This is a genomic window from Streptomyces sp. NPDC001373 (assembly GCF_042895815.1).
Taxonomy (GTDB): domain Bacteria; phylum Actinomycetota; class Actinomycetes; order Streptomycetales; family Streptomycetaceae; genus Streptomyces.
Map to the genome: position 1 here is coordinate 1 of NZ_JBIAWQ010000001.1, position 57,671 is coordinate 57,671.

Annotated in this window: 44 protein-coding genes (1 of these 44 running past the window's edge); 11 read left to right on the forward strand and 33 right to left on the reverse strand. The window is 74.0% G+C overall.

Annotation, left to right across the window (positions count from 1 at the left end):
* Positions 1–492: 492 nt before the first annotated feature.
* The 3 genes from ACFY15_RS00005 to thyX all read right to left on the reverse strand — a co-directional run bounded on the left by ACFY15_RS00005 (position 493) and on the right by thyX (position 4,182).
* The gene (locus ACFY15_RS00005) at positions 493–2,178 is read right to left on the reverse strand and encodes a ribonuclease J (RefSeq protein WP_390689029.1); all 1,686 of its coding nucleotides are present in this window, start codon (positions 2,176–2,178) and stop codon (positions 493–495) included.
* 116 nt (positions 2,179–2,294) lie between these two features.
* Positions 2,295–3,194, reverse strand: coding sequence for a 4-hydroxy-tetrahydrodipicolinate synthase (gene dapA / locus ACFY15_RS00010; RefSeq protein WP_390689028.1), 900 nt, complete (start codon positions 3,192–3,194; stop codon positions 2,295–2,297).
* Between the two features lie 247 nt (positions 3,195–3,441).
* A complete protein-coding gene (thyX, locus tag ACFY15_RS00015) occupies positions 3,442–4,182 on the reverse strand; it encodes an FAD-dependent thymidylate synthase (protein ID WP_366455060.1) in 741 nt (246 codons plus the stop codon).
* 214 nt (positions 4,183–4,396) lie between these two features.
* On the opposite strand from thyX, the gene ACFY15_RS00020 reads away from it, so the two are divergent.
* Positions 4,397–4,639: a hypothetical protein gene (locus tag ACFY15_RS00020; RefSeq protein ID WP_390689027.1), complete on the forward strand. Its 243-nt coding sequence runs from the start codon at positions 4,397–4,399 to the stop codon at positions 4,637–4,639.
* Between the two features lie 47 nt (positions 4,640–4,686).
* A complete protein-coding gene (locus tag ACFY15_RS00025; RefSeq protein ID WP_390689026.1) occupies positions 4,687–5,241 on the forward strand; it encodes a PH domain-containing protein in 555 nt (184 codons plus the stop codon).
* An 84-nt stretch (positions 5,242–5,325) separates the two neighbouring features.
* On the opposite strand, the gene ACFY15_RS00030 is transcribed toward ACFY15_RS00025, so the two are convergent.
* The 6 genes from ACFY15_RS00030 to eccD form a co-directional block, all read right to left on the reverse strand.
* Positions 5,326–5,775 carry a hypothetical protein gene (locus tag ACFY15_RS00030; protein WP_042814173.1) on the reverse strand — a complete coding sequence of 150 codons (450 nt, stop codon included), beginning with the start codon at positions 5,773–5,775 and terminating at the stop codon, positions 5,326–5,328.
* A 15-nt stretch (positions 5,776–5,790) separates the two neighbouring features.
* Complete coding sequence (gene dapB, locus ACFY15_RS00035; protein WP_390689025.1) at positions 5,791–6,543, reverse strand: 4-hydroxy-tetrahydrodipicolinate reductase; 753 nt, start codon at positions 6,541–6,543, stop codon at positions 5,791–5,793.
* Between the two features lie 26 nt (positions 6,544–6,569).
* Positions 6,570–7,949 carry a M16 family metallopeptidase gene (locus ACFY15_RS00040; protein WP_390689024.1) on the reverse strand — a complete coding sequence of 460 codons (1,380 nt, stop codon included), beginning with the start codon at positions 7,947–7,949 and terminating at the stop codon, positions 6,570–6,572.
* Positions 7,946–10,165 carry a polyribonucleotide nucleotidyltransferase gene (locus tag ACFY15_RS00045; protein WP_390689023.1) on the reverse strand — a complete coding sequence of 740 codons (2,220 nt, stop codon included), beginning with the start codon at positions 10,163–10,165 and terminating at the stop codon, positions 7,946–7,948. Before ACFY15_RS00045 ends, ACFY15_RS00040 begins: the two co-directional genes overlap by 4 nt.
* 317 nt (positions 10,166–10,482) lie before the next feature.
* Positions 10,483–10,770, reverse strand: coding sequence for a 30S ribosomal protein S15 (gene rpsO / locus ACFY15_RS00050; protein WP_007266917.1), 288 nt, complete (start codon positions 10,768–10,770; stop codon positions 10,483–10,485).
* Positions 10,771–10,941: 171 nt separating this feature from the next.
* Entirely contained in the window at positions 10,942–12,420 is a 1,479-nt protein-coding gene (eccD, locus tag ACFY15_RS00055; protein WP_390689022.1) for a type VII secretion integral membrane protein EccD, read from the reverse strand.
* A gap of 222 nt (positions 12,421–12,642) precedes the next feature.
* On the opposite strand from eccD, the gene eccCa reads away from it, so the two are divergent.
* A complete protein-coding gene (gene eccCa / locus ACFY15_RS00060) occupies positions 12,643–16,620 on the forward strand; it encodes a type VII secretion protein EccCa (RefSeq protein WP_390689021.1) in 3,978 nt (1,325 codons plus the stop codon).
* Between the two features lie 134 nt (positions 16,621–16,754).
* Positions 16,755–16,988, forward strand: a complete 234-nt coding sequence (locus ACFY15_RS00065; protein WP_030227593.1) for a DUF397 domain-containing protein — start codon at positions 16,755–16,757, stop codon at positions 16,986–16,988.
* Positions 16,989–17,077: 89 nt separating this feature from the next.
* Here ACFY15_RS00065 and ACFY15_RS00070 read toward each other — a convergent pair whose 3' ends face one another.
* The 4 genes from ACFY15_RS00070 to eccB all read right to left on the reverse strand — a co-directional run bounded on the left by ACFY15_RS00070 (position 17,078) and on the right by eccB (position 20,850).
* Positions 17,078–17,386, reverse strand: a complete 309-nt coding sequence (locus ACFY15_RS00070) for a WXG100 family type VII secretion target (RefSeq protein WP_390689020.1) — start codon at positions 17,384–17,386, stop codon at positions 17,078–17,080.
* A gap of 49 nt (positions 17,387–17,435) precedes the next feature.
* Positions 17,436–17,774, reverse strand: coding sequence for a hypothetical protein (locus tag ACFY15_RS00075; protein ID WP_390689019.1), 339 nt, complete (start codon positions 17,772–17,774; stop codon positions 17,436–17,438).
* Between the two features lie 88 nt (positions 17,775–17,862).
* Complete coding sequence (mycP, locus tag ACFY15_RS00080) at positions 17,863–18,939, reverse strand: type VII secretion-associated serine protease mycosin (RefSeq protein WP_390689034.1); 1,077 nt, start codon at positions 18,937–18,939, stop codon at positions 17,863–17,865.
* Positions 18,940–19,260: 321 nt separating this feature from the next.
* On the reverse strand, positions 19,261–20,850 hold the full coding sequence (eccB, locus tag ACFY15_RS00085; RefSeq protein WP_390689018.1) for a type VII secretion protein EccB: 1,590 nt from the start codon (positions 20,848–20,850) through the stop codon (positions 19,261–19,263).
* Positions 20,851–21,101: 251 nt separating this feature from the next.
* Here eccB and eccE point away from each other — a divergent pair, with 251 nt between their 5' ends.
* From eccE to ACFY15_RS00100, 3 genes are all read left to right on the forward strand, one after another.
* Positions 21,102–22,394, forward strand: a complete 1,293-nt coding sequence (eccE, locus tag ACFY15_RS00090; RefSeq protein ID WP_390689017.1) for a type VII secretion protein EccE — start codon at positions 21,102–21,104, stop codon at positions 22,392–22,394.
* Complete coding sequence (locus tag ACFY15_RS00095; RefSeq protein WP_390689016.1) at positions 22,391–23,107, forward strand: hypothetical protein; 717 nt, start codon at positions 22,391–22,393, stop codon at positions 23,105–23,107. The genes eccE and ACFY15_RS00095 overlap by 4 nt, the downstream gene beginning before the upstream one ends.
* Positions 23,108–24,053: 946 nt before the next feature.
* Entirely contained in the window at positions 24,054–27,155 is a 3,102-nt protein-coding gene (locus ACFY15_RS00100; protein ID WP_390824747.1) for an SCO5717 family growth-regulating ATPase, read from the forward strand.
* A gap of 58 nt (positions 27,156–27,213) precedes the next feature.
* On the opposite strand, the gene ACFY15_RS00105 is transcribed toward ACFY15_RS00100, so the two are convergent.
* The 9 genes from ACFY15_RS00105 to rimP all read right to left on the reverse strand — a co-directional run bounded on the left by ACFY15_RS00105 (position 27,214) and on the right by rimP (position 39,617).
* Positions 27,214–28,173, reverse strand: a complete 960-nt coding sequence (locus tag ACFY15_RS00105) for a bifunctional riboflavin kinase/FAD synthetase (RefSeq protein WP_390824748.1) — start codon at positions 28,171–28,173, stop codon at positions 27,214–27,216.
* Between the two features lie 126 nt (positions 28,174–28,299).
* Positions 28,300–32,229, reverse strand: a complete 3,930-nt coding sequence (locus tag ACFY15_RS00110) for a hypothetical protein (protein WP_390824749.1) — start codon at positions 32,227–32,229, stop codon at positions 28,300–28,302.
* Between the two features lie 322 nt (positions 32,230–32,551).
* Positions 32,552–33,460 (reverse strand): tRNA pseudouridine(55) synthase TruB, encoded by a 909-nt coding sequence (gene truB / locus ACFY15_RS00115; protein ID WP_390689012.1) that lies wholly within the window; start codon positions 33,458–33,460, stop codon positions 32,552–32,554.
* On the reverse strand, positions 33,457–33,915 hold the full coding sequence (gene rbfA / locus ACFY15_RS00120) for a 30S ribosome-binding factor RbfA (protein WP_390689011.1): 459 nt from the start codon (positions 33,913–33,915) through the stop codon (positions 33,457–33,459). The genes truB and rbfA overlap by 4 nt, the downstream gene beginning before the upstream one ends.
* 33 nt (positions 33,916–33,948) lie before the next feature.
* Positions 33,949–34,242, reverse strand: a complete 294-nt coding sequence (locus tag ACFY15_RS00125; RefSeq protein WP_390689010.1) for a DUF503 domain-containing protein — start codon at positions 34,240–34,242, stop codon at positions 33,949–33,951.
* A gap of 153 nt (positions 34,243–34,395) precedes the next feature.
* Positions 34,396–37,464 (reverse strand): translation initiation factor IF-2, encoded by a 3,069-nt coding sequence (gene infB, locus ACFY15_RS00130; RefSeq protein WP_390689008.1) that lies wholly within the window; start codon positions 37,462–37,464, stop codon positions 34,396–34,398.
* Positions 37,465–37,612: 148 nt separating this feature from the next.
* Positions 37,613–37,900: a YlxR family protein gene (locus tag ACFY15_RS00135; protein ID WP_390689007.1), complete on the reverse strand. Its 288-nt coding sequence runs from the start codon at positions 37,898–37,900 to the stop codon at positions 37,613–37,615.
* Positions 37,901–38,112: 212 nt separating this feature from the next.
* Complete coding sequence (gene nusA, locus ACFY15_RS00140; RefSeq protein ID WP_042809345.1) at positions 38,113–39,117, reverse strand: transcription termination factor NusA; 1,005 nt, start codon at positions 39,115–39,117, stop codon at positions 38,113–38,115.
* A gap of 2 nt (positions 39,118–39,119) precedes the next feature.
* Positions 39,120–39,617, reverse strand: a complete 498-nt coding sequence (gene rimP / locus ACFY15_RS00145; protein ID WP_042809344.1) for a ribosome maturation factor RimP — start codon at positions 39,615–39,617, stop codon at positions 39,120–39,122.
* Between the two features lie 202 nt (positions 39,618–39,819).
* Between rimP and ACFY15_RS00150 the strand changes: the two genes are divergently transcribed.
* Genes ACFY15_RS00150 through ACFY15_RS00165 form a run of 4 tightly spaced genes read left to right on the forward strand, consistent with a single transcriptional unit; the run spans position 39,820 to position 42,888 of the window.
* On the forward strand, positions 39,820–40,350 hold the full coding sequence (locus tag ACFY15_RS00150) for a hypothetical protein (protein ID WP_390689006.1): 531 nt from the start codon (positions 39,820–39,822) through the stop codon (positions 40,348–40,350).
* Positions 40,347–40,829 carry a ferritin-like domain-containing protein gene (locus ACFY15_RS00155; RefSeq protein WP_390689005.1) on the forward strand — a complete coding sequence of 161 codons (483 nt, stop codon included), beginning with the start codon at positions 40,347–40,349 and terminating at the stop codon, positions 40,827–40,829. Before ACFY15_RS00150 ends, ACFY15_RS00155 begins: the two co-directional genes overlap by 4 nt.
* Before the next feature lie 16 nt (positions 40,830–40,845).
* Positions 40,846–41,748 (forward strand): aminoglycoside phosphotransferase family protein, encoded by a 903-nt coding sequence (locus ACFY15_RS00160; protein ID WP_390689004.1) that lies wholly within the window; start codon positions 40,846–40,848, stop codon positions 41,746–41,748.
* A gap of 42 nt (positions 41,749–41,790) precedes the next feature.
* Positions 41,791–42,888: an SPFH domain-containing protein gene (locus tag ACFY15_RS00165; protein ID WP_390689003.1), complete on the forward strand. Its 1,098-nt coding sequence runs from the start codon at positions 41,791–41,793 to the stop codon at positions 42,886–42,888.
* 70 nt (positions 42,889–42,958) lie between these two features.
* Here the strand turns inward: ACFY15_RS00165 and ACFY15_RS00170 are convergent, their stop codons facing one another.
* The 11 genes from ACFY15_RS00170 to ACFY15_RS00220 all read right to left on the reverse strand — a co-directional run.
* On the reverse strand, positions 42,959–44,656 hold the full coding sequence (locus ACFY15_RS00170; protein ID WP_390689002.1) for a proline--tRNA ligase: 1,698 nt from the start codon (positions 44,654–44,656) through the stop codon (positions 42,959–42,961).
* Between the two features lie 59 nt (positions 44,657–44,715).
* Complete coding sequence (locus ACFY15_RS00175; protein ID WP_390689001.1) at positions 44,716–45,288, reverse strand: GNAT family N-acetyltransferase; 573 nt, start codon at positions 45,286–45,288, stop codon at positions 44,716–44,718.
* Positions 45,289–45,391: 103 nt separating this feature from the next.
* A complete protein-coding gene (locus ACFY15_RS00180) occupies positions 45,392–46,237 on the reverse strand; it encodes a GNAT family N-acetyltransferase (RefSeq protein ID WP_390689000.1) in 846 nt (281 codons plus the stop codon).
* Positions 46,238–46,381: 144 nt separating this feature from the next.
* Positions 46,382–47,539: a flavodoxin-dependent (E)-4-hydroxy-3-methylbut-2-enyl-diphosphate synthase gene (ispG, locus tag ACFY15_RS00185; RefSeq protein ID WP_390688999.1), complete on the reverse strand. Its 1,158-nt coding sequence runs from the start codon at positions 47,537–47,539 to the stop codon at positions 46,382–46,384.
* A gap of 176 nt (positions 47,540–47,715) precedes the next feature.
* Positions 47,716–49,017 (reverse strand): M50 family metallopeptidase, encoded by a 1,302-nt coding sequence (locus ACFY15_RS00190; protein WP_390688998.1) that lies wholly within the window; start codon positions 49,015–49,017, stop codon positions 47,716–47,718.
* Positions 49,014–50,276: a 1-deoxy-D-xylulose-5-phosphate reductoisomerase gene (gene dxr / locus ACFY15_RS00195; RefSeq protein WP_390688997.1), complete on the reverse strand. Its 1,263-nt coding sequence runs from the start codon at positions 50,274–50,276 to the stop codon at positions 49,014–49,016. The genes ACFY15_RS00190 and dxr overlap by 4 nt, the downstream gene beginning before the upstream one ends.
* Positions 50,277–50,288: 12 nt before the next feature.
* Positions 50,289–51,599: a hypothetical protein gene (locus ACFY15_RS00200; RefSeq protein ID WP_390688996.1), complete on the reverse strand. Its 1,311-nt coding sequence runs from the start codon at positions 51,597–51,599 to the stop codon at positions 50,289–50,291.
* 68 nt (positions 51,600–51,667) lie between these two features.
* Positions 51,668–53,617 (reverse strand): acyl-CoA dehydrogenase family protein, encoded by a 1,950-nt coding sequence (locus ACFY15_RS00205; RefSeq protein WP_390688994.1) that lies wholly within the window; start codon positions 53,615–53,617, stop codon positions 51,668–51,670.
* A 157-nt stretch (positions 53,618–53,774) separates the two neighbouring features.
* Positions 53,775–55,220 (reverse strand): aldehyde dehydrogenase family protein, encoded by a 1,446-nt coding sequence (locus ACFY15_RS00210; RefSeq protein WP_390688993.1) that lies wholly within the window; start codon positions 55,218–55,220, stop codon positions 53,775–53,777.
* Between the two features lie 134 nt (positions 55,221–55,354).
* Positions 55,355–56,935, reverse strand: coding sequence for a PucR family transcriptional regulator (locus ACFY15_RS00215; protein ID WP_390688992.1), 1,581 nt, complete (start codon positions 56,933–56,935; stop codon positions 55,355–55,357).
* Between the two features lie 133 nt (positions 56,936–57,068).
* A protein-coding gene (locus ACFY15_RS00220; protein WP_390688991.1) for an ATP/GTP-binding protein crosses the window boundary here: on the reverse strand, positions 57,069–57,671 show its end. It continues 1,773 nt past the right edge of the window; 603 of the gene's 2,376 nt are visible here — the last part of the coding sequence; its start codon lies off the right edge, out of view — the gene reads right to left on this strand; the stop codon is at positions 57,069–57,071.

Below are 57,671 nucleotides of genomic sequence, written 5' to 3' on the forward strand. Positions count from 1 at the left end.
TCAAAGGAACCTCATCCACCGGAGTGGACGGGGTATCAACTTCTGGCGTTGATTTTTGGCACGCTGTTGAGTTCTCAAGGAACGGACGCTTCCTTCGTACTCACCCTCGCGGGCTTTCCTCCGGGCTTTCGTTCTTTCCTGCGTTTCCGACTCTATCAGACTCTTTCGTGTCCGACTTCCTCGGCGCTTTCCAGGTTCTTCGCTTTCGCGTTTTCCCTTTCCGGCGGTTCCGACTCTATCAGATTCTTTTCCGTACCGTCTCCGGCGTGGATTCGAATTCCGATGACCTTCGGGGGGCCTTTTCCCTTTCGGGCGGGACAGACTTTATCAGGTTTCCCCGGTCTGTATTCCCACCCTCCCCGGCACACCGGTCCGGGCACATGTGTGTGCGCCGTTCCGTGCGGGGTGGAGTCGTCAACGTACTGGAGCGGGGCCCCCGGATGCAAATCCGGTTGCCCCGCTCCGGTGATGCCGCTACCGCGGAGGCCTGGATCAGACCTCGACGACGACCGGGAGGATCATCGGGCGGCGGCGGTATCCGTCGGAGACCCACTTGCCCACCGTACGGCGGATGAGCTGCTGGATCTGGTGCGGCTCGGCGACGCCGTCGGCCGCGGCGCGGGCGATGGCCTCCTCGATCTTCGGGACGATCGCCGTGAAGGCGGAGTCCTCGATGCCGGAACCGCGGGCCTGGATGTTCGGGCCGCTGATGACCTTGCCCGTGGTGCTGTCCACCACGACGAACACCGAGACGATGCCCTCGTCGCCCAGGATGCGGCGGTCCTTGAGGGACGCCTCGGTGACGTCGCCGACCGAAAGGCCGTCCACGTACACGTAGCCGGCCTGGACCTTGCCCGAGATCCGGGCCTTGCCGTCGATCAGGTCGACGACCACGCCGTCCTCGGCGATGACGATGCGGTCCTTCGGGACGCCCGTCATGGCACCGAGCTCGGCGTTGGCGCGCAGGTGGCGCCACTCGCCGTGGACCGGCATCAGGTTCTTCGGCTTGCAGATGTTGTAGAAGTACAGCAGCTCGCCGGCCGAGGCGTGGCCCGAGACGTGGACCTTGGCGTTGCCCTTGTGGACGACGTTCGCGCCCCAGCGGGTCAGACCGTTGATCACGCGGTAGACCGCGTTCTCGTTGCCCGGGATCAGGGACGACGCCAGGATCACGGTGTCGCCGGGGACGATCCGGATCTGGTGGTCGCGGTTGGCCATGCGGGACAGGGCCGCCATCGGCTCGCCCTGGGAACCTGTGCAGACCAGCACGACCTCGTCGTCCGGCAGGTCGTCGAGGGTCTTGACGTCGACGACGAGGCCGGCCGGGACCCGGAGGTAGCCCAGGTCACGGGCGATGCCCATGTTGCGGACCATGGAGCGGCCGACGAAGGCGACCCGGCGGCCGTACTCGTGGGCGGCGTCCAGGATCTGCTGGATGCGGTGCACGTGGCTGGCGAACGACGCCACGATGATCCGCTTCTGGGCACCCGCGAAGACCCCGCGGATGACGTTGGAGATGTCGCGCTCCGGCGGGACGAAGCCCGGGACCTCGGCGTTCGTCGAGTCCGAGAGAAGAAGGTCGATGCCCTCCTCGCTCAGACGCGCGAAGGCGTGCAGGTCCGTGAGGCGGTTGTCCATCGGGAGCTGGTCCATCTTGAAGTCGCCGGTGGCGACGACGAGACCCGCGTCCGTGCGGATGGCGACGGCCAGGGCGTCCGGGATGGAGTGGTTGACCGCGATGAACTCGCAGTCGAAGGGCCCGAGGTTCTCGCGCTCGCCCTCCTTCACCTCGAGGGTGTAGGGACGGATGCGGTGCTCCTGGAGCTTGGCCTCGATGAGGGCCAGCGTCAGCTTGGAGCCGATCAGCGGGATGTCCGGCTTCTCCCGGAGGAGGTACGGGACGGCGCCGATGTGGTCCTCGTGGCCGTGCGTGAGGACGATGCCCTCGACGTCGTCGAGCCGGTCCCGGATGGACGTGAAGTCCGGGAGGATCAGGTCGATGCCCGGCTGCTCCTCCTCGGGGAAGAGGACGCCGCAGTCGACGATCAGCAGGCGGCCGTCGAACTCGAAGACGGTCATGTTGCGGCCGATCTCGCCGAGACCGCCCAGCGGAGTGACCCGCAGGCCGCCCTTGGGGAGCTTCGGCGGCGGGCCGAGTTCAGGGTGCGGATGGCTCAAAAGGTTCTCCTTCACCACGCGCGCCACGTGCCCCTTTCAGGCACGTGGCGCGCATGTCATTCGTGCACTTGCTCTTGTCTGTTTCGGTTCTGCTTGTTCAGTTGTGAAGTCCGTTGTCAGAGCTGTACCCCGCCGGCGGCGAGATCGAGCTTGAGCTGGACGGTCTCTTCGTCGGTGAGGCCGACCAGCGGGAGCCGCAGCGGGCCCGCGGGCAGGCCCTGGAGGTTCAGGGCGGCCTTGGTGGTCATGACGCCCTGGGTGCGGAACATGCCCGTGAAGACGGGGAGCAGCTTCTGGTGGATCTCGGTCGCCTTCTGCACGTCGCCGCCCAGGTGGGCTTCGAGCATCGCGCGGAGCTCCGGGGAGACCACGTGGCCGACGACGGAGACGAAGCCGACGGCGCCGACGGACAGCAGCGGCAGGTTCAGCATGTCGTCGCCGGAGTACCAGGCCAGGCCGCTCTGCGCGATGGCCCAGCTGGCGCGGCCGAGGTCGCCCTTGGCGTCCTTGTTGGCGACGATGCGGGGGTGCTCGGCGAGCCGGACCAGGGTCTCGGTGTTGATCGGGACCCCGCTGCGGCCGGGGATGTCGTAGAGCATGACCGGCAGCCCGGTGGCGTCGGCGATGGCCGTGAAGTGCCGGAAGAGGCCTTCCTGCGGCGGCTTGCTGTAGTACGGCGTGACCGCGAGGAGGCCGTGGGCGCCGGTGCGCTCGGCCTGGCGGGCCAGCTCGAGGGTGTGGCGGGTGTCGTTGGTGCCGATTCCGGCCACGACGTGGGCGCGGTCACCGACCGCTTCGAGTACGGCTCGTACGAGGTCGTTTTTCTCCGCGTCGGTGGTCGTGGGGGACTCACCGGTGGTGCCGTTGACGATCAGGCCGTCGTTGCCTGCGTCCACCAGGTGGACGGCGAGACGCTGCGCGCCGTCGAGGTCGAGTGCGCCATCCGCCGTAAACGGCGTGATCATGGCGGTGAGGACCCGCCCGAAGGGGGTCTGCGGAGTCGAGATCGGAGCCATGGGTAACACGCTACTCGCTGCCATGCTCGCGGTGTCCCCTCGGGGGACGTCAACCGGGGATCCGTCGTGCGGGTGCCCCCGGGGTCGGCCGGGGGGTGGCGGGGCTGTTGGATCCCGGCACTGCCTGCTCGGGGGTTCAAGCAGTGCCGGGTCCGTTTGATCAGCCTAGATGAACTTTCCGAAACGCCGCAATACGGACACTTGGGACTTGTACCGGCACATCCGTACGCCGTGCGTGCATCGGTCCTTACGGGGCAACGCGGCCGTTGCCGTTGAAGGCCGCGTAGGTCAGCGGCATGAGCTTCGCCCAGTGCTGCTCCATCTTCTCGCCGACCATCTCGATCTCCCGCTGCGGGAAGGACGGCACCTTCGCCAGCTCGTGCTGGGTGCGCAGGCCGAGGAAGTGCATGAGCGAGCGCGCGTTGCACGTGGCGTACATCGACGAGAACAGGCCGACCGGCAGGACCGACCGGGCGACCTCGCGTGCCACACCGGCCGCGAGCATCTCCTGGTACGCCTCGTAGGCCTGCCGGTAGCTGTCCTCCATGACCCGGCCCGTCAGCTCCTGCTGCGCCTCGGTGCCCTCGACGAAGACGTACTTGCCCGGACGGCCCTCCTGGACGAGCTTGCGCTCGGCGTCGGGGACGTAGAAGACCGGCTGGAGCTCCCTGTAGCGGCCGGACTCCTCGTTGTAGGACCAGCCCACCCGGTGCCGCATGAACTCCCGGAACACGAAGATCGGGGCGCTGATGAAGAAAGTCATCGAGTTGTGCTCGAAGGGGCTGCCGTGGCGGTCGCGCATCAGGTAGTTGATGAGGCCCTTGGAACGCTCCGGGTCCTTCTGGAGCTCGTCGAGGGACTGCTCACCGGCCGTCGACACACGGGCGGCCCACAGCACGTCGCTGTCGGCGGCGGAGTGCTTGACCAGCTCCACCGTCACATCACTGCGGAAGCTGGGTTTCAGGTCGGGGGCGACGGTCTCGCTCACACGGGGTCCTTCCGAACGGGTCTTTCCAGGGGCGCGCCCACTCTACGGCGAACCGCACGGCCCGCCCGCCCAGCCGCGGGCGCGGCCGCACCGAGCGGGCGGCCGACGGGCGCCACGAGTTTCGGCGAATGTCCGGGAATCCGGCACCGATCGGCCCGTCCGTTCGTCTAACGGAACGGAAGTACGAGCCCCCGATCCCAAGGAGTGTTGCCCCATGTTTCGCCGCCGGCGCGAACCCCTCCCGTTCGCCTTCGTCGCCGAGGCCGACCGTTTCCGAAGCAATGTCACTCCGCCGCCGCGCGAGAGTCTGAGCATGACCCAGATCACTGCCCGTAGTCTGGTCGGGCTGACCGTGGTGGCGGGGCTCGTCGGCTCCCTGCTCTTCGGCATGCCGGCCCTGCAGCCCTACAAGGCCACCGGCAAGGCGCAGCAGTCGGAGGCCTCCGAGGGGCGGTAGCCTCACGGGCACAGATCAACGAATGTGCATGTGAGTGAGGTCCAGCCGTGCCCCTGCCCTTCCTGACGGCCGACGGCGTCTTCGACGCACATGAGGACGAGGCCCTCCCCCATGTGGATCCCGAGCGCTGGCGGCGCCCCTACCGGCCCGGCCCCTGGCGCGTGGCCGGTGCGGCGCTGCTGCTCCTGCTCTCGGCCTTCATGCTGCTGGCCACCGTGATCATCGCCTTCGCGGGCACCTGGGCGGGCGCCGCCGTCGCGGGGGCGGCCTCGCTCACCGTGATCGGCTCGGCGCTGCGGATCCTGCGCGCGGGCGTCTGGGTGAGCCCCGGCGGGCTGCGGTACGTGGGCTTCTTCACGACCCGTTCGATCCCCTGGAGCCAGGTCGAGGGGATTCGGAAGGTCCAGCAGCCCGTGCGCTGGCTGGGGCTGCCGAGGACCGTACAGGGGCAGGCGCTGACGGTGGCCGGGCGCGGGGGCGCGGAGCTCCCCGTGCTGCTGACCGACCACAGCGCCGACTTCCTGTCGCGCGCCGAGGCCTTCGACCGGGCGGCCGTCGTGGTGGAGGCGTGGGCCGAGGAGTACCGGGCCGTGCCCGCCTGACGGTGCGCGGAGCACGACGAGGGCCCGTACGGGGATCGTCCCGTACGGGCCCTTCCGTTCGCGCCGGGCGCCGCCGTACGGCGGCTACGCGCCGGCGTGCGCCTGGTGCAGGGCGATGGCCCGCTGCATGGCCTTGCGGGCCCGCGGGGTGTCGCGGGCGTCGTGGTAGGCGACGGCGAGGCGGAACCAGGTGCGCCAGTCCCCCGGCGCGTCCTCGGTCTCGGCCTTGCGGCGCGCGAAGACCTCGTCGGCGGAGTCCCGCAGGATCCGGCCGTACTGGTCCCGCTCCAGTTCGTCGACGGGCAGGCCGCCCTCCGCCTCCAGTTCGGCGGCGAGCCGGTTGGCCCGGGTGACGAACCGGGTGTTCATCCAGAGGAACCAGATGCCGATGAACGGCAGGATCAGCACGGCGGCACCGAAGGTGACGGTGATCCAGGTGCCCTGCTGGATCAGCATCAGGCCCCGGCTGCCGACCAGGACGAAGTAGACGACCAGGACGGCGGCCGTGAGGAAGTAGGTGATCTTCGCGCGCATGGTGCTACTGCCTCATCAGCCGAGGTCGAGGAAGTTTTCCAGGCCGAAGGTGAGGCCCGGGGTCTGCGTCACGCGGCGCACGCCGAGCAGGATGCCCGGCATGAAGCTGCTGTGGTGCAGGGAGTCGTGACGGATGGTCATGGTCTCGCCCTCGCCGCCGAGCAGCACCTCCTGGTGGGCCAGCAGGCCGCGCAGGCGGATGGCGTGCACCGGGACGCCGCCGACGTCCGCGCCGCGGGCGCCGTCGAGGGCGGTGGCGGTGGCGTCGGGCTGCGCGCCGAGGCCGGCCTCGGCCCGGGCGGCCGCGATGAGCTGGGCCGTACGGGTCGCGGTGCCGGACGGAGCGTCGACCTTGTTGGGGTGGTGCAGCTCCACGACCTCGACGGACTCGAAGTAGCGGGCGGCCTGGGCGGCGAACTTCATGGTGAGGACGGCGCCGATGGAGAAGTTCGGAGCGATGAGCACCCCGGTCCCCGGGGAGCCGGCCAGCCAGGTCTCCAGCCGGCCGATGCGGTCCTCGTTCCAGCCGGTGGTGCCGACCACGGCGTGGATGCCGTGGCCGACGAGGAAGTCGAGGTTGCCCATCACCGAGTCGGGGGTGGTCAGCTCGACGGCGACCTGGGCGCCGGCCTCGGCCAGCGTCTCCAGCTTGTCGCCGCGGCCGAGGGCCGCCACCAGCTCCATGTCCTCGGCGGCCTCGACGGCCTTGACGGCCTCGGAGCCGATGCGGCCCCGGGCGCCGAGGACTGCCACGCGCAGCTTGCTCATGCTTGTTTCCTTCACTCCGTACGGGACTAGGCGACCGCTTCGTCCAGGCGGGCCGCCTGCTTCTCCTTGAGCGGGCCGACCACGGCGAGCGAGGGCCGCTGGGCAAGTACATCCCGGGCGACCTCGCGGACGTCGTCCGGGGTCACCTCGGAGATGCGGGAGAGCATGTCGTCGACCGACATCTGGTCGCCCCAGCACAGCTCGCTCTTGCCGATGCGGTTCATGATCGCGCCGGTGTCCTCCAGGCCGAGGACGGTGGAGCCGGAGAGCTGCCCGACGGCGCGCCGGATCTCCTCGTCGGTGAGTCCCTCGGAGGCGACCTTGTCGAGCTCGTCGCGGCAGATCCGCAGCACGTCGTGGACCTGGCTGGGCCGGCAGCCGGCGTAGACCCCGAAGAGACCGGTGTCGGCGAAGCCGGAGGTGTACGAGTACACGCTGTAGGCCAGGCCGCGCTTCTCGCGGACCTCCTGGAAGAGCCGGGAGGACATGCCGCCGCCGAGGGCGGTGTTCAGGACGCCCAGGGCCCAGCGCCGGTCGTCGGTGCGGGCCAGGCCGGGCATGCCGAGGACCACGTGGGCCTGCTCGGTCTTGCGGCCGACCAGGTCGACGCGACCCGCGGTGCGGATGCGCCGGGTGCCGGTGCGGGGGCCGAGGGGCTGGGCGTCGGTGTGCTTGAGCGCGCCGGCCCGCTCGAAGGCCGCGCGGACCTGGCGCACGACCTTGGCGTGGTCGACGTTGCCGGCGGCGGCCACGACCAGGTGGGTGGGGTCGTAGTGCTTCTTCCAGAAGCGGCGGATGCGGTCCGCGCCGAGGGCGTTGATGGTCTCGACGGTGCCGAGGACGGGGCGGCCCAGCGGCGAGTCCCCGTACATCGTGTGCGCGAACAGGTCGTGGACCATGTCGCCCGGGTCGTCCTCGGTCATCGCGATCTCTTCGAGGATGACCCCGCGCTCGGCGTCGACGTCCTCCTCGCGGATCAGCGAGCCGGTGAGCATGTCGCAGACCACGTCGATGGCCAGCGGCAGGTCGGTGTCGAGCACCCGGGCGTAGTAGCAGGTGTACTCCTTCGCCGTGAAGGCGTTCATCTCGCCGCCGACCGCGTCGATCGCGGAGGAGATGTCCAGGGCGGTGCGCTTGGCGGTGCCCTTGAAGAGGAGGTGCTCCAGGTAGTGGGTGGCCCCGTTCAGGACGGGCGTCTCGTCGCGGGAGCCGACGTTCGCCCAGATGCCGAAGGTGGCGGAGCGCACGGACGGCAGCGTCTCGGTGACGACGCGCAGTCCGCCGGGGAGGACGGTACGGCGGACGGTGCCGATGCCGTTCTCGCCCTTGAGGAGGGTTTGGGTACGGGCGACGGCCCGCCCCTCCGAAGAGGGGCGGGCCGTCACACGGGAACTACGCGACGTCACTTGTCGGAGTCGTCCTTGTCAGCCTCGGCGGCGTCCTCGCCCTCGATCACGGGGACCAGGGAGAGCTTGCCGCGCTGGTCGATCTCCGCGATCTCGACCTGCACCTTGGTGCCGACCGCGAGCACGTCCTCGACGTTCTCCACGCGCTTGCCACCGGCGAGCTTGCGGATCTGCGAGATGTGCAGCAGGCCGTCCTTGCCGGGCATGAGGGAGACGAAGGCACCGAAGGTGGTGGTCTTGACGACCGTGCCCAGGTACCGCTCGCCGACCTCCGGCATGGTCGGGTTGGCGATCGCGTTGATCGTGGAGCGGGCGGCCTCGGCGGCCGGGCCGTCGGAAGCACCGATGTAGATGGTGCCGTCGTCCTCGATCGTGATCTCGGCGCCGGTGTCCTCCTGGATCTGGTTGATCATCTTGCCCTTGGGGCCGATGACCTCACCGATCTTGTCCACCGGGATCTTGACGGTGATGATCCGCGGGGCGTTCGGGGACATCTCGTCCGGCGTGTCGATCGCTTCCATCATCACGTCGAGGATGTGGAGGCGGGCGTCGCGGGCCTGGGTGAGGGCCGCGGCCAGGACGGAGGCCGGGATGCCGTCCAGCTTGGTGTCGAGCTGGAGGGCGGTGACGAACTCCTTGGTGCCGGCGACCTTGAAGTCCATGTCGCCGAAGGCGTCCTCCGCACCGAGGATGTCGGTGAGGGCGACGTAGTGCGTCTTGCCGTCGATCTCCTGGGAGATCAGGCCCATGGCGATGCCGGCGACGGGGGCCTTGAGCGGCACACCGGCGTTCAGCAGCGACATGGTGGAGGCGCAGACGGAGCCCATGGACGTCGAACCGTTGGAGCCGAGGGCCTCGGACACCTGGCGGATCGCGTAGGGGAACTCCTCGCGGGTCGGCAGGACCGGCACGATCGCGCGCTCGGCGAGCGCGCCGTGGCCGATCTCGCGGCGCTTCGGGGAGCCGACGCGGCCGGTCTCGCCGACGGAGTACGGCGGGAAGTTGTAGTTGTGCATGTAGCGCTTGCGGGTCACCGGGGAGAGGGTGTCCAGCTGCTGCTCCATGCGGAGCATGTTGAGGGTGGTGACGCCCAGGATCTGGGTCTCGCCGCGCTCGAACAGCGCCGAGCCGTGCACGCGCGGGATGGCCTCGACCTCGGCGGCCAGCGTGCGGATGTCGGTCAGGCCACGGCCGTCGATGCGGACCTTGTCCTTGATGACGCGCTCGCGCACCAGGGCCTTGGTGAGGCTGCGGTAGGCGGCGGAGATCTCCTTCTCGCGGCCCTCGAAGGCCGGGAGGAGCTTCTCGGCGGCGATGTCCTTGACGCGGTCCAGCTCGGCCTCGCGGTCCTGCTTGCCCGCGATGGTCAGCGCCTGGGAGAGCTCGCCCTTGACGGCGGCCGCGAGGGCCTCGTACACGTCGTCCTGGTAGTCCAGGAAGACCGGGAACTCGCCCTCGGGCTTGGCGGCCTTGGCGGCCAGGTCGGCCTGGGCCTTGCACAGGACCTTGATGAAGGGCTTCGAGGCCTCGAGGCCGGCGGCCACGATCTCCTCGGTCGGCGCCTCGGCGCCGCCCTTGACCAGGGCGATGGTCTGCTCGGTGGCCTCGGCCTCGACCATCATGATCGCGACGTCGCCGTCCTCCAGGACGCGGCCCGCGACGACCATGTCGAAGACGGCGTCCTCGAGCTCGGTGTGCGTCGGGAAGGCCACCCACTGGCCCTTGATCAGCGCGACGCGGACGCCGCCGATCGGGCCGGAGAAGGGCAGGCCGGCCAGCTGCGTGGACGCGGACGCGGCGTTGATCGCGATGACGTCGTACAGGTGGTCGGGGTTGAGCGCCATGACGGTGGCGACGACCTGGATCTCGTTGCGCAGGCCCTTCTTGAAGGAGGGGCGCAGCGGGCGGTCGATCAGGCGGCAGGTGAGGATCGCGTCCTCGGAGGGGCGGCCCTCGCGGCGGAAGAAGGAGCCGGGGATCTTGCCCGCGGCGTACTGCCGCTCCTCGACGTCGACCGTCAGGGGGAAGAAGTCGAGCTGGTCCTTGGGCTTCTTCGACGCGGTGGTCGCGGAGAGCACCATCGTGTCGTCGTCCAGGTAGGCGACGGCGGAGCCGGCGGCCTGGCGGGCGAGGCGGCCCGTCTCGAAGCGGATGGTGCGGGTGCCGAAGGAACCGTTGTCGATCACGGCCTCGGCGTAGTGGGTCTCGTTCTCCACTAGCGTTTTCTCCATTTTCGTCGTCTCGTCCGCCACCCGTGTGGTGGAGGACGTCCGCCCGGCCACCCGTGTGGTGGAGGACGGTTGCGGAGAAGCGCTCCTGGCGTGCGGGCCGGTCTTCGATCGAAGCACCCGGTTCTCGGCCCCTCCGTGGGGGGCTTTCCGGATGCCACTACCGAGGACCGGCGGCGTAGGGAGGGCGCTCCTCCTCTTCAGTTGTGCGCTGTGCACCAGCCTACAAAGCGTCGGGCAGGTCGCGCACGTACGGCAAAGGGAGCGGCCCCATCGGTGTGGGAACCGCTCCCTTCACAGTGTGCTTACTTGGCGCCGGCCGCACCGCGGCGGATGCCGAGGCGCTCGACCAGCGTACGGAAGCGCTGGATGTCCTTCTTGGCCAGGTACTGCAGCAGGCGGCGGCGCTGGCCGACCAGGATCAGCAGACCACGACGGGAGTGGTGGTCGTGCTTGTGGGTCTTGAGGTGCTCGGTCAGGTCCGAGATGCGGCGGGACAGCATCGCGACCTGGACCTCGGGAGAGCCGGTGTCGCCCTCCTTGGCACCGAATTCGGCGATGATCTGCTTCTTCGTAGCGGCGTCGAGCGGCACGCTTACTCCTCGTTCGGGTCTTCGTGGCCACCGAGTGCCCCAGGTCGAATTCTCTGGGGATCTTCCGTAACTCGGGAGGCGGGGTCCGCTGAGCGCAGCCTCCAGAGGATTCCGGGGGCGCGTACACAAACGGCCGTCACACAGCGTACCAGGCTGCCGGGACCCGACGTCTCAGCTGGTGAGAGACCGGGCGCGGCCGTAGACGTCGAGCACGGCCAGGGCCAGCGGGACCAGGGCGAGCAGGACGGCGGCCTCGGTGAGGTCGAGCAGCCTTCCCCAGAAGGGTGACAGGCCGGTACGGGGGATGACAAACGAGATTCCGGCGAGGAGGGCCGCGCCGGCGGCCACGGCGGCCGAGAGCCAGACCGTACGCAGGCCCGGGCCTGCGGGGCCGGGGGCGGGCGCGTGCAGGGCCAGGCCCAGCACGAGCAGGCCGACGGCCGTGAGGCCGGCGGCGAGGGCGCAGAGCACCTGCGCGGTGGAGCGGAACAGGCGGGCGCGCAGCAGCATGGCCACGCCGGCGGCCAGGGCCAGCAGGCGGGCCCAGGGGTCGGAGGAGAAGCCGAGGACGGCGGCGGCGCCGGCGGTGACGGCCGCGCAGCCCCCGACCAGGCCGAGGAGCGTCTCGTGGCCCCGGCGGGCCCGGGCGGCGACGTCCTCGGCGTCGAGCGGGGCGCCCGGGCCGGGAGGACCGTCGCCGGGGTGGTCACCGTACGGGTCGGACGGGTGGCGGTCCGGGTCCTCGTGGCCGGGGGCGGCGCTGCGCGGGGCGGCGTAGCCGATGGGCAGGCGGGCGGTGCGGGCGGCGAGGCCGGGCAGGAAGGCGACCGCCCCGATGGCAGCGGGTGCGCAGACGGCGGCGGTGGCGGTGGCGGAGGCTCCGGTGGCGAGGGCGGTGAAGGCGGCCAGGGTCCCGATGGCGGCGAGGGTCCCGGCCGCGACGAAGGGGGCGTCCCCGTGCGGGGTGAGCGCGGTCAGGGCGACGGCGGCGACCAGGACGCAGGCGCAGCCGAGGAGGAACTGGAGGCGGCCGGGTCCCTGGCCGGGGCCGGCGGCCGCGATCCCGGAGCCGGCGATCAGCAGGTGCGGCAGTCCGGCGAGGCCGAGGGCGGAGGCGGCGCCCCGGTCGCGGTAGACGCGGGCGCGCACCGCGGCGGCGGCGGTGAGCAGGACGCCGGCGGCTCCGGCGATGGTCCCGGGCAGGCCGTGCATGTCGTGGCGGACGGGGTCGGCGTACCAGAGGACGAGGGCGAGCAGGACGAGCAGCACGGCGGCGCCGGCCAGGGCCGCCTCGCGGAGCAGGTCCTCGCTCCAGCGGTGCCGGTCGCGGGCGACGGCGGAGGCGACGGCGTCGCAGACGTCGTCGAACACGGCGGGCGGGAGCGACTCTGCGAAGGGGCGCAGGCCGAGCACCTCGCCGTCGAGGACCCGCTGGGCGGCGAGGGTGCGGGCGCCGTCGAGGACGGTGCCGGTGCGGCGTACGAGGTGGAATCCGGCGGGAGCGCCGGCGGGCTGGGTCACGCCGGCGAGGCGCAGGAGTTCGGGGCAGAGGTCGGCGACCTCGACGTCCTCCGGGAGGGCGACGTCGACGCGCCCGTCGGGTGCCACGACGGTGATCCTGCGGAACCCGGTCGACTCGGCCGTACTCACCTGTGTGACCCCTCTGTTCGGCGCCCGTCGGGGCGGCCGGTCCGCGGAAGCGCACGGGTGGGTGCGCGTGGTGCGCGCGCCACCGTAGCGGGGCGGGCGGGGGGGCGCAGGCCACTAGGATCGCCGCCGCGTCCGGGGCCGGGGTGTGGATTTCCCCGGCCGGGGACGGTTCTGGGGGCGGCGGTCGCGGCGCCCTTCCGCCTGCGAGGGGTTGGTGTTCCGGTGAGCCAGATCGTCGTCAAGCGCCCGCCGAGGTCGCTGCCGCCCGAGGTTCCCTCGGACGAGTTACGCCTGGAGGCTCCCCCGGTGCTTCCGCGGGGGCAGCGGGAGGGTCTGCTGATGCAGCTCCTGCCGATGCTGGGGGTGGGGTCCTCGGCCGTCTTCTTCTTCTCCGGGAACGGGGGCCCGCTGCTGCGGGTCATGGGCGTGCTGATGCTGGCGTCCACGGTGGGCATGGTCGTGGCGCAGCTGGTGCGCCACCGGCGCGGTACGCAGGGGCACATGGCGGACGCGCGGCGGGACTACCTCGGGTACCTCGCGCGGACGCGGCGCCGGGTGCGGGCGACCGCGCGGGCGCAGCGCGACGCGCAGCTGTACCTGCACCCGGCTCCGGAGCAGCTGTGGTCGGTGGTGGCGGAGGGTTCGCGGCTGTGGGAGCGGCGGGCCGGGGACGCGGACTTCGGGCAGGCCCGGCTGGGGCTGGGCGCGCAGCGGTTGGCGACCCCGCTGGTGGCTCCGGACACGGCTCCGGTGGACGAGCTGGAGCCGCTGGCGGCGGGGGCGATGCAGCGCTTCCTGCGGGTGCACTCCTCGCTGGACGGGCTGCCGGTGGCGGTGTCGATCCGGGCGTTCTACCACGTGGTGGTGTCGGGGGAGGCGGAGTCGGCGCGCGGGGTGGTGCGGGCGATGGTGGCGCAGCTGGTGACGCTGCACTCCCCCGAGGACCTGGTGGTCGGTGTGGTGGCGGCGCCGGGGGCGGTGCCCTTGTGGGACTGGGTGAAGTGGCTGCCGCACGCGCAGGTGCCCGGGCAGGTGGACGGGGCCGGTACGAAGCGGCTGTTCGGCGACGACCTCGGCGAGCTGGAGGGGCTGCTGGGTTCCCGGCTGGCGGGGCGGCCGCGGTTCGGGCGGGAGGCGGCGCCGGTGCCTGATCGGCCGCACCTGGTGGTGGTCCTCGACGGGGGGACGGTGCCGCCGGACTCGGTGTTCGCGGGGGCCGAGGGGCTGCAGGGCGTGACCGTCGTCGAGGTGGCCGCGGGCGGGCCCGACGAGCCGAGGGGCGGGCTGTCGGTGGTGGTGCGGCCGGGGCGGCTGCGGCTGGAGTCGGGGGCCGGAATCGTGTACGAGGGGGTGCCGGACGCCCTGTCGCTGCCGGCGGCGGAGGCCCTGGCCCGGCAGCTGGCGCCGCTGCGGACGGGCGGCGGGGACGACGAGCCGCTGCTGGCGAACCTGGACTTCACCGACCTGCTGGACCTGGGTGACGCGGCGCAGGTGGACGTGGACCGCACCTGGCGGCCGAGGCCGGCCGGGGAGCGGCTGCGGGTGCCGATCGGTGCGGGCGAGGACGGCGCGCCGGTGGTGCTGGACCTGAAGGAGGCCGCGCTGGAGGGGATGGGCCCGCACGGGCTGTGCGTGGGGGCGACCGGTTCGGGCAAGTCGGAGCTGTTGCGGACGCTGGTGCTGGGCCTGGCGGTGACGCACTCCTCGGAGACGCTGAACTTCGTCCTGGCGGACTTCAAGGGCGGCGCCACCTTCACGGGCATGGGCCGGCTGCCGCACGTCGCGGCGGTGATCACGAACCTGGCGGACGACCTGACGCTGGTCGACCGGATGGGCGACTCGATCCGCGGCGAGCTCCAGCGCCGCCAGGAGCTGCTGCGGGCGGCGGGCGGCTACGCGAACGTCCACGACTACGAGAGGGCGCGTGCGGCCGGGGCGCCGCTGGAGCCGCTGGCCTCGCTGGTGCTGGTCATCGACGAGTTCAGCGAGCTGCTGTCGGCGAAGCCCGACTTCATCGACATGTTCGTCCGGATCGGCCGGATCGGCCGTTCGCTGGGGGTGCACCTGCTGCTGGCCTCGCAGCGGCTGGAGGAGGGAAGGCTGCGCGGTCTGGACACGTACCTCTCGTACCGGATCGGTCTGCGGACCTTCTCGGCGGCGGAGTCACGGACGGCGATCGGGGTGCCGGACGCCTACCACCTGCCGCCGGTGCCCGGTTCGGGCTTCCTGAAGTCCGGTACGGACGGGATGACGCGGTTCAAGGCGGCATACGTCTCGGGGGTCCACCGCGCGGGCGGTCGGGAGCCGTCGGCGGGGCCGTTCCCGGGGGAGCGCCGGCCGGTGCGGTTCACGGCGGCCCCGGTGCCGGTGGTGTGCGCTGCGCCGGGCCCGGGCCCGGCGCAGCGGCCGGAGCGGGACGACGACGCGCTCGCGGACACGGTGCTCGACGTGATCGTGGGGCGGCTGGAGGGGCGGGGGGTGCCCGCGCACCGGGTGTGGCTGCCGCCGCTGGACCGGGCGCCCTCGCTGGACCGGCTGCTGCCGGCGCCGGACCGGCCTGCGGAGGGCGGGCCGCAGGCGGAGGGCCGGCTGCGGCCGGGCGGGCTGCGGCCGGGCGGGCTGCGGCCGGGCGGGCTGGTGGTGCCGCTCGGGCTGGTCGACAAACCGTTCGAGCAGCGGCGCGAGGTGCTCCACCAGGACTTCTCGGGGGCGGCGGGCCACCTGCTGGTGGTGGGCGGCCCGCAGTCGGGCAAGTCGGTGCTGGTGCGGACGCTGATCTCGGCGTTCGCGCTCACCCACACCCCGCACGAGGTGCAGTTCTACGGGCTGGACTTCGGCGGCGGCGGGATGTCGGCGGTGGAGGAGCTGCCGCACGTCGGCGGGATCGCCTCGCGGCTGGATCCGGAGCGGGTGCGGCGCACGGTCGCCGAGGTGGCGGGGATCCTGGACCGCCGCGAGGAGTTCTTCCGGGCGAACGGGATCGGCTCGATGGCCGACTACCGGCGCGAGCGGGCGGCGGGCGGGCTGCCGGGCGAGGCGTGGGGCGACGTGTTCCTGGTCGTCGACGGCTGGGGCCCGTTCCGCGGCGAGTACGAGGGCCTGGAGCAGGTGGTCACGGACATCGCCGCGCGTGGTCTGGGCTACGGCGTGCACGTGGTGGTGACGGCGGCCCGGTACATGGAGGTGCGGGCCGCGCTGAAGGACCAGCTGGCGGGGCGGCTGGAGCTGCGGCTGGGCGACGTCATGGACTCGGAGTTCGACCGCCGGGTCGCGGCGAACGTGCCCGCCGGGATGCCGGGCCGCGGGCAGGTGCCGGAGGGGCTGCACTTCCTGGCGGCGCTGCCGCGCACCGACGGCGGGCACGACGCGGACGGCCTCTCGTGGGCGACGGCGGAGTTCGTGGCCGAGGTGCGGGCCGGCTGGTCCGGTCCCCCGGCTCCGTGCGTACGGCTGCTGCCGCGGCTGCTGCACTGTGACCGGCTGCCCAAGGGCGGGGAGTTCCCGGAGCGCGGGATCGCGATCGGCATCGACGAGACGGCGCTGGAGCCGGTGTTCGTCGACTTCGAGTCGGACCCCTTCTTCCTGGTGTTCGGCGAGAGCGAGTCCGGGAAGACGAACCTGCTGCGGCTGATCGCGCGGCGGATCGCCGAGCGGTACCCCCCGGAGCGGGCGAAGCTGGTGATCGGGGACTACCGGCGGGGCCTGCTGGGCGCGCTGCCGGAGGAGCACCTGCTGGAGTACGCGCCGACGGCGGGCTCCCTGGGGATGCACATGGAGGCGCTGGCCGGGGTGTTCGCGCGGCGGCAGCCACCCCCCGACGTCACGCCGCGCCAGCTGCGGGACCGCAGCTGGTGGACGGGCCCGGACGTGTTCGTCGTGATCGACGACTACGACCTGGTGGCCACGAGCCAGGGGAATCCGCTGGCGCCGCTGGTGGAGTTCCTGCCCTTCGCCCGGGACACCGGCGTCCGGTTCGTCGTCGCGCGCAGTACGGCGGGGGCCTCCCGGGCCCTGTACGAGCCGTTCCTCCAGCGGATCAGGGAGCTGGGCGCGCAGGGTGTGGTGCTGTCGGGCGATCCGTCCGAGGGCGACCTGCTCGGCCGGATCCGCCCCTGCCCGATGCCCCCGGGCAGGGGCCACCACGTCTCCCGCAGGCGCGGCACCTCGCTGGTGCAGTTGGGCAGGATGCCCGGGCTGTAGAGGGCGCCGGTCCGGCTCGGTGGCCGGAGCCGGTGGTTCGTTTACGGCGGAAACGGCCCCGGGCGGCCGCCTTGCACAGATAATCGGCTGCGAAGACCGGGCAGCACCGCACGACCGACGGGAAGGGCCGCATCATGGGCACCCAGCAGGAGAAGGACGAGCTGTACGCGCTCGACATCAGCGGCGTCGAATGGCAGGGCCCGCCCGGGACCAGCCCGGACGAGGAGCGCGTCGAGATCGCCAAGCTGCCCGAGGGCGCGGTGGCGATGAGGTCCTCGCTGGACCGGGACACGGTGCTGCGCTACACGGCGGCCGAGTGGGAGGCGTTCGTCCTCGGCGCCCGGGACGGGGAGTTCGACCTCACCTGAGGCCGGCCGGGGGTCCACGTACGTCGAAAGGGGGCGCGCCCGGTGCGGGCGCGCCCCCTTCGTGCGCCGTGCGCGGGGCCGGCCGCGGCTCAGAAGGCCTCGGTGAACAGGCGGGAGGCCTTGACGTCGGTGGCACGGTAGTCGCCCTTGCCGCGCTCGATGAGCCTGGCGACGGCCTCCAGCTGCTTCTGCATGTGGTCGGCGCGGGCGTGGTACTTCTTCTGGAGGGCGACGTACTCCCGGTGGGCCTCGCCGTCCCAGGTGTCGGTGACCACCTTCACGGCCGCCTCCATCTCGTCCAGGTCCTTGAGGATGTTCCTGGAGACGACACGGATGCGGTCCGCCATCTGCTGCACGCTCCCGTACCGGACCCGGGTGTGGCCGTCGTTGCCGGACATGCTCTTCTCCTTCGGCTGGGGTGCTGGGGCTGTCGTACGCGGGCGGGTGTCAGAGGCGGTCGAGGCCCGAGCGGCCGCCGCCGTGGCCGGCGCCGACCGAGCCGAACGCCGCCCGCACCTCCTCGTCCTGCGCGTTGGTGAGGCTCCTGGTCTGCGAGACGGCGTGGTGCAGCACGCCGAGCAGGCGGCGGATCTCGTCGTGGTCGAGGTTCAGGTCCGTCTGGGCCCTGGTGAACCCGCCGGCGCCGACGCCGGTCCAGCCCGCGCCGGCGGTGGCCAGGATGTCGGCCAGCTCGCGCGCCTGGGAGGTCACGGCGTCGGCCGTCCGGGAGATCCTGTCGGCCGCCTTGACGACCGGATCGTCGGCGAGTCCGAAGGTGTCGGTCATCCGAAGCTCCTCACTTCTCGGTTGGGGGTTCTGGTTCGCGGGTTCCGGGTGTGTGTCCCGGGTGTGACTTCTGCGGAGGCGGCGGCCCTCACCGCGGACGCCGTCGGCGGCCGCGGGCCTCGCGGACGACGGCGGCGGTCACGGCGATGACCGCGACGAGCAGCCCCGTGACGGCCAGCGCGTATGTGGCGATCCGCTCGTCGCGCTCCCGGGCCGCGCCGCTGGGCCGCAGCGGCACGGCCTCCGGGGCGGCCGCCGGGGGCGGGCCGGTGTCCGGGACGGGCGGTCCGGGCCTCCCTCGGTCCTCGGTGAGCGCCCGTACGGGGTCCACCACGCCCCACCCCACGTAGTCGTCACGGCCGTTGACGGAGCGCTCGGCGGTGTTCTCGATCTGCCAGACCACCTCCTGGACGGTCCACTGCGGGTGCGCGGCGCGCAGCAGGGCGGCGACCCCGGCGACGTAGGGGGCGGAGAAGCTGGTGCCGTTGTCGAGGCACTGGCCGAAGCCGGGGACGGTGGAGACCATGTCGACGCCGGGGGCGGCGACGCCGATGAAGTCGCCGGGCTGGGAGAAGGCGGCGCGTTCGTTGTTGCGGTCGGAGGCGGCGACGGCGAGGACGCCGGGGAACGCGGCGGGGTAGGTCCTGCGTGCGCGGCCGCTCAGTCCGTCGTTGCCGGCGGACGCGACGACCACGGCCTCTCTCAGGGCCCGCCGGAGTGCCACGGCGAGGGGCGAGTCGGCGGTCAGGGGGGCGGTCGTGTCCTGGGAGATGTTGATGACGCGGGCGCCCCGGTCGACGGCGTGGTCGATGGCCCGGGCGAGGACGGCCGGGTCGGCCCCGCGGCGTCCGTCGTTCTGCCGGATGGGGATGACGGTGGCCTCGGGGGCCAGGCCGACGAATCCGGTGCCCGGCCGGGGGCGGGCCGCGATCACTCCTGCGACCTTGGTGCCGTGGCCGACGGTGTCGTGGGTGCCGTCGCTCCCGGGGTCGAGGAAGTCCCGGCCCGCGCCGGTGTCGAGGGCTCCGGTCAGCTGGGGGTTGGAGCCGTCGACTCCGCTGTCGATGACCGCGACCCGTACGCCCTTGCCCCTGGTCCGCGCCCACAGGGCGTCGAAGGTGAGGCGCTGGAGGGCCCAGGGGCGGCCGGCGATCTGCCTCCGCATGGGGAAGGTGCACTCGCCCGCGCCGGCCGGGTCCTGCGGGTGCCCGGGGCGGGGCTGCGCCGGCCGGGGGCGGACCGGCGGCGCGTGCTCCGGGCGGGCGTGGACGGACCGTACGGGGGCGGAGTGTACGGGGGTGGAGCGTTCCAGGACGGACCGCTCGGAGGGGGAACGTTCGGAGACGGAACGTTCGGAGACGGAACGTTCGGAGACGGAACGGGCGTGCGCGGGGCCGGTCGCGGCGGTGAGGACGAGGGTGAGGACGAGGGCGGCCGCCGGCGGGGCGGCGGCGGGTAAGGGCTGGTGCACGGTCGGTCCCCTCCCTCAGGAGCCCTGCGGCTGGCGGGCCGCGTTGGTGTCCAGCCGGGGTCCCTTGGAGAGGAACTCCGACCAGGCGACGGGCACCAGGGCCGGGACGACCCCGCCGTAGCCGAGCCGGGCCTGCGCCTGGCTGGGCTCGGGCCGGCCGTCGCCCGTGCCGCCCGGGGCCCGCGGGTCGCGGGCCCCGATCCCCGACCGCTCGGCGTCGCTGTCGCCGTTGGCCTGGACGGCGTACCGCAGGCCGGTGTCGGTGACCAGGAACAGGGCCCCGCCGGCGTCGGCCCGGCGGCCCTGGACCTGGGTGTAGAGCAGGCCCGTGCCGGGGGTGACGTAGGAGCCGGTGCCGCTGGCGGTGATGTCGACGGGGAAGCCCGTCCCGGCCCAGGTGCTCAGCGTCGGGGTCCCCCGGCCGTCGACGGATCGCAGGACGTTGCAGACGGTGTCGCGCGGCTGCGCCGCCGGCGCCGCGCCGGGGGCGGTTGTGGTGCGGTTGACCTGGTCGACGTGCCTGCGGGGCCAGCGGACGGCGGCCCCGAAGGCGGGAGTGTCGGGGCCGGTCCGCAGGGCCTGGAGGTCGACCTCGCGCGCCCTGCCGTGCATGCCGAGGCCGCCGGACGCGGGTGCGGCGATCAGCAGCCGGGCGATGAACTCGGAGACCCAGGCGATGCGGTCGGGCAGCACGACGTAGTAGTGGGTGCCCGAGCCGGTCTGGGCACTCAGCACCGTGCCGACCCTGTTCGCTGCGCTGCCGAGCGCCGGGGCGGCGGCGGGGGCGCCCGCGGTTCCGGGCAGGTCCGGGAAGCCGAGGTCGTCCCCCGTGTCCAGGGTGGCCAGCCACTCCTCGGTGACCGGCTGGGGGGTGGCTCCGGGGCCGACGAGGGCCGCGGTCAGGGTGCCCGAGTCGGGCCGTCCCTCGGGGAGCCGGTACTTCGTGCCGGCCGAGTCGACCAGGAAGCGCTCCCCCGCGCCGCCGGCGCCGCGCACGTACAGCACCTGGGTTTCGGTGGTGCGGTGGGCGTCGTCCAGCAGGCCCGCCTCGCGCTCGGCGAGGACGAAGGCGGCCGTCTGCACGCCGCGGCCGTCGCCGCCGGGGCGCTGGCAGACGGCCCAGCGCTTGGCCTTGGCGGCGTCCGCCTTCGCGGGGAGGCGGTCGGGGGCGTACGGGATGCCGATGACGGGGCCGCGCGGGGGCTTGCCCGCGTCCAGCACCTCGTCGTCGATGTGGAACACCTTCCCGGAGTTCTGCGGGTCGAGGAGGAGGCGGGCCGAGGCCAGGTTCAGCACGGGGTGCAGCCGGTTCTGCGTGGTGCCGTTCACCGTGGTGGGCAGGACCACGTACCGGGTCGTCGACTGCTTGCCGACGATGACCATGGCTCCGGCGGTGTCCCAGCCCTTGGGCGCCTGCGGCGACAGGAGGCCCCAGGCCCCGGAGCCTGAGACCAGGAGGGCGCCGGCGACCAGCCCGGGCAGGAGGGTGCGCAGCAGGCGGGGCGCGCCCTCCTCGGTGCCGGTGGCGGAGGGCCGGAGGAAGGCGGCCACCGTGCGCCGCTTCGCAAAGGTGTACGCATTGAGCTCGTCGCGTCGGGATGCCATGAACCGCCTGCTCCTCCCCGCACGGCCCGTCGGCGGGGCCTGGTTGTCGGACCGGGGCCCTACTATGCCTCTTGACGGAGGGTCAGTGGACACCGGGCGGCCGAGGCGGCCGGGCGGCGCTCCGCCGGACCCCTCCGGGCTTGACGTTCAAGGACAGTTGGGACGGAGAGGGAGGTTCCGGTATCAGGCGGCCAGGGCCGTCCCTCGACCGGACTCCCTTGTTCCGCCCTTGGGTTCGGGGAGGTGGGGCGGTGCCGGACACCGCGACGGCGCCGCGGGCGGCCGGGGCCGCGCCCGCACGGGCCGGGGTCGCACCGCGCCTGCGGCCGGACCCCGGCCGGGTCGGCCCGTTCCGATTGCAACAGCTCGTCCTGCTGCAACTCGCCGCCGCCGCGCTGCTCGTGGCCTGGGTGACGCAGCCGCTGCTGCTGGTGCCGGCCGCCGTGCCGGCTCTGGCCCTGGTGCTGCTCGCGCTGGTACGGCGCCGCCGGCGCTCCCTGCCCGAGTGGATCGGCGGCGCGCTCGCCCTGCGCGCCCGGCGGCGCAGGGCCGCGTCGTTCGTCCTGCCCGAGGGCACCGAGCCGGGGCTGGCACCGCTGGTGGAGGCCGATCCGGCGCTGCGGACGACGGCCTTCGCGGGACGGGGGCGGCGGCCGGTCGGACTGGTCGGCGACGGGACCTTCCTGACGGCGGTGGTCCGGGTGGACTCGGAGGCCACCGCCCTGCGGCCGGAGCGCACGGAGCGGCCGCTGCCGCTGTCCGCGGTGCGGGACGTCCTGGAGGTGGACGGGATCCGGCTGGAGTCGGCGCAGGTGGTGCAGCACACCCGGCCGGCCCCGGCCCCGCACCTGTCGGCGCGGTCGACGGCGACGCTCAACTACGCCCCGCTCCAGGCCCGGACGGGGACTCCGGCGGTGCGGCTGACGTGGATCGCCCTCAAGCTGGACCCGGAACTGTGCCCCGACGCGGTCGCCGCGCGCGGGGGCGGCCTGCTGGGGGCCCAGCGCTGTGTGGTGCGGGCGGCGGACCAGCTGGCGAGCCGGCTGACGGGGGCGGGGTTCCGTGCCGCGGTGCTCACGGAGCAGGAGCTGGCGGGCGCGCTGGCGACCTCCTCGTGCGCCGACCCGTCGGCGGCCGCCGGGGCCGCCGGGGCCGGGCGGGCCGGGCGGCCGGCGGGCAGCGGGCGGCGTACGGAGGAGACCCTGCGGACCTGGCGCTGCGACGACAGCAGGCACACCACGTACTGGCTGGCCCGCTGGCCGCGGCTGGGCGGCTCCGGGGCCGCGCTGCCGCAGTTCGTGGCGCTGCTGACCTCGTTGCCCTCGCTGGCGACCAACTTCAGCCTGACGATGGCCCCGGCGGGGCGGCAGGGGGTGACGCTGACGGGACACGTTCGGGTGACGGCGCGCAGTGACGAGGAGCTGACGGCGGCCCGGCGGGAGCTCGAACGGACGGCGCGGGGCGTGCGGGCCGGGCTGGTCCGGCTGGACCGGGAGCAGGTGCCGGGCCTGCTGGCCTCACTGCCACTGGGAGGGGCGCGATGAGGGGCGCGGGCCCCGTACGGGGCGGGTTCGGGCTGGTCGGGCCGCGCCGGGAACGGCACGTGCTCCCGGCGGCGGACCTGGACGCGCTGGGGCTGCCCGTCGGCGACGACGGGGTCGTCATCGGCGTGGACGCCGGGGGGCGGCCGGCGGTACTGGGCGTGAACCGGCCCGTCCCGTACGAGGTGACGCTGATCGGCGGCCTGTGGACGGCCCAGGTACTGGCTCTGCGCACGGCGGCCACGGGGGCCCGGATCGCGGTGGAGACGGGGCGCGGACAGGTGTGGTCCACGCTGGCCCGGGCGGCCGGCGACGGGCAGCGGTGCGTGACCCTGCACGACGTGGGCCGGGTGCCGTCGCAGGGCGCGTCGGCGGAAAGTCCGGTGCTGGTGGTCCGGGACTGCGGGATGCGGCCGCCGCGCGGGCGGGTGGCGGCGGGGCCGTGGCAGTCGGTGCTGACCCTGCTGCCGTACTTGAGCCCGGCGGCGCCCCGGCTGCTGCGGGACTCGGCGCTGGTGGGTGTGCAGCGGGTGTCCCCCGAGGAGGCGGAGCGGGTGGGCGCGCTGATGCGGCTGCCGGGCCCGGCGGTGGACTCGCTGCCGACGCTGGGGGACGGGGTCACGCTGTGGTGCACCCGCCGGGACCGGACGTTCGTCCGGACCAAGGGGACGGAGACGGAGACGGGGCTGCTGGGGGTGGCTCGGCGGGTCGACTGAAGGGGGCGTCGGGTGGAGGGAGTGGCGGTCATGCGGCGGGGGTGCGCAGGGCCGGCCGGGCCGTGCCCCACGGCGGGTGGTGGACGGCGACCGGCCTGGGGGGTGGGTGCGGCGGACAGATGGGACCGCCCGGCTCGCAGCGGGGGCGGAACGGGTGCGGGGGCACGGCCCGCCGGGGTGACGGGCGGTGCGGGTCTCGGGGCGGCTCGGCGGACGAAGTCCGGGCCGGGGGGCGGATGTACGCCGCGCCATCGGGCGGAGGGCTCCGGAGCGGCCGGCCGGCAGAGCCGGGCCGGGCCGGTCCGGCGACGACTTGTCCGGTCCTGCTCCGGGCCGGCGGCGCCCCTCTGGGCGCGGCCACCCGACAATAGGCCGGGGTGAACCGGTTCGCCCCGGACCACCCCGTGCTCGCCCGGAGCGGCGGGCCGGGCCGGTGAGGCCGGATCGACGCCGGTGGGGCGGACGGGCCCGCCTGCCGGAGTGGGCGACCGGGAAGCAGGACGGGATGGGAGGCGTTACGGCCGGGAGGCGTTGCCGCTCGTCCCGCGAGCCGGACCGGGGCCGTCCGGCGGCCGGTTGCCGGGCGCGGCCGGGTCGGGAGGCGGCGGCGGTCGAATGCACGGCAACCAACTGCCGGGTGCGTTCGTCTGGGCAAGGGGAAGGAAGTGGCGCCCTGTTCGGGGCGGTCCCGGCGGACCGTGCCGGTCCGCCCGTGCGGGCGCGGCGCGGACGCGCTGTCAACGCATCGACAGGGGCGGGCGCAGGCGCGGGAATGCAGTGGCCGCCGGGTCGGCGGTGGTGGTTGCCCAGGTCCGGAGGGGCCTGTAGGCAGGACGTACGGGGGCGCGACCTCCGGGGCCTTCGGGCACGGAGCGCGATTAGGCTGAGCTCGGGCGCGGCGTCTCAGGTGGACGCCTGACCGGTGTTCAACAGACCAGGAGGATCAGTGACCGGCGATCGGAACGAGAGGCGCGGCGGGACGTGGGATGTCCCGACGGACGACCAGTCCGACGCGGAGCACGATGTGACGGGCGAGTTCACCATCGACTACACCCCGCCGGCCTGGTACACGCAGAGCCCGCCGCCCGCACCCGACGCGGGAGTGCCGGGGCTGCCCGAGGGCAGCGGCTTCGAACCCCACGACCCGGCGGAGGTGGTCTCGCCGGCGACGATGCGGATCGCTCCGCCGGGGCCGCGCGCCGATGCCGCCGGTGCCGGAGCGTCGGCCGGGTCGCACCCGGGGGGCGAGCCGGACGTCGCCGCCGCTCCGACGGCGCCCCCGGCACCCGTGCAGCCCGACGCCGCCGCGCCGTTCGCCGTGCCCACGGTGCCGCCGCTGTCCGTGTCGGCCGATGACGTGTTCCCGGCTGCCGCGCCCGGCGGGCCGTTCACGCTCCCCCAGCCGCCCGGGGCTTCCGCGCCGCTCGCCGCACCCGCCCCGCAGTCGGGTGCGGCCGGGGGCCCGTTCCCGGGGGCGGCGCCTGACGGTGAGCCCGTACCGGCCGCCCCCGCCTTCCCTGCCCCCCAGCCGCCCGCGGCCCCGGCGGTACCCGCGCAGGCAGGCGCCCAGGCCCCGATCGGCGACGGTGCACCGGGGAACCCCGCCGCGCCCGTCGATGCCGCCCCGGCCTTGCCCGTCCCACCGCCGCCCGCGGCCCCGGCTGCGCCCGCACCGGCGGGCGCCCAGACCCCGTCCGGCTTCGGCGGGGCGGATTTGCCCGCCGCGCGCGTCGACGCCGTCCCGGCCGCCCAGCCGCCGGCGGCGCCGGTCCAGGAGGACGCTGCATCGCTCGCCGAGGCTCCGGTGCCGCCCGCGGCACCGGCCGCCCCGGGCCTGCCCTCCGTCGGCGTCCCGTTCCCGGGGGCGGCGCCGACCGAAGCCTCCGCAGCGGGCGTCGTGCCCGTTGGCGCGCCCGCGCAGGCCGACGTGGCCGGGGGTGTCCCGGGTGCCTTCCCGGCGCCGTCCGACCCGCCCGCACCGCCCGCGCAGGCCGCACCGCCCGCGCAGGCCGATGCTCCCGGGGCCCCGGTGGGCTTCGGCACCCCGGCCACCTTCGGCGCGCCGGCCGACGCCTCGGCCGCCACCCCGCCGTCGGCCTACGCCGCCTCGCCCGTCCAGGGTGGCGGGGCGGCCTTCCCCGCGCCGCCCGGCGCCCCGGGGACCCCCGCGGTGTTCGGGGCACCGGCTGACGCCCCGGGGCAGGGACCGGACCCGGCCCGGGCGGCCGTGGAGCCGACGCCCGTCAGCGGGCCAGGAGGCGCGTCGGCCGACGCCCAGGGCCACGGCGGACCGGTCCCGGAAGCCGTCCAGGCACCTGCCGTGCCCGCGCCGGTGGCGGACGCGGCGGCCCGGGCCGAGCGGACGGCCACGCCGTCGGAGGGCGTCGCGGTTCCGCCCGCGCCCGCCGCCCCGGGGCCGTACGCCCCCGCGGATACTCCCTTCGGGGGATCCGGTGGTGAACTGCCGCCGCTTCCGCCCGCGTTCGCCGCCGGCCCGCCCCAGGGCCACGGGTTCCCTCCCTCTGCCGCAGACCAGCCCCCGGCACCGCAGCCCGCCGCCCCGCAGCAGCCCCAGGCACCCGGAACCCCGCAGGGCTACGGGTTCCCGCCCGCCGGGGCCGAGCAGCCGCAGGCTCCCCAGGGCTACGGGTTCCCGCCCGCCGGGGCCGAGCAGCCCCCGGCACCGCAGGGCTACGGCTTCCCGCCCGCCGGTACGGAACAGCCGCCGGCACCGCAGCCCGTCGTTCCGCAGCAGCCCCAGGCGCCCGGAATCCCGCAGGGGTACGGCTTCCCGCCCGCGGCCCCCGAGCAGCCACAGGCCCAGGCCCCCCAGGCCTACGGCGTCCCTCAGCCGGGGCAGGCCCAGCAGTGGGGCGCCGGGGCTCCGCAGGGGCAGGGGCCGTACCAGCAGCAGCCGCCCGGGCAGGGGCCCGGTGCGCCGCTCGGGTACACCGCCGCCGTCGAGCTGTCCTCCGACCGCCTGATCCGCGCCAAGCAGAAGCCCAAGCCCACCCGCTCCGGCTTCCGCTTCGGCGGCAAGGCGGCCGAGGCCGACCGCCGGCGCAAGCTGGAGCTCATCCGGACGCCTGTGCTGTCCTGCTACCGCATCGCCGTGATCAGCCTCAAGGGCGGCGTCGGCAAGACCACGACGACCACCGCCCTCGGCGCCACCCTCGCCACCGAGCGTCAGGACAAGATCCTCGCGATCGACGCGAACCCCGACGCCGGCACCCTCGGCCGCCGCGTCCGCCGCGAGACGGGCGCGACGATCCGGGACCTGGTCCAGGCGATCCCGTACCTGCACTCGTACATGGACATCCGGCGGTTCACCTCGCAGGCCCCGTCCGGCCTGGAGATCATCGCCAACGACGTGGACCCCGCGGTCTCGACGACCTTCAACGACGAGGACTACCGCCGCGTCATCGAGACGCTCGGCCGCCAGTACCCGATCATCCTCACCGACTCGGGCACCGGGCTCCTCTACTCCGCCATGCGCGGGGTCCTGGACCTGGCGGACCAGCTGATCATCATCTCCACCCCGTCCGTGGACGGCGCGAGCAGTGCGAGCACCACGCTCGACTGGCTCTCCGCCCACGGTTACGCGGACCTCGTCTCGCGCTCCATCACCGTCATCTCGGGGGTCCGCGAGACCGCCAAGATGATCAAGGTCGAGGACATCGTGCAGCACTTCGAGACCCGCTGCCGGGGCGTCGTCGTGGTGCCGTTCGACGAGCACCTCGCGGCCGGGGCCGAGGTGGACCTCGACCTGATGCGGCCCAGGACCCGGGAGGCGTACTTCAACCTCTCCGCCCTGGTCGCGGAGGACTTCGTCCGGGCACAGCAGCAGGCCGCGCAGGGTCAGTGGGGCGGCCCCCAGCAGGCTCCGCAGCCCCAGCAGCACGCCCAGCCCCAGCAGCCCCAGGGTCCCTACCAGCAGCCGTACGGGCAGCAGCCCTACGCGCAGTCCGGCCAGGCCTGGCAGCAGCCCCCGGCTCCCGCCCCGGCGCCGCAGCCCGGCCCGCCCCCGCGCGATCCGCGCCTCGGCTGAGAACGCCGGAGGGCCCGTACCGTCCCGGGACGGTACGGGCCCTCCGGCCTGTCGGGGTCTAGCGGCGCGCGGCGTCGAAGGCGTCGGTCAGCGCCCGGGCCCGCTTCACGTCGTCGGCGATGGCCTCCAGCAGCCCGTCGAGCGACTCGAACTTCGCCATCCCGCGCACGTAGGCGAGGAATTCGACCGACACCTGCTTGCCGTACAGGTCCAGCCCGACGCGGTCGATGGCGTACGCCTCCACGGTCCGCTCGGTGGCGTCGAACTGCACGTTCGTCCCGACCGAGATCGCCGCCGGCATCCGCTCGCCGTCCGCCGTCAGCCACCCCGCGTACACCCCGTCGGCCGGGATCGCGGTGTGGGGCGCCGTCTCGACGTTGGCCGTCGGGTAGCCGAGCTCGCGCCCGCGCTGCGCACCGCGCACCACGACGCCCTCGATCCGGTGCGGGCGGCCCAGGATCTCGGCGGCGCCCTCCATGTCCCCCTCGGCGACCAGCGTGCGCGCCAGGGTGGAGGAGAACGGCACACCGCCGCTCGCCTCGCCGCGCTCGACCAGATCCACGACCTCGACCTCGTAGTCGTACGTGGAGCCCAGCTCGCGCAGGAAGTCGACGTTGCCGGCGGCCCGATGGCCGAAGCGGAAGTTCGGCCCCTCGATGACGGCGCGCGCGTGCAGCTTGTCGACCAGCACCTTGACGATGAAGTCGGCCGGGGACAGCTGCGAGAACTCCGCAGTGAAGGGCAGGATCAGCAGCGCGTCGACGCCGAGGCCGGCCATCAGTTCGGCGCGGCGGTCGAACGGGGCCAGGATCGGCGGGTGGCTGCCGGGCCGCACGACCTCGCTCGGGTGGGGGCTGAAGGTGACGACGACCGAGGGCACGCCCAGCGCGCGGGCCTTCGCCACGGCCCGTCCGATGATCAGCTGGTGTCCCCGGTGGACCCCGTCGTAGGAGCCGATGGTGACGACGCTGCGTCCCCAGTCCTGGGGGATGTCCTCCAAGCCACGCCAGCGCTGCACTGTGACCGCTCCTCGCCCGAACCCGTGTAGTGCCTGTACCGAATTGCCGATTGCAGGTCTAAGACTGCCATGCCGGTGCCCCGGTCCCCGCATCGGTGTCCGGGAGCGCGACCGCCCCGCCCCGGCTCAGGTGACGTCCGGGGCGGAGCGGCTGAGGGTCTCCACCGTCCGGCGGGCACCCGGCCCGAGCAGCGCCGACGCCTCCGCCCCGGCCTCGGCGAGCCAGCGGGCCACCAGCGCCCCGAAGACGGGGTCGGCCCGCACCAGCTCCACCGTGCGCTGCTCGAACACCGCGGGGCCGCCCGGGGTCCGCAGCAGCTGGCGGCCCGTGCGCCGGAGCAGCTCGCGGGTACGCTCCTCGGGGCGCGCGCGGGTCGCGGCGGCGAGGGCCGTCAGGAAGGCGCCGAGCACCTCGGGGTCGGCCTCCTCCCGCAGCAGTGCCTCGGCCAGGTCGGCCCGCAGCGCGGAGCCGGGCTCCCCGCCGGGCGCGGCCAGCACGCCGGCCAGGGCGGCCCGCACCCCCCGCGGGGCGGTCCGCAGCAGGCCCAGGACCAGGGGGCGCAGCACGGATGCGGCGGCCGGGCCCTGCTCCAGGCGCCGGTCGACGAACACGGCGGCGTGCGGGGCGTCCTCGGGATGCCGCGCGAGGTGCTCCCGTACGAGCTCGCCGGCGCGGCGGGCCAGCCCCGGGGTGGTCAGCGCGGCGAGGGCGCGCAGCACCTCCCCGTCCGCGCGGGCCCGCAGAGCGTCGAACACCGCGTCGGGATCGGGCAGTACGGGCAGGGCCGCGACCAGCGCGGAGGCGGGCAGCCGGGCGCCGCGCTGGGGGTCGCGGAAGCAGGCGAGGGCGTCGGGGAGGTGGCGGGCCCGCGCCTGCGGGTCGCGCAGCAGCATCCCGAGGGCGCTGCCGTGCAGGGGGACGTCGCCTGGACGGGCGAGGAGCGCCTCCGCGGCGTGGCGCAGCAGCTCCCGGTCGGCGGGGGTGCGGACGTGGGGGGCGGTGGCGAGCCCGTACGCGGCGGCGGCCACGCGCCGGCCGGGCCGGTCGTCGCGGGCCCAGCGGCCGACGGCGCGGGACAGGGCGGAGGGCTCGTCCTCGGCGAGGACGGCGAGCAGTTCGTCGGCGCGCGGGTGCGCGGCGTCGACGAGGGCGTCGGCGAGGTCGTCGGGGGCCAGTCCCCGGTGGGTGTGGAGGAGGGCCTGGGCGGCGGTGGCGACGGTGGCTCCGGGGCGGCCGCGCAGCCGGCGTTCGTCGGTGAACCAGGCGCAGACCAGGGGCAGGACGAGCCGCGGGGCGCGGGCGAGGCGGCGGCCGGCGGCTTCGAGGTAGCGGTGGTCGGAGGGCAGCAGGCGGCGCAGCAGGTCGACCCGGTCGGACTCGGCCAGCCGGAGCCGGTTCCAGAACCAGCCGCCGAACTCCTCCGGGCCGGCCCGGGCCACGTGCTCGGCGAGGGCGTGCAGGACGGGCAGGTACGGGGTGGCGTCCGGGGCGCGCAGCAGGGTTCCGCGCAGCAGCCGGGCGGCCCACCAGACGCGGTCGGGGTGGACCTCCCCCGGCGGGGCCTCGGCGAAGGCGTGTAGGGCGCCGACCAGCCGGGCCAGGGCCTCCCGGCGCTCGGCGTCGGGGAGCCGGCCCAGGGCTTCGAGCACGGGGCCGATGCGGTGCCGGGGCACGGGCGGGCCGGGTGCGGCGGGGCCGGTGTGGACGAGGGAGTCGAGGGCGCCTGGGACGTCGAGGTGGCAGGCCTGGAGCCAGTCGGAGAGCTCCTCGTGCGCGAAGCGGTAGCCGGGGCCGGCGGGGACGAGCAGGCCCTCGGCGAGGACGGCGGAGGCCCAGCCGGTGCGCCAGGGGAACAGCTCCTCGAAGGCGGCCCGGTCGAGCTGTCCCTGCCCCCGGCCCAGGCACCGTCGGGCGGCCTCGTGCACCCGCCCGGCCACCCGGGCGGCCAGCCGCCGCACCCCGGGCCCGTACGCCACGTCGCGCGGGTGTCCGGCGGCCGGACCGCCACCCGCCGCCCCGCCCGAGCCGGGCCGGGCGCCGAACACCCGGTCCGCGCCCGGCCAGCCGCCGGACACCCCGCCCGCACCCGGCCACGCGCCGGAGACCCCACCCGCGCCGACCGGAGCGCCGGACGGCCGGTCCGCACCCGGCCACACGCCGGACACCCCACCCGCACCCGGCCACGCGCCGGAGACCCCACCCACGCCGACCGGAGCGCCGGACGGCCGGTCCGCACCCGGCCACACGCCGGACACCCCACCCACGCCGACCGGAGCCCCGGACACCCCGCCTGCGCCCTGCCACACGCCGGACACCCCGCCCGCGCCGGCCGGGGGGCCGGACGGCCGGTCCGCGGCGGGTCGGGCAGCGCCGTTCCCCGCCCAGGGGGCCGCCCCCGCCCCTGCGGGCGCGTCGCCGGGCGGGCTCCCGCCCGGCCTGCCCTCCGGCGCCCGGGTGTCCGGGGCGGGCTCGGGGCCCGGGGTCCGGCGGCCGGGCGTCCGGCCCCCGGCGGCCGGGACGGGGAACCCGGCTGCGGCGTCCCGGCCCCGGCCGGCGGCCGGGTGGGGGTACGTGGCGATACGCAGGGCCGTGCGGAGGGACAGGAGGTCCAGGTGGGCGGCGAAGACCTCGTCGCGGCCCGGGCGGCCCTCCGTGACCCCGGCGGCGCGGAGGCCCGCGAGCAGGGTCAGGGTGAGGGGGTGGCGTGCGTCGGAATCCCGTACCGCGTCCGCCGGGATGCCCAGACGGGCCCGGGCCGTATCCGCCTCCGCCGGGCTGAGATCCCCGACGGGCAGGGCAGGCGGCAGCCGCTGGGCGGGGCGGCCGGGGGTGTGCAGCAGCTCCGGCGGGTAGAGGGCGCCGGCCCGCTCCCAGTACTCGGGCCGGGCGGCGACCACCAGCCGGGCCCCGGTGCCGCACAGCCACGCGGCGGTGGACGCGGTCCACGGCGCGAGGCGGTGCGCGAGGGCGGGCGGCATCTCCTCGGGGGTGTCCAGCACCACGAGCAGTGCCCGCCCGGCCGCACCCGCCAGCCGGGCCACCCGCTCCGCCGTCTCCTCGGACGTTGCCTCCGCCGTCCCGTCGGCGCCCGCCCGCACCGTGCCCGCGGGCCGGCCCGCGACGACGATGCGGACCGCCTCCGCCAGCGCCCGCGCCACGGCGTCGGCCAGCGAGGCGTCGTCGGCCCGCAGATCGCCGCCGCGCAGCCAGAGTGTCGGCGCGGGGCGGGGGCCGCGCGCGCGGTCGGCGGCCAGGGCGGCGAGGGCGGTGCTGCGGCCGGTGCCGGGATCGCCGACGAGGCCGAGGACGAGGTCCCGACCGGCGGTGAAGGCGGCCAGCCCGTCGGCGATAGCGGGCCGTGCCACGGGTTCGGCGGCGCCTGCGGCCAGGGAGACGGCCGGGCCCAGGGTGGTCGCGGTCAGCTCCAGCGCGCCCGCCAGGTTCAACTCGGCCCCGAATCCCGGGACGGTGGCGCCGTTGCGCTCCAGCAGGGCCGCGAGGGGGCCGCCCGGTACGGTGGCGGCAGCCGCGCGCAGGGGGACGGCGAAGCTTCCGGAGCGCCGCCGCGCCGTGAGGGTGGTGCCCACGACCGCGAGCACCGCTCCGGTCGCCGCGTCGAGGACGGGTCCCCCGCAGGCCTCGCCGCCCAGCCGCAGGGCGTCCCGGCCGTCCGTGCCGATCGCCAGCTCGACGGTGGCGGGCAGCAGCAGCCGGCGGCCGGCCGCGGTGTAGGCGACCTCCGCGCCCGCCCCGAGCACCCGCGCCTGGCGCCAGCCGCGCGCGGGGACGCGTACGTACGTTCCCGGGGGAATGGTCCCGCGCGCGGCCACCGGCAGCGGCCGCATCCCGAGCCCGTCGCTCGGCACCAGTGCCAGCCCGAGCTCCGGCAGGGCGGTCACCTCGGCGGCCTCGGCCCGCCAGGTCCGCTCCCCCGGCGCGTGCAGCACGACCCGCTCCAGGCCTTCCACGGCCTCGTGGCTGGTCACCACCGTCCCGCGGTCGTCGGCCACGAAGCCGCTGCCGCGGGTCCGGCCAGCCGGATCGCGGATCGTCACGAGTCCCGCGGGTTCGGCGGCTCCCCAGGGAACCGCGCCGGCGCTCCCCGCACCGCCTGTGACCTCGTCCGACAACGCCGCACCACTCCCCCGCCACGGGACCCGTGGTCATGACGGTAGGCAAGTGAAGATCGGGACGGAAAGCACACGGGCCGAAAGCGCCCCCTCGCGCTCCCTCCGTTCACTCCGAGCGCCCGCTCGGTCGGGTGAACCCGGAGCCCCGGGTGGACAGGTACCTGCCCGAGGGGGTTGTGGAGCGGTGAGCGGCGGTCACGGTGCGCCCACCGCTCCACGTCCGGGACGCGGAGCCCCGGAAGGGGGGTCAGACGAAGACCGCGAGGGACTTCGCCTTGCCGCCCTTGCTCTCGACGAGCCCGAGCAGCTGGCCCTGGGGGCCGTAGACGGCCACGGTCCGGCCGTCCTGGTACTCGTCCGGCATCTCGATCCGCACGCCGTTGGCGAGCAGCGAGGCCCGCCGGGCGTCCAGGTCCCAGCGCGCGAACGCGGCCGCGGCCGCCTCGCCGATCGGCATCACGGTCAGCTCCTCCTGGAGCTGGTCCAGCGTGCGCGCCTTGTCGAGCTTGTACGGCCCCACCCGCGTGCGCCGCAACGCCGTGAGGTGGCCGCCGACGCCCAGGTCGGCGCCCAGGTCGCGGGCGAGGGCGCGGATGTACGTACCGCTGGAGCAGACGACGGAGACGACCAGGTCGACGACCTTGGTGCCGTCCTCGGCCTCCGCCTCGCGCATGTCGTACACCTGGAACGACGAGATGGTCACCGGGCGGGCCGGGATCTCGAAGTCCTCGCCGTCGCGGGCGCGCTTGTAGGAGCGCACGCCCTTGATCTTGATGGCGCTGACCTTGGACGGGACCTGCATGATGTCGCCGGTCAGCTTGGCGATCCCCGCGTCCACGGCCTCGCGGGTGACCCCGGAGGCGTCGGTGGACTCCGTGATCTCGCCCTCGGCGTCGTCCGTCAGGGTGTACTGCCCGAGGCGGATCGTCCCGAGGTACTCCTTCTCGGTCAGCGCGAGGTGGCCGAGGAGCTTGGTGGCCTTCTCGACGCCAAGGACGAGCACGCCCGTCGCCATGGGGTCGAGGGTGCCGGCGTGGCCGACGCGGCGGGTCTTGGCGATCCCGCGCATCTTGGCGACCACGTCGTGCGAAGTGAAGCCGGACGGCTTGTCGACGATGACGAGGCCGTCCGGAGTCTTCCCTGCGTCGGTGCTCATTCCGCGGCTGCGTCCTCGGAGTCGTCGGAGTCCTCATCGGGCTTCTTGTACGGGTCGGCCTCACCGGCGTACTGCGCGCCGGAGGAGACCTCGCGCACGTGGGCGTCGGAGGCGCGCGCCTTGTCGAGGAGGTCCTCGATGGTCCTGGCGTTCTCCGGGAGGGCGTCCGCCACGAAGGTCAGGGTGGGCGTGAACTTGGTCCCCGCCGCCCGGCCGACCGCGGAGCGCAGTACGCCCTTGGCGCTCTCCAGGCCCGCTGCCGCGCTGGCCCGGTCCTCGTCGTCGCCGTAGACCGTGTAGAAGACCGTGGCCTCCCGCAGGTCGCCGGTGACCCGGGTGTCCGTGATGGTCACGTGCGTACCGAGGCGGGGGTCCTTGACTCCACGCTGCAGCTTCTGCGCCACCACCTCCCGGATCAGGTCCGCCAGCTTCTTCGCCCGCGCATTGTCGGCCACTGGTCCGTCTCCTTCTTCCTTGCAGACAAGCAATCAGTCTTCATCACCGTGGAACCGCCGCCTCACAGACAGCAGCTCCACCTCCGGACGCGCCGCGACCAGCCGCTCACAGCGGTCGAGTACGTCCGACACGAACCCCGCGTCCCCGCTCACCAGGGCGATCCCCAGGCGCGCCCTGCGATGCAGGTCCTGGTCGCCCACCTCGGCCGCGCTCACGGAGAACTTGCGCTGGAGCTCGGCAACGATGGGCCGGACGACGGAGCGTTTCTCCTTCAACGAATGGACGTCGCCGAGGAGCAGATCGAAGGACAGAGTCCCCACGTACATGCAGTTCCGGATATCCCGCCGGTGCGGGTTCGGTGGCCTGCCGGCCATCGCTCGGCAGGGTCACCTGAACCGTACACGCAACGGCCGGGGCCGATCGACGGATATTCCGCCGACCGGCCCCGGTGTTACGACACGGTACGAACCGCCTCGCGCTTACGCGCGGGGCTTCTCGCGCATCTCGTACGTCGCGATGACGTCGTCGATCTTGATGTCGTTGAAGGAGCCGAGGTTGATACCGCCCTCGAAGCCTTCGCGGATCTCGGTGACGTCGTCCTTGAAGCGGCGCAGACCGGAGATGGTGAGGTTCTCGGCGATGACCTTGCCATCGCGCAGGAGCCGCGCCTTGGTGTTGCGCTTGACCTCGCCCGAGCGGACCAGGACACCGGCGATGTTGCCCAGCTTGGACGAGCGGAAGATCTCGCGGATCTCCGCCGTGCCGAGCTCGACCTCTTCGTACTCCGGCTTGAGGAGACCCTTGAGGGCCGCCTCGATCTCCTCGATGGCCTGGTAGATCACCGAGTAGTACCGGACGTCGACGCCCTCGCGGTCCGCCATCTGCCCGGCACGGCCGACAGCGCGGACGTTGTAGCCGATGACGATGGCGTCGGAGCCCATCGCCAGCGAGATGTCGGACTCGGTGACCGCACCCACGCCGCGGTGCAGGACGCGGATGTCGACCTCCTCGCCGACGTCGAGCTGGAGCAGCGAGGACTCCAGGGCCTCGACCGCACCGGACGAGTCGCCCTTGATGATGAGGTTGAGTTCCTGGACCAGACCGGCCTTGAGCACGGAGTCGAGGTCCTCGAGGGACACGCGACGGACGCGCTTGGCGAAGTTGGCGTTGCGCTCGCGCGCAGCACGCTTCTCGGCGATCTGGCGGGCGGTGCGGTCCTCGTCGACGACGAGGAAGTTGTCGCCGGCGCCGGGGACGTTGGTGAGACCCAGGACCAGGACGGGGGTCGACGGACCCGCTTCCTCGATGTTGTTGCCCTTGTCGTCGAGCATGGCGCGCACACGGCCGTAGGCGTCGCCCACGACCATCGTGTCGCCGACGCGGAGGGTACCGCGCTGGACGAGGACGGTGGCGACGGCACCGCGGCCACGGTCGAGGTGGGACTCGATCGCAATACCCTGAGCGTCCTGCTCCGGGTTGGCCCGCAGGTCAAGCGAGGCGTCGGCGGTGAGGACGACGGCCTCGAGCAGGGAGTCGATGTGCAGACCCTGCTTGGCGGAGATGTCGACGAACATCGTGTCGCCGCCGTACTCCTCGGCGACCAGACCGAACTCGGTGAGCTGACCGCGCACCTTGACCGGGTCGGCACCCTCGACGTCGATCTTGTTGACCGCGACGACGATCGGGACGCCGGCGGCCTTGGCGTGGTTCAGCGCCTCGATCGTCTGCGGCATGACGCCGTCGTTGGCCGCGACCACGAGGATCGCGATGTCGGTCGACTTCGCACCACGGGCACGCATGGCGGTGAACGCCTCGTGACCCGGGGTGTCGATGAAGGTGATCTTGCGGTCTTCACCGTTGACCTCGGTGCCCACCTGGTAGGCGCCGATGCCCTGGGTGATGCCGCCGGCCTCGCCCGCGACGACGTTCGTCTTGCGGATGGCGTCGAGGAGGCGGGTCTTACCGTGGTCGACGTGACCCATGACGGTGACGACCGGCGGACGCGGCATGAGGAACTCCTCGCCGCCCTCGTCCTCGCCGAACTCGATGTCGAAGCCCTCGAGCAGCTCGCGGTCCTCCTCCTCCGGGCTGACGATCTGAACGGTGTAGTTCATCTCGTCGGCGAGGAGCTGGAGGGTCTCGTCGGAGACGGACTGCGTGGCAGTGACCATCTCGCCGAGGTTCATCATGACCGCGACCAGCGACGCCGGGTTGGCGTTGATCTTCTCCGCGAAGTCGGTGAGGGACGCACCGCGCGACAGGCGAACGGTCTCGCCGTTGCCGCGGGGCAGCATCACGCCGCCCACGGACGGGGCCTGCATGGCCTCGTACTCCTGGCGCCTCTGACGCTTCGACTTGCGACCGCGACGGGCGGGCCCGCCGGGACGGCCGAACGCACCCTGCGTGCCACCACGGGCACCCGGGCCGCCGGGACGGCCACCGAAGCCGGGACGGCCGCCGCCACCGGCGCCGGCCGGGCCGCCGCCGAAGCCGCCGCCACCCGGACGCGGGCCGCCGAAGCCGCCACCGGCCGGACGCGAGCCCGGACCGGCCGGACGGCCGGCGAAGCCGCCGCCGGGACGACCGGGACCGCCGGGACGGCCTGCGCCGCCCGGACCGGGACGGGGACCGCCGCCGGGACGGGGGCCGGGACCGCCGGCAGCGGGACGCTGCGGCATCATGCCGGGGTTCGGACGGTTGCCGCCCGGGGCCGGACGCGGAGCGCCGCCCTGCGGACGGGGCATGCCGCCCGGGGTCGGACGGGCGCCGCCGGGACCCTGCGGACGCGGGGCGCCGCCGGGGCCGGCCTGCGGACGCGGGGCACCCTGGCCGCCGGCGCCGGGGGCACCGGGACGCGGGGCACCGGCCGGACGGGGCGCCTGCGGGCGCGCCATGCCGGTGGAGCCGCCGGACGTGAACGGGTTGTTGCCCGGACGGGGACCGGCCGGACGGGCGCCCTGCGGACGCGGGGCCGGAGCACCGGGACGCGGAGCCTGGCCACCGGGGGTGGCACCGGCCGGACGCGGGGCGCCGGGACGCGCGCCGGGCTGGCCCGGCGCGGCCGGACGCTGCTGCGCCGGACGGGGGCCGGGGGTGGCGCCGGACGGACGCGCGGGGGCGGCCGGGGGCGCGGAGAACTCGGTCGCCACGGGAGCCGCCGGAGCGGGCTTCGGGGCGGCCGGAGCCTTGGGGCCGGGACGCGGGCCGGGAGCGGCCGGAGTCACCGGGGCGGGGGCCGCCGGGGCCTCGGCAGCGGCCGGCTTGGGGGCCGGTGCGCCGGGCTTCGGGGCAGGACGTGCCGCGGTCGCCGGGGAGGGCGCCGCGGGCTTGGCGGGCGCGGCCTTGCGGGGCGCGCCGGGCTTCGCAGCGGACTTGCCGGCGTTGCCGCCGGGCCCCTGCAGTGCGTCAGTCAACTTGCGTACAACCGGCGCCTCGATCGTCGAGGACGCCGAACGGACGAATTCACCGAGTTCTTGGAGCTTGGCCATGACGACCTTGCTCTCAACCCCGAACTCCTTGGCGAGTTCGTATACCCGGACCTTAGCCACTTCGCTCCTTTTAGGTCCGGGTTACGCCGGACCGTCGCTACTTCATGGGCGTACTCATCGCGTACTCATCGAGTGCTCATCGCAATCTCGACCTACTTCCAACTCGCGAGGTACCTGACCGCACGGGGTGTCCGTGCCGTACTTCTTCTTACGGTGTCGCCACGGCCTGGACGGCCAGGGCATTGCGCAGGCCCTCCGTGTCGAGCGGTCCTGCGGACCGGAGGGCCCGGGGGAACGCTCTGCGGCGGACCGCCTGGTCGAGGCAGACCACGGCGGGGTGCACGTACGCACCCCGGCCGGGCAGCGTACCGCGAGGATCCGGGACGCATACGTCCCCGATCGCCACGATGCGCAGCAGATCGTTCTTGGCCGCTCGCTCCCGGCACCCCACACAGGTGCGTTCGGGGCATGCGCGGGCTTGCGTCCGGCCAGACACGCCTCAGTCTACCTCCCCGTACCGACCTCACCCCTTCAGGTGAAAAATCGAACGGATGTCGTTGTGATCCACGAAGGGTCCTCCGGGCGGAGAACCCCCTGTCTACCGGCCGGAAACCACCGACCGGTAGTGATTTATTCCCGCCGGGGCCACTGTTTCCGGTCGACCCCGGTCAGTCCCGGCCGTTCCCGGCCAGGCCTGGCCGCTCCCGGTCAGTCCCGGTCGGCGTCCGCGTCGGGCGCCTGCTCGGTGTCCGGGCGGATGTCGATGCGCCAGCCGGTGAGCCGCGCGGCGAGGCGGGCGTTCTGGCCCTCCTTGCCGATGGCCAGCGAGAGCTGGTAGTCGGGGACGGTCACCCGCGCGGAGCGCGAGTCCCAGTCCACGACCTCGACCTTGCTCACCCGGGCGGGGGACAGGGCGTTCGCGACCATCTCCGCCGGGTCGTCCGACCAGTCGACGATGTCGATCTTCTCGCCGTGCAGCTCGGCCATCACGTTGCGCACGCGGCTGCCCATCGGGCCGATGCAGGCGCCCTTCGGGTTCAGGCCCGAACGGGTGGACCGGACCGCGATCTTGGTGCGGTGGCCCGCCTCGCGGGCGATCGCGGAGATCTCGACGCTGCCGTCGGCGATCTCCGGGACCTCCAGGGCGAAGAGCTTCTTCACCAGGTTCGGGTGGGTGCGCGACAGGGTCACGGACGGACCGCGGACGCCCTTCGCCACGCGCACGACGTACGCCTTCAGGCGGAGCCCGTGCGGGTACTCCTCACCGGGGACCTGCTCCTGCACCGGCAGGATGGCCTCCAGCTTGCCGATGTCGACCAGGACGTTCTTGGGGTCCTTGCCCTGCTGGACGACGCCGGTGATGACGTCGCCCTCGCGGCCGGCGAACTCGCCGAAGGTCAGGTCGTCCTCGGCGTCGCGCAGACGCTGGAGGATCACCTGCTTGGCGGTCGTCGCCGCGATCCGCCCGAAGTCCGACGGGGTGTCGTCGAACTCCTTGGGCTCCTGGCCCTCTTCGAGGTCCCTCGGGTCCTCCGTCGCCCACACGACCACGTGACCGTTGGTGCGGTCGAGCACGACGCGGGCGCGCCGGAAGCTGCCCTCGGTGCGGTGGTACGCGATGAGGAGGGCCGACTCGATCGCCTCGACGAGCAGGTCGAAGGAGATCTCCTTCTCCCGGACCAGACCCCGCAGGGCACTCATGTCGATGTCCACGGCTACGCCTCCTCTTCCTTCTTGTCCTTGCGGTTGAACTCGATCTCGACACGCGCCTTGGCGATGTCGGTGAACGCGATGCGGCGGGCGGTCGCCTTGCGGCCCTTCACGCCCGGGACCTCCAGGTCCATGCCCTCGTCGTCGACGCCGAGGATGCGGGCGACCAGTTCCCCGTCCTCGACGAGCTGGAACTTCACGAGACGGCCGGTCGCCCGGACGTAGTGACGGTGCTCGCTGAGAGGGCGGTCCGCGCCCGGGGAGCTGACTTCGAGGACGTACTCGTCCTCGCCCATGACGTCGGAAGCGTCGAGCGCGTCGGAGACCTCACGGCTCAGCTCGGCGCACGCGTCCAGCTCCACGCCTTCGTCGGAATCCACGACGATCCTGAGCATCCGGCGCCTGCCCGCCTTGGAAAGCTCGATCTCCTCGAGGTCCAGGCCCTTGGCGGCGACGAGCGGCTCCAGCAGTCCGCGCAGCCTGTCGCTCTGGGTGGTGCTCATCCGGGTGACTCCTCGGCCGCGTGTGCTGTTGTGGTTTTCCGTCGCGTGTCAGGTGAAAGGGTATCCGGTCGCGGAGGGTGTTGCCGTCCGCGCCGCCGGGCGGACCCCCGGGTACGGTGATCACACCTTGTCCCGTCATCACCCCGAGGACGTCACCGTGCCCTGGACCTTGCCTTCGAGGCCCTCGCCCTCACGCAGGAGCGTGCTCGCCGGAGCCGCCGCCGCAGCGGCGGGGTCCGCACTGGCCACCGGGTGTTCCGGCGGGGGCGCGCCGTCCGGCGCGGACAGCGCGAGTTCACTCGAACGGCGGATGCGCGAGGGCGCCGTCCGTGACACCAGGCGACTGCTGGAACGTTACGACGCCACCGCGGCCGTCCATCCGGACCTGGCCGGGCGCCTCGCTCCGCTGCGGGAGGCGGTCGCCGCGCACACCGGGGCCCTGGCGCCCTCCGCCCCGGAGTCCGCTCCGACGCCCACCCGGACGCCCTCCCCGTCCACGTCCCCGTCCGCCCCTCCGGCGACCGGCGCGCCGGCGGCCGGGAAGGCGGAGGTCCCGGCGAAGCCCGCCGAGGCACTGAGCGCGCTCGCGGACGCCGAGCGGAGCCTGTCCGAGGCCCGGACCATCGCCCTGGCCGGCGCCCCCGGGGAGCTGGCCCGGCTGCTGGCCTCGGTGGCGGCCTGCGGGGCCGTCCATGCCTACCTGCTGACCTCGAACCCGGGAGCCCCCTCGTGACCACCGGTGCGAAGCCCGCCGTGAAGCCCTCCTCCTCCCCCGGGGGGCGCACCCTGGAGGCCGCCCAGGCGGCGCTGGCCGCCGAGCACGCGGCGACGTACGGGTACGGGGTCGTCGGCGCCCGGATCGACCCCGCCCGGGCGACCGAGGCCCGCGAGGCGTACGGCCACCACCTCTCCCGCCGCGACCGGCTGACCCGGACCGTCCGGGAGCTGGGCGGCGCGCCCCGGCCCGCGGAGGCGGCGTACGCCCTGCCGTTCGAGGTGCGCTCCCCGGACGACGCCGAGCGGCTGGCCGCCGACATCGAGGACCGGGTGGCGGGCGCCTACTCGGACCTCGTCCGGGCGGCGGACGGCCAGTTGCGCCGCGACGCGGCCGACGCGCTGAGCGCGGCCGCCGTCCGCGCGGCGCGGTGGCGCGGCAGCGGCGTAGCCTTCCCTGGGCTCACCGAACGCTCTCAGGGGGCCCGCACCAGCTGAAAGGGACCACGCACGCATGGCTTTCGAACCGCCCCAGCGGCTCGTACGGGCGCTCGGCGAGCTGCCGCGGACCGCTCAGGACACGGAGTGGCTGGAGCGGCTGCCCGAGCTCGCCAAGGAGGCGCTGGAGCGGCGGGACGTCCTGGCCCAGCGGGCGCTGGCACCGGGCGGCCGCAGCAGCCTGGTGATCCTGGTCCGCTACGCCGACGGCACCCCGGCCGCCCTGAAGCTGGCGCCGCCGGTGGCCCGGCCGGAGCTGGAGCTGGCCGCGCTCGCCCACTGGGGCGGTTTCGGGGCGGTCCGGGTCCTGGACTCGCGCCACCACGAGGAGGACGGGGCGCTGCTGCTGGAGCGGCTGCACGCGGAGGTCTCGCTGCGCTCGCTGCCGGAGGCCAAGGCGCTGCTGGAGGCGTGCGGCACGCTGCGGCGGCTGTGGGTGCGCCCGCCGGCCGGGCACCCCTTCGAGACGGTGGCCGAGCGCACGGCCGCGCAGGCCGGGGCCCTGCGGTCGGCGCCCGCGGAGGCGCGGGCCCTGGCCGCAGCGGCCCTGGCGGTGCGGGAGGAACTGACGGCCGGGCCGCCCGAGGAGCTGCTGCTGCACGGGAACTTCCGGCAGGGCAAGGTGCTGGCCGGCGAACGCGCGCCGTGGCTGGCGGTGGGCCCGGAGCCGCTGGTCGGCGAGCGCGCGTACGACCTGGCCCGGCTGGTGCGGGACCGGCTGGAGGACCAGGTGGCCTCCTCGACGGGGGCGGCCGGAGCACGGCGGCGGGTGAACAAGCTCGCCGACTCGCTGGAGGTGGACCGGGAGCGGCTGCGGGGCTGGACACTGTTCCGGGCAGTGGAGGCGGGGGTGCGCGCGCTGGCCGCCGGCCGGCGCCGGGACGCGGAGCTGCTGCTGGAGTTCGCCGCCTGGCTGTAGGGCATACCTTGATAGAAGGGGCATGTCCGGCAGGGGGCCGTGATGGTCGAAGAACTGCTGACAGCGGGGATCGCCGCCGCCGCGGGCGTCGCGATCTACATGGCCGCTGCCGCGCGGGTCGTGAAGCAGTACGAGCGGGGGATCGTCTTCCGCTTCGGCCGGCTGCGGCAGGGCGTGCGCCCGCCGGGGCTGACCATGATCCTCCCGGTGGTGGACCGGCTGCACAAGGTGAACCTGCAGATCGTGACGCTGCCGGTGCCGGCGCAGGAGGGCATCACCCGGGACAACGTCACGGTGCGGGTGGACGCGGTCGTGTACTTCAAGGTGGTCGACCCGGCGAGCGCGCTCATCGCGGTGGAGGACTACCGCTTCGCGGTCTCGCAGATGGCCCAGACCTCGCTGCGGTCGATCATCGGCAAGAGCGACCTGGACGACCTGCTGTCGAACCGCGAGAAGCTGAACCAGGGGCTGGAGCTGATGATCGACAGCCCCGCCATGGGATGGGGCGTGCAGATCGACCGGGTGGAGATCAAGGACGTGTCGCTGCCGGAGACGATGAAGCGGTCGATGGCGCGGCAGGCGGAGGCGGACCGGGAGCGGCGAGCGCGGGTGATCAACGCGGACGCGGAGCTCCAGGCCTCGCACAAGCTGGCCGATGCCGCGGCCGTCATGTCGGATCAGCCGGCGGCGCTCCAGCTGCGGCTGCTCCAGACGGTGATCGCCGTGGCGGCGGAGAAGAACTCCACCCTGGTCCTCCCCTTCCCGGTGGAGCTCCTCCGCTTCCTGGAGCGGGCCGCCCCGACCCCGCCTCAGGACGCCCGCCAGGGCCCTGCGGGGCCCGCCCCGGCGGCGCGGGCCCCGCAGGAGGCCGACGACACCGCCAACGACACCGCCGGTCCGCCACCGCAGGCTGTGCCGGGCCTCACGGGCCCGTCCCCGGGGGACGTCCCCGGCCTCACCGCTCCGGCGGCCGAAGAGGTTCCCGGCCTCGCCGGTCCGTCCCCCGAGGACGCCCCCGGGCTCTCCGCCACGCCCGTGGAAGACCTTCCGGGCCTCACCGGTCCGCCGCCGCGGGAGGCTCCGGCGGCGGACGGTCCGACCGGGTCCGGGCCCACCGCGGAGGAGCCCCCGACGACGTAGGGCGCGTCGCGGGGTTCCCGTCACCGTCGGGAGGGCGGGCTCGCGTCGGCCGGGCCGGGCCCCGGGCCCTCTACGACAGCCGGGCCAGCGCCTCGTCCAGCGGGAGCTCCTCGCGGGTGCCCGTGCGGCGGTCCTGGAGTTCCACCACCCCGTCCCCCGCCCGGCGCCCCGCCACCAGGATCCACGGCACGCCGATCAGCTCCGCGTCGGTGAGCTTGACGCCCGGCGAGACCCCGGCGCGGTCGTCCAGCAGGACCCGCTTCCCGGCTCCGGCCAGGGCCTGCGCGGCCTGCTCGGCCAGCGCCAGCGGAACGGCCTTGCCCGCCGCCACCACGTGGACGTCCGCCGGGGCCACCTCCGCCGGCCAGCACAGCCCGCGCTCGTCGGCCGTCTGCTCGGCGAGCGCGGCCACCGCCCGGGAGACGCCGATCCCGTAGGAGCCCATGGTGACCCGCACCGGCTTGCCCTGCGGGCCCAGCACGTCCAGCCCGAAGGCGTCCGCGTACTTCCGCCCCAGCTGGAAGATGTGCCCGATCTCGATCGCCCGGTCCAGCCGCAGCCCCGCGCCGCAGGAGGGGCAGGGGTCGCCCGGCTCGACGACGACCACGTCCAGGTAGCGGTCGACCTCGAAGTCGCGGCCGCAGACGACGTTCCGGGCGTGGGTGTCGGCCTTGTTCGCACCCGTGACCCACGCCGTGCCCGGCGCCACCCGCGGATCGGCCAGGTAGGGGACCTTGTCCAGCCCCTGCGGGCCCACGTAGCCGCGCACCAGGTCGGGCCGGCCCGCGAAGTCCTCCGCCGTCACGAGCTCCACCACCGCCGGGGCCAGGTGCTCCCCGAGCTTGCCGAGGTCCACCTCCCGGTCCCCGGGCACGCCGACGGCCGTGATCTCGCCGTCCACCTTGACCAGGAGGTTCTTCAGCGTGGCGGCCGCGGGGACGCCCAGGTGCGCGGCGAGGGTCTCGATGGTGGGCGTGTCCGGGGTGGGGATCTCCTCCATCGGCCCGTGGGGGGCGTCCGCGACGGGCCCCGGGACGAAGGTGACCGCCTCGGTGTTCGCCGCGTAGTCGCAGGAGGGGCAGTCCACGAACGTGTCCTCGCCCGCACCGGCCGGTGCCAGGAACTCCTCCGACGCCGAGCCGCCCATCGCTCCCGACACGGCGGACACGATCCGGTGGTCGAGGCCGAGCCGCCGGAAGATGCGCACGTACGCCTCGCGGTGGAGCCGGTAGGACTCCGCCAGCCCCTCGTCCGTCACGTCGAAGGAGTACGAGTCCTTCATCTGGAACTCGCGCCCGCGCAGCACCCCCGAGCGGGGCCGGGCCTCGTCCCGGTACTTGGTCTGGATCTGGTACAGCATCACGGGCAGGTCCTTGTAGGACGTGCACTGGTCCTTCACCACCAGGGTGAAGATCTCCTCGTGGGTGGGGCCGAGCAGGTAGTCCGCGCCCTTGCGGTCCTTGAGGCGGAACAGCAGGTCCCCGTACTCCGTCCAGCGGCCGCTGACCTCGTACGGCTCCTTGGGCAGCAGCGCCGGCAGCAGCACCTCCTGGGCGCCGATCGCGTCCATCTCCTCGCGGACGATGCGCGAGACGCTGTCGAGGACCTTCTTGCCGAGCGGCAGCCAGGTCCAGACCCCGGCGGAGCTGCGCCGGACGTAGCCGGCGCGGACGAGGAGCCGGTGGCTGAGGGTCTCGGCGTCGGCCGGGTCCTCGCGGAGGGTCTTGGCCATGAGGCGGGACATGCGCTGCACGTGTTGCGTTGACATGCGGCGAGGCTATCGGGGCCCGCCCCGCCCCCGACAGCATTTTCGGGACCGGCGGGCGACTAGGTGCGCAGCAGCGGCAGCGGGGCGCCCATGACGGCGTACGGGAGGCTCGCGCTCGGGAAGTGGACCTTGCGGGCCAGGTCCCGGTAGCCGAGGGCGCCGTAGAGGCCGCGGGCCGGGCTGTCGGTGTCGATGGCGGAGAGGATCGAGCGCGGCTCGGCGGCGCTGTCGGTGATCCGGGTGATCAGTGCGCGGCCGACGCCCCGGCCCTGGAAGCCGGGGTGGACGTGCAGCTCGGTGATCACGAAGGAGTCGTCGAGCCAGTACTCGGCGCCGGCGGCCCGCAGGTAGGGCTCGACGATCGTGGACCACCAGTGGGCCCGGTCGTTGGGCATCCCGTACACGAACCCGGCGAGGGCCCCGTCGTCGGTGAAGGCGCCGAGGGCGCGGGCGCCGCGGCAGGTCATGTGGCGCTGGACGATGTAGCGCCGGATGCCGACCTCCTCCTCGCTGAGCCCGAAGGCCACGGCCTGCACGCGCAGGGCATCGTCCACGCGGCCGGCGAGGTCGAGGTGCCCGATGCGCAGTCCAGCGGGCCGTGCGGGGTCGTCGCCCCCGGGAGTAGGCAGCATGCGGCCGACCTTACTGCGGGGTAGGGGCGCTCCGGTACGGCTTCCCGGACGAAACCGGCCGCCCGGCGCGGGGAGCGCGTGCGCCGGGGGACGCCGCGCACGGTCAGAACAGGACGCTCATGAACGCGCCGACCTCGCGGAAGCCGACGCGCCGGTAGGCGGCGCGCGCGGCGGTGTTGAAGTCGTTGACGTAGAGGCTGACCACGGGGGCCACGTCGCGCAGCGCGAACTCGACGACGGCCGCCATGCCGGTCTCGGAGTACCCGCGCCCGCGGAACTCGGGGGCCACCCAGACGCCCTGGATCTGGCAGGCCCGGGCGGTGGCGGCGCCGATCTCGGCCTTGAAGACGACCTTGCCGTTCTCGACGTGGGCGAAGGAGCGGCCGCTGCCGACCAGCTCGGCGACCCGTGCCTGGTAGAGCAGGCCGCCGTCCCCGGCGAGGGGGGAGATGCCGACCTCCTCGGTGAACATGGCCACGCAGGCGGGCATGATCAGGTCCATCTCGTCCTTGCGGATCCGGCGGACGAGCGGGTCGGGCGCGACGTCGGCGGACGGCTGTTCGGTGGCCATGAGGGGCTGGTGGCGGCGCACGTCGCGGGCGGGACCCCAGCTGGGTTCGAGGAGCTGCCACAGGAGCCGGGTGGCGTCGGCGGGGCCGACGATGGAGGAGCAGCGGCGGCCGGTGCGGCGGGCCCGGTCGGCGAAGGCGCGGACGGCGTCGGGGCCGGCGCAGACGGGGACCAGGTTGGCCCCGGCGTAGCACAGCGCGCGGAGCTCGCCGCCGGAGTACCAGCCCCACATCTCGCCGCCCAGGCGCCAGGGGTCGAGTCCGGCGACCTGTACACGGGAGGCGACGAAGGCGTTCTCGACCGGCTCGCGTCCGAGGATGGCGAGCGCGGCGTCCAGATCACTGGGTTCAAGGACCCGGGTGGTGGTCTGCGTCAACACTGGGGCCTCACCGTGCAAGTCTGCTGATCTCCGCACTGTACCCGCCGGGGCGCGGGGATGCCGCGTCCCGCAGGTCACGAAAAGGGCCCGGCCCCGGCCCCTCGACGGGGTCCGGGGCCGGGGCCCTGCTCACAGCCCGAGAACTCAGACGCCGATGGCGACGCTGGGCTCGCCGGAGGCGACGCCGTCCTTCTCCATCTGCTCGGCGATCTTCAGGGCCTCTTCGATGAGGGTTTCCACGATCTTGGACTCGGGGACCGTCTTGATGACCTCGCCCTTGACGAAGATCTGGCCCTTGCCGTTGCCGGAGGCGACGCCGAGGTCGGCCTCGCGGGCCTCGCCGGGGCCGTTGACGACGCAGCCCATGACGGCGACGCGCAGCGGCACGGTCATGCCCTCCAGGCCCGCCGTGACCTCCTCGGCCAGCTTGTAGACGTCGACCTGGGCGCGGCCGCAGGACGGGCAGGAGACGATCTCCAGGCGGCGCTGGCGGAGGTTGAGCGACTCCAGGATCTGGATGCCGACCTTGATCTCCTCGGCCGGGGGCGCGGAGAGCGAGACGCGGATGGTGTCGCCGATGCCCTGGGAGAGCAGGGCGCCGAAGGCCACGGCGGACTTGATGGTGCCCTGGAAGGCGGGGCCGGCCTCGGTGACGCCGAGGTGCAGCGGGTAGTCGCACTGGGCGGCGAGCTGGCGGTAGGCCTCGACCATGACGACCGGGTCGTTGTGCTTGACCGAGATCTTGATGTCGCGGAAGTCGTGCTCCTCGAAGAGGGAGGCCTCCCACAGCGCGGACTCGACCAGCGCCTCGGGGGTGGCCTTGCCGTACTTCTTGAGCAGCCTGGCGTCCAGGGAGCCCGCGTTGACGCCGATGCGGATCGGGGTGCCCGCGTCGCCGGCGGCCTTCGCGATCTCCTTGACCTTGTCGTCGAACTGCTTGATGTTGCCCGGGTTGACGCGGACGGCGGCGCAGCCGGCGTCGATCGCGGCGAACACGTACTTGGGCTGGAAGTGGATGTCGGCGATGACCGGGATCTGCGACTTCTTGGCGATCACGGCGAGCGCGTCGGCGTCGTCCTGCGTGGGGCAGGCCACGCGGACGATCTGGCAGCCGGAGGCGGTCAGCTCGGCGATCTGCTGGAGCGTGGCGCCGATGTCGGACGTCCGGGTCGTGGTCATCGACTGCACCGAGACGGGTGCGTCGCCTCCGACGGCCACGGAGCCGACCTGGATCTTGCGGCTGACCCGGCGGTCGGCAAGCTTCGTCGGCACGGACGGCATTCCGAGAGAGATGGCAGTCATCTGCTGTGCAACCCCAAGGTGTGGATCGAGGTCCCGAGATCGGCGGGCTCCGGCCTTTGAGGTTACGCCAATGCGCGGGTGCCCCACGCACCCGAGGGGGCGGCGCCACCCGAACGCAGGGAGCCGGGCACGGTGCGTGCCCGGCTCCGGTGTGCGCGGCGGTGCCGCCCGTACCGCTAGTTGATCTTGATCGGGTTGACCACGTCGGCGACGAGGACCAGCAGGGTGAAGCAGACGAAGACTCCCGCGACCACGTACGCGGCGGGCATCAGCTTCGCCACGTCGAAGGGGCCGGGGTCGGCGCGCCGGAAGACCTTCGCCACAGTGCGGCGGAGGGACTCCCACAGGGCGCCGGCGATGTGGCCGCCGTCGAGCGGAAGCAGCGGGAGCATGTTGAACAGGAACAGCGACAGGTTGAACCCGGCCAGCAGGTTGAGGAAGAAGACCAGCTGGTACTGGGCGGGGATGTCGAGGTTGAAGATCTGGCTGCTCACGCGGGCCGCGCCGACGACGCCCATGGGGCTGTCCTGCTTGCGCTCGGCCCCGTTGAAGGCGGCGTTCCACAGGTCCGGGACCTTGCCGGGGAGATCGAGGAGGGACTGGGCGCCCGCCTCCATCATCTCGCCCATGCGGGTGACGGACTGGCCGAAGGTCTGCGGGACGTAGCCGACGGCGGGGGCGAAGCCGAGGAAGCCGGCGGTGACGTACTGGTCCTTGACGTACCGGCCGTCGGCGTCGGTCTTGGCGACCTTGTTCTCGATCAGGTTCGCGTGCAGGTCGAGGCGCCGGCCGGCCCGCTCGACGGTGATGGTGGCGGGGCCGACGGTGGCGCGGATGTCCTTCTGGAGGACGGACCAGTCGCTGACCGGGCGGCCGTTGAAGGCGACGATCTTGTCCTGCGCCTGGAGTCCGGCGGCCTTGGCCGGGGCGGCCGGGTCGCCGGGGGCGCACTTGTCGCGCTTCTCGCTCTGCTGGATGACGCAGTCCGAGACCGAGCTGACGACGGTGGTCTGGGTGTTCAGCCCGAAGGTCATCAGGGTGGTGAGGAAGATCGCCACGGCGAGGACCAGGTTCATGAACGGGCCGGCGAACATCACGATGACGCGCTTCCAGGGCCTGCGCGTGTAGAAGAGCCGGCTCTCGTCGCCCGGCTGGAGCTCCTCGTACGCGGCCGAGCGGGCGTCCTCGATCATCGACCGGAACGGCGAGGTCGAGCGGGCGGTGACCTTGCCGTCGTCGCCCGGCGGGAACATCCCGATCATGCGGATGTAGCCGCCCATCGGGATGGCCTTGATGCCGTACTCGGTCTCGCCCTTCCTCCGCGACCAGACGGTCGGCCCGAAGCCGACCATGTACTGCGGCACCCGGATGCCGAAGAGCTTGGCCGTGGAGAGGTGGCCGAGCTCGTGCCAGGCGATGGAGACCAGCAGGCCGAACGCGAAGAGCACGACCCCGAGTACCGTCATCAAAGCCGTCATGCGCCCGCCTCCACGGCGGCCCGCGCCGCCATCTCCCGTGCCCGGGCCCTGGCCCAGGTCTCCGCTTCGAGGACGTCCTGGACGGTGAGGGAAGTTCCCGTCCGCGGCGTCCCGTGCTCATCGACCACTGCGGAGACCGTATCCATGATTGCTGTGAACGGCAGCCGCCCGGCCAGGAAGGCCTCGACGCACTCCTCGTTCGCGGCGTTGAAGACGGCGGGCGCGGTCCCGCCCAGGGTGCCCACGTGCCGGGCGAGGCCCACGGACGGGAAGGCCTCGGTGTCCAGGGGGAAGAACTCCCAGGTGGAGGCCTTGGTCCAGTCGAAGGCGGGGGCCGCGTCGGGGACCCGCTGGGGCCAGCCGAGGCCGATCGCGATGGGCCCGCGCATGTCCGGCGGGGTGGCCTGGGCGAGGGTGGAGCCGTCCGAGAACTCGACCATGGAGTGCACGTACGACTGGGGGTGGACGACGACCTCGATGCGGTCGAAGGGGATGTCGTAGAGCAGGTGCGCCTCGATGACCTCCAGCCCCTTGTTCACCAGGGTCGCCGAGTTGATCGTGATCACCGGGCCCATGGCCCAGGTCGGGTGCGCGAGGGCGTCCTGCACGGTGACGGAGGCGAGCTCCGCGCGGGTGCGGCCGCGGAAGGGGCCGCCGGAGGCGGTGACGACCAGCTTGCGGACGTCGGCGCGGGTGCCGGCGGCCAGGGCCTGGAAGAGGGCCGCGTGCTCGGAGTCCACGGGGATGATCTGGCCGGGCGCGGCGAGGGCCTTGACCAGCGGGCCGCCGACGATCAGCGACTCCTTGTTGGCCAGGGCGAGGGTCCGCCCGGCGCGCAGCGCGGCGAGGGTGGGTGCGAGGCCGATGGAGCCGGTGATGCCGTTGAGGACGGTGTGGCAGGGCGAGGCAGCGACCTCGGTCGCCGCGTCGGGTCCGGCGAGGATCTCGGGCAGCGGCTCGGAGGGCCCGTACGCGGCGCCCAGCGCCTCCTTCAGGGCCGGTACGGCGTCCTCGCGGGCGACGGCCACGGTCCGCACCCGCAGCTTGCGGGCCTGCTCCGCCAGGAGGGCGGTGCGGCCGCCCGCGGCGGACAGCGCGGTGACCCGGAAGCGGTCCGGGTTGCGCAGGGCCAGGTCGATGGCCTGGGTGCCGATGGACCCGGTGGACCCGAGGATGACGATGTCCCGGCGGCCGGCCGCGGCGTCGAAGAGGAGGTGCGGGTCGGCGAGGGGGGCTGGACTGTCGCTCATGCCCCCCATTGTTGCCGCTCCTCAGGGGCGCTTGGACACGGAGTCCCCGTCCGTGACCCGGGCGAGGAGTTCGGGCAGGGTGCCGGCGAAGTCGGGCAGGGCGCGGGCGGCACGCCACCAGGCCTCCGGGTCGTGGCCGAGGGCCGCGTCGAAGAGCCGGTCGGCCTCGGCCCGGGCGGCGAGCACCGCGGCCGGGCGGTCGTGGCGGTCGGGGTGGCCGATGTCGCCGAGCCACTGGTCCTCGTCGAGCGCCCAGCAGGCGGGGACCTTGTGCCGGATGACGTCGGCTCCGGTGAGCAGGGAGCGGTCCAGGCAGTCGCGGACCCAGCGGACGTCCTCGGAGGCGGTGTCCATCGGCACGGCCAGGCTCACCAGGGCCAGCTCGCGCTCCCAGGCCCCGACGGGCTCGGCGGGAGCCGCCTCCGGGGCGAGGTGGCGTACGGCGCGGGCCAGCGCCGGGTCGTGCCGTACGGCGCCGGGCTCGGCCGGCGTGCCCGCGGCCAGGGCGTCCGCCAGCTCGGGCAGGGTGCCGCGGAACCCTGCGCCGCGGCGGGGCAGTTCGGCCCACAGACCGGGGTCCTCGCCGAGCAGTGGGCGCAGGGCGCGGTGCACGGCCGACTGCATCTCGGCCTGTTCGGGCAGGCTCCAGCGCAGGCCGCGGGTGACGGGGAGGTGCCCGAGCAGCAGGGTGTGGGCGGCGGGGGCGACGTGGGCGACGAGCTCGTCGCAGGTCAGCAGGCCCATGCGGACGGCGCGGACGGCGGGCCGGTACCAGTGGCGCCCGTACGGCCGCCCCTCGCGCGCGTCGAGCAGTGCGAGGCACTCCCGCCGGGACAGCCCGCCCGCCAGCAGCAGCGCCTCGACGGCGCCGGGCGGCAGCGGGTCGCGGGCGTGCTCGCGGAGCAGCCGCCCGGGGTCGAGGTCGTGCGGCATGCGCAGCAGGGTGAGCGGGATCCGGGGGCGGCGGCCGTGGCGGCGCAGCAGGGCGGTCAGCTCGTCGGTGGTGAAGGGGCCAGGGCCCACCTCGGCCAGCAGCTCGGGCGAGGGGCCGGGCCGGGCGGCGTACCGGGCGGCGCCGGGCAGGCCCGGCAGGGGGCGGCCGACGACGTGCGGGTTGCGGGCGATGTAGTGCCGGTCGGCCTCCGTGCCGTGGCGCAGCAGCAGGGTGACGGCCGCCGCGGGCAGCCATTCGTCGCGGCACAGGTACTTGCGCACGGGCTCGTCGAGCCGGTCGAGGAGGGCGGCGACGACGTGGTGCGGTGCGTGGCGCAGCAGGTGCGCGACGCACCGGGCCAGCCTTCTGCTGGCCCGGTCCTCCTCGGCCGTCGGCATCGTCCTCGTCCGCCTCGCGCTCGTACCCGTGCTCGCACATCCGTCCGAACCATGCCGATGATGGCAGGTCAGCGCAGGGGACGGTGAACGTTTTTCCTCGCGGACGGGCCGGGGGCGGCGTCCGCGATCCACGGGCCGTCGCCGGAGGGGTCGAGGACGCCCTCCTCCAGCCAGGTGTAGGTGCCGGACAGGACGCCGCGGACGACCTTGCCGTCGAGGTCGTCGGTGTTGGCCCAGAGGCGGCCGAAGAGCTCCTCGACGCGCAGCCTGGACTGCCGGCAGAAGGCGTCGGCCAGCTGGTAGGCCTCGCGGCCGTGGTCGCCGGTGGCGCGCAGGTGCTCGGCGCGCACGCAGGCCGCGCTCATCGCGAAGAGCTCGGCGCCGATGTCCACGATCCGTCCGAGGAAGCCCTGCTTGGTCTCCATGCGGCCCTGCCATCGGGACATCGCGTAGAAGGTCGAGCGGGCGAGTTTGCGGGCGCCGCGCTCCACGTAGCGCAGGTGGGTGGCGAGGTCGGGGTGGCCGGCCGGGTGGAACTCGCGGTAGGCGCCGGGGACCTGGCCGGGACCGGCGGCGAGCCTGGGCAGCCAGCGGGCGTAGAAGCCGGCCGCGCGGGCGCCCGCCCTCGCCTTCTCGCCGAGGTCCTTGTCGGGGTCGATGAGGTCGCCGGCGACCGACAGGTGGGCGTCGACGGCCTCGCGGGCGATCAGCAGGTGCATGATCTCGGTGGAGCCCTCGAAGATCCGGTTGATGCGCAGGTCGCGCAGCAGCTGCTCGGCGGGCACGGCCCGCTCGCCGCGCGCGGCGAGCGACTCGGCGGTCTCGAAGCCGCGCCCGCCGCGGATCTGGACCAGCTCGTCGGCCATCAGGCAGGCCATCTCGGAGCCGTAGAGCTTGGCGAGGGCGGCCTCGATGCGGATGTCGTTGCGGTCCTCGTCGGCCATCTGGGAGGCGAGGTCCACCACCGCCTCCAGGGCGAAGGTGGTGGCCGCGATGAAGGAGATCTTGGTGCCGACGGCCTCGTGCCGGGCGACCGGGCGGCCCCACTGCTCGCGGACGGCGGACCACTCGCGGGCGATCTTCAGGCACCACTTGCCGGCGCCCACGCACATCGCGGGCAGCGACAGCCGTCCGGTGTTGAGGGTGGTCAGGGCGATCTTGAGCCCGGCGCCCTCGGGGCCGATCCGCTGGGAGGCGGGCACCCGGACCCGGTGGAAGCGGGTGACGCCGTTCTCCAGGCCGCGCAGGCCCATGAAGGCGTTGCGGTGCTCGACGGTGATCCCCGGCGAGTCGGCCTCGACGACGAAGGCGGTGATCCCGCCCCGGTGGCCCTCGGACTTCGGTACCCGGGCCATCACCACGAGCAGGTCGGCGACCACCCCGTTGGTGGTCCACAGCTTCACCCCGTCGAGGAGGTAGGAGTCGGGGTCCTCGGGGTCCGGGACGGCGGTGGTGGCCAGCCGCGCCGGGTCGGAGCCCACGTCGGGCTCGGTCAGCAGGAAGGCGCTGATGGCGCTGGTGGCACAGCGGGGCAGGTAGGCGTCCTTCTGCTCCTTGGTGCCGAACATCTTCAGCGGCTGGGGCACGCCGATGGACTGGTGGGCGGAGAGCAGGGCGCCGATGGCCGGGCTGACGGAGCCGACGAGGGCGAGCGCCTTGTTGTAGTACACCTGGGTGAGGCCCAGGCCCCCGTACTCGGGGCTGATCTTCATGCCGAGGGCGCCGAGCTCCTTGAGCCCGCGCACCGTCTCGTCGGGGATCCGCGCCTCACGCTCGATGCGCTTCCCGTCGATCTCGTTCTCGCAGAAGTCCCGCAGCCGGGCGAGGAAGGCCTCGCCGCGCCGGACGTCCTCGTCGGCGGGGAGCGGGTGGGGGTGGATCAGGTCGAGCCGGAACCGGCCGAGGAAGAGCTCCTTGGCGAAGCTGGGTTTGCGCCAGTCCTGCTCCCGGGCCGCTTCCGCGACCTGCCGTGCCTCGCGCTCGGTCACCTTGGGCTGTACGGGCTGTGTTGCCGACATCCGGGTCCTCACCTCGCCGCATCGGGGGCTGCCGATCGGTTGCGTGTGAGTCGTACCCGTTTCGGGCGCCGGGGATTCGGGGGGTGTGGCAAAAGGGGGACGGCCGGAGCCCCCGCACAGTAGGCTCCGGCCGTCGGTCCGTGACCGTACGAGTCGGTCAGATGTCGAGGCCCGTGAGGACCAGGACGCGCTCGTACGTGTAGTCGTCCATCGCGTAGCGCACGCCCTCGCGGCCCACGCCGGACTGCTTGACGCCGCCGTACGGCATCTGGTCGGCGCGGTACGACGGGGCGTCGCCGATGATCACACCGCCGACCTCGAGCTCGCGGTGGGCGCGGAAGGCGACCTGGACGTCGCGGGTGAAGACGCCGGTCTGCAGGCCGAACTTCGAGTCGTTGACGGCGGCGAAGGCCTCGTCGGTGTTCTCGACCCGGGTGATGGTCAGGACCGGGCCGAAGACCTCCTCGGTGGCGAGCTTGACGCCCGCCGGAACCTCCGCGAGGACGGTCGGCTCGACCGTCGCGCCGTCGCGCTTGCCGCCGGTGAGCAGCTTGGCGCCGGCGGAGACGGCCTCGTCCACCCAGGACTCGACGCGCTTGGCGGCGTCCTCGGAGACCAGCGGGCCGACGTCGGTGGCGTCGTCCGCCGGGTCGCCGGTGACCTGGGCCTGGACCTTCGCGACGACCTTCTCGACGAGACGGTCGTAGACGGAGGCGTCGGCGATCACGCGCTGCACGGAGATGCAGGACTGGCCGGCCTGGTAGTTCGAGAAGGTCGCGATGCGGGTCGCGGCCCAGTCGAGGTCGGCGTCGGAGGACCAGTCGGCCAGGACCACGGCCGCGGCGTTGCCGCCGAGCTCCAGGGTGCAGTGCTTGTGGGGCACCGACTGCTGGATGGCGTAGCCGACGGTGTCGGATCCGGTGAAGGAGATGACCGGGAGGCGGTCGTCCTTGACCAGGGCCGGCATCTTGTCGTTGGCGACCGGCAGGACGGACCAGGAACCGGCCGGCAGGTCGGTCTCGGCGAGCAGCTCGCCCAGGATCAGACCGGAGAGCGGGGTGGCCGGGGCCGGCTTCAGGATGATCGGCGCGCCGACGGCGATGGCGGGGGCCACCTTGTGGGCGCACAGGTTCAGCGGGAAGTTGAACGGCGCGATGCCGAGGACCGGGCCCTTGACGAAGCGGCGGGTCAGGGCCAGGCGGCCGACGCCACCGGCGTCGGTGTCCAGGCGCTGGGCCTCTCCGCCGTTGAAGCGGCGGGCCTCTTCGGCGGCGAAGCGGAAGACGGACACCGCACGGCCGACCTCACCGCGCGCCCACTTGATCGGCTTGCCGTTCTCGGCGGAGATCAGCTGGGCGATCTCCTCGGTGCGCTCGACGAGCCGCTTGGACACGTGGTCCAGGGCGGCGGCCCGTACGTGGGCGGGCGTCGCGGAGAACTCCGCCGTCACGGCGTACGCCGCGGCCACGGCCTCTTCCACCTGGGCGTCGGTGGGCACGCTGACGGTGCCGACGAGCCGGCCGTCCCACGGGTTGTGGACGTCGAAGCTGTCCTCGCCGGTGGCCTGGCGGCCGGCGAGCCAGAAGGCGTGGGTGGAAGTCATGCGAATCCCGGCCCTTCGTTGGTGCGGTGGTCCTTGTCCCCACCACGGTAGGTCTCCGCGGCCGATTCACGGTTTATCCGCGTTGGAGAACCTCCACGCACCCCTGCGCCGCTTTGTCAGTGTCGCGACGCCACTCAGCGCTGGGCCGGGCTGGCCTTCAGGGCGAGCCACAGCTCCATGCGGACGTCCGGGTCGTCCAGGGAGCGCCCGAGGATCTCCTCGACGCGCTTCATCCGGTAGCGCAGGGTGTGCCGGTGGACGCCGAGGTCGGCGGCGGCCGCGTCCCACTGCCCGTGCCGGGCCAGCCAGGCCTGGAGCGAGGCGACGAGGTCGCCGCGGCCGGTCGCGTCGTGCTCCCGCAGGGCCCGCAGGGTGCCCTCCGCGAACGCCCGCACCGCGTCGTCGGCCAGCAGCGGGAGCACCGACCCCGCGGCGAGGTCCTCGTGCTCGACCAGGGGCCGCCCGCGCCTGCGGGCCACCGCCAGCGCCTGGTCGGCCTGCTTGAACGCGGCGGCCACCCCTTCGGGCCCGGCCGGCGCCGAGAGGCCCACGACCAGCTCGTCCGGCTCCGGCCCCGCCGCCTCGCGCCCGCGCCGGGACTCCAGCGCCTCGGCGTGGTCCGCGCACGCCTGCACCGCCGCACCCCCGTCGGCGGCGAGCACCACGAGCCGTCCGGGCTCCGGCACCACCAGCAGCGCCTCCCCGGTCCGCGACGCGGCCGACTCCACCGCGTCGGCCAGCAGTGCCAGCCCCTCCGGCTGGGCGGTCCCCGCCAGGGCCGGCTCCGCGACGACGATCCGGAACGGCGCCTCCAGCAGGGCCCCGTAGAGGTCCCCGGCCACCGCCCGGGCGTGCTCCGCCTCCCCCTCCAGCAGCATCCGCAGCACCGCCGCCCCGAGCCGGGACTCGGCGTCGTGCAGGGACCGCGAGCGCTCGGTGGTCAGGGTCAGCAGGGCGACGGCGGAGTGCACCGCGTACCGCTCGGCGGTGCCCAGCGGGGCTGCCGTGCCCACGGCCAGGGCGCCCCGCGCCCGCCGTCCGGTGCCGAGGGACTGGAGCTCGACCCGGTCCTCCGCACCGCCGACCACCGCACTGGCGGGCGCCGGCCGCTCGCGCAGCCGCTCCACGTCCGAGGTGAGCCGGGCGGCCCGCCGCGCGGCCCAGTCGGGGGCGGCGGCGACGACGGCGCCGGAGGTGTCGTACAGAGCGGCCCAGCCGTGCACGTGGGCCGCGAGCTTCGCCAGCAGGTCGGCCGGCCCGTCGGAGGACAGCGCGGCCCGGGTCAGCTCGCGCTGCGCCTCGAAGCCGGCGGTGACGGCCCGGTACTGGTCGGCCGCGAGGGCCGCCGAGACGGCCTTGCTGATGGCGAGGAAGGGGGTCCGGCGGGGGACCTCCAGCAGCGGCAGGTCCTCCTCCCGGGCGGCCTGGACCAGCGCGTCGGGGACCGCGTCGTAGGTGACGCCGACGGCGAAGCCGATGCCGACGACGCCCGCGGCCGCGAGACGCCGTACGTAGCGCCGCATCTCCTCGGGGTCGTCGGCGTCCAGCTTCATGGCGGTGACGAGCAGCAGCTCGCCGCCCTCCATATAGGGGACGGGGTCGGCGAGCTCGCTGACGTGGGCCCAGCGCACGGGCGTGTCGAGGCGGCTCTCCCCCGCCCGGACGCTGAGCTTGAGCGCCGAGTGCTGGACGAGCGAGGCGAGGGTGAGCGGCATCGGTACCAGGGGCCTTCGGGGGAGGGCGGGGAGCAGCGGGCGGGGCGTCCTCGATCCTGGGCTCCCGGGTCCGGGGAATTCTCCAAGTCGTATGAACGACCCCTCTCGATTCTGCCACCCCGTACGGGTTCGCTCAGCCCGTTCCGGCCAGCCGGAGCAGAATCGGAGCTGCGCGTTCCCCCCGGATGGAGGTCAGGGAGAGCACCGCGCACCCGGGCGGCACGGCGTGCGCCAGCTCGGAGGCGGACCAGCGCTCGCGCTCCACCTGGCGCACGGTGACCGCGTCGGTGGTCACCGCCTTGCCGGTGACCATCTTGCGGAATGCGTGGATGGCGCGGGTCAGCGGCTGGTCGGCGAAGACGGTGCGGTGGGTGACGTCGCGGGTCTCGACCCACTCGGTGCCCCAGGCCTCGGCGAAGCGCCGGCCGTCCCAGGTGGTCACCCCGGAGAACGCCATCCGGCAGCCGACCGCCCCGAGCAGCGGCGTCCGCAGGGCCTCCGGCACGTCGTCCAGCGAGCGCAGCGCGAGCAGGACCCCGGCGTTCGCCGAGCGCAGCCGCTGAAGCCCGCGGACGGTCTCCGGCGTCAGGGTGTGGGAGGCGTCGTCGAGGGCGAGGAAGGCGAAGAGCGACCGGTCGGCGCGGGCTGCGGCGGAGGCGTTGAACTGGGCGAGCAGCAGCCGGGCCAGCATCCGCGAGGCGTCGGCGTGACCGCGCTCGGGCAGGTCCACGCGGAC

Excerpts from the sequence above, each read along its gene's own strand:
- ACFY15_RS00095 (WP_390689016.1), top strand. The coding sequence starts at position 22,391 with ATGAGGGGCGCGGGCCCCGTACGGGGCGGGTTCGGGCTGGTCGGGCCG.
- ACFY15_RS00070 (WP_390689020.1), bottom strand. The coding sequence starts at position 17,386 with ATGTCCGGCAACGACGGCCACACCCGGGTCCGGTACGGGAGCGTGCAG.
- ACFY15_RS00200 (WP_390688996.1), bottom strand. The coding sequence starts at position 51,599 with ATGCCGACGGCCGAGGAGGACCGGGCCAGCAGAAGGCTGGCCCGGTGC.
- eccB (WP_390689018.1), bottom strand. The coding sequence starts at position 20,850 with ATGGCATCCCGACGCGACGAGCTCAATGCGTACACCTTTGCGAAGCGG.
- ACFY15_RS00175 (WP_390689001.1), bottom strand. The coding sequence starts at position 45,288 with ATGCTGCCTACTCCCGGGGGCGACGACCCCGCACGGCCCGCTGGACTG.
- ispG (WP_390688999.1), bottom strand. The coding sequence starts at position 47,539 with ATGACTGCCATCTCTCTCGGAATGCCGTCCGTGCCGACGAAGCTTGCC.
- ACFY15_RS00210 (WP_390688993.1), bottom strand. The coding sequence starts at position 55,220 with ATGACTTCCACCCACGCCTTCTGGCTCGCCGGCCGCCAGGCCACCGGC.
- ACFY15_RS00125 (WP_390689010.1), bottom strand. The coding sequence starts at position 34,242 with ATGTACGTGGGGACTCTGTCCTTCGATCTGCTCCTCGGCGACGTCCAT.
- mycP (WP_390689034.1), bottom strand. The coding sequence starts at position 18,939 with ATGCGGAGGCAGATCGCCGGCCGCCCCTGGGCCCTCCAGCGCCTCACC.
- ACFY15_RS00020 (WP_390689027.1), top strand. The coding sequence starts at position 4,397 with ATGTTTCGCCGCCGGCGCGAACCCCTCCCGTTCGCCTTCGTCGCCGAG.
- ACFY15_RS00065 (WP_030227593.1), top strand. The coding sequence starts at position 16,755 with ATGGGCACCCAGCAGGAGAAGGACGAGCTGTACGCGCTCGACATCAGC.
- dapB (WP_390689025.1), bottom strand. The coding sequence starts at position 6,543 with ATGAGCAAGCTGCGCGTGGCAGTCCTCGGCGCCCGGGGCCGCATCGGC.
- ACFY15_RS00170 (WP_390689002.1), bottom strand. The coding sequence starts at position 44,656 with ATGTCAACGCAACACGTGCAGCGCATGTCCCGCCTCATGGCCAAGACC.
- rimP (WP_042809344.1), bottom strand. The coding sequence starts at position 39,617 with ATGAGCACCACCCAGAGCGACAGGCTGCGCGGACTGCTGGAGCCGCTC.
- truB (WP_390689012.1), bottom strand. The coding sequence starts at position 33,460 with ATGAGCACCGACGCAGGGAAGACTCCGGACGGCCTCGTCATCGTCGAC.
- ACFY15_RS00190 (WP_390688998.1), bottom strand. The coding sequence starts at position 49,017 with ATGACGGCTTTGATGACGGTACTCGGGGTCGTGCTCTTCGCGTTCGGC.
- ACFY15_RS00075 (WP_390689019.1), bottom strand. The coding sequence starts at position 17,774 with ATGACCGACACCTTCGGACTCGCCGACGATCCGGTCGTCAAGGCGGCC.
- ACFY15_RS00215 (WP_390688992.1), bottom strand. The coding sequence starts at position 56,935 with ATGCCGCTCACCCTCGCCTCGCTCGTCCAGCACTCGGCGCTCAAGCTC.
- dapA (WP_390689028.1), bottom strand. The coding sequence starts at position 3,194 with ATGGCTCCGATCTCGACTCCGCAGACCCCCTTCGGGCGGGTCCTCACC.
- ACFY15_RS00160 (WP_390689004.1), top strand. The coding sequence starts at position 40,846 with ATGGCTTTCGAACCGCCCCAGCGGCTCGTACGGGCGCTCGGCGAGCTG.
- ACFY15_RS00205 (WP_390688994.1), bottom strand. The coding sequence starts at position 53,617 with ATGTCGGCAACACAGCCCGTACAGCCCAAGGTGACCGAGCGCGAGGCA.
- ACFY15_RS00030 (WP_042814173.1), bottom strand. The coding sequence starts at position 5,775 with ATGCGCGCGAAGATCACCTACTTCCTCACGGCCGCCGTCCTGGTCGTC.
- ACFY15_RS00165 (WP_390689003.1), top strand. The coding sequence starts at position 41,791 with ATGGTCGAAGAACTGCTGACAGCGGGGATCGCCGCCGCCGCGGGCGTC.
- dxr (WP_390688997.1), bottom strand. The coding sequence starts at position 50,276 with ATGGGGGGCATGAGCGACAGTCCAGCCCCCCTCGCCGACCCGCACCTC.